The following is a 45207-nucleotide window of genomic DNA, read 5'->3' on the forward strand; positions in this document are numbered from 1 at the left end:
CCCGGGGGGCCCCGCCCCTCCCCGGCCCCCCCGGGCGCGCCCCCCCCGGGCGGCGCCGGGGGCGCCGGGCCCCCCACCACCGGGCTGAACCCCGCACGACCGCGCCGACGGCGCCGGTCAGATCCAGCCCGCCTCGCCGGCCATCCGCACGGCCTCCACCCTTGTACGGGCGCCCACCTTGCGGGCGATCCGACCGAGATGGTTGCGGACGGTGCCACGGGTGAGCCCGAGCGACACCGCCACCTCCGCGACCGGCGCACCTGCGGCCGTCAGCCTCAACACCTCCGTCTCACGGCTGGTCAGTGGGCTGTCCGAGTGCAGCGCGGCGACCACGAGATCCGCGTCGAGCACGGGTTCCCGGCGGGCGAGCCGGCGGATCCCGTCGATGACCCGCTCGGGGGTGGCGTCACTGCGCAGGATGCCGACCGCCCTGGTCGGGCCCAACATGCCGCGCAACCGTCGCGCTCGATGCGGGTGCGCCAGCACCAGGACGGGACACCGGCCTAGACGGTCGGGATCGACTCCCTCGACGAAGTCGAGGTCGGCCACCACCACGTCGGGGCTTTGCGCGCGGACGGCCGCGGAGACCTCGTCGCCGCGATCCACCTCCGCCACGACACGGATGTCGTCCTCGGCGGCGAGGACGAGCGACAACGCGCCCAGAACCAGGGCGCCGTCCAGGGCGAGCAGGGTACGGATCACGATGAACCTTCCCGCACTCCGACAATGATCACGGTACGTCAACATTCAAACACGCATCCGGTGGGGTCGCACGGCGACAGGTGGGTCCGGACGTTGCCTCCGGACCCACCCCCCAACGGCTACAACCAGCCGTTACGCCGCGCGTGCGACACCGCCTCCAAGCGGTTGCGAGCCCCGGTCTTGCGCAGAATCACCGACAGGTGATTGCGCACCGTCCCGTGTGCCAGGTAGAGGCGGCCGGCGATCTCCTTCAGCGGCAGGCCCTCGGCCGCCATCCGGAGCACGTCCATCTCCCGAGGCGTCAACGGCATCTCCGGAGGGCTCAGCACCGCGATCGCCGCGGCGGGGTCGATCGCTCGCTCCCCGGCCGCGAGCGCGCGGATCGCGCGCACCAACTCGGCCAGCGAGCTGTCCTTCCCGACCAGGCCGCGCGCGCCGGCTGCCAGCGCCGCCTCCACCAGCGTCGGGCTCCACCGTGGGCTCATCGCCAGCACGGCGGCGTGCGGCGCCTCGACGTCGATGCGGGCGACCACCTCCACCGGGTCGGGCAGCTCCGGTGTCAGTGCCAGCACCACCACCTGCGGTCGGCACCGCCGGACCACCGTCAACAGTTCACCGACACCCTCGACGTCGGCGACCACCTCCATGTCCTCCTCACGTGACAGCGCGGCGCAGAGCGCCCCGCGGAGCAAACCCATGTCCTCGGCGACGACAACGTGGATCACCACGTCTTCTCCGATCTCAGGTACGCGTCACGGCGGCCACCGATCCCGGAACATCCACGGGTTGATCGGGGAGGTCGTGCGCTACAGACAGGTAGGCATCGGCCCGCGGCACCGTCACGGCGGACGGGCGCGGACACGAATCGACCGGCCAGCGGTGAAACGGGCTGCGGGCACCAGTCACCGGGGTCGGTCGACAGGCCTCAGCCGGGGCGGGTCATCGGAGAGAGGGCTCGGCTCTCGACCAGGAGCGGCACGAGATCGGCGGGCGGCCCAGCATCGACGTGCGACTGCCTCTCGAGCGGCCGGGCCAGCCCCGGGCCGGGCGTCGATCCGTTGTCGACGCTAGCGGCATCCTGGTCGGCCGGCGCTATGGGCTGACCCGACAGCAACTCGCCCACGTCCACAGGTGACGGGTGTGCGGTGGGATGCCCCGTCGAGACGGCGGCACGCGCGGGGCCGACGACGGACATCCGGTGCGGCGCGCTGGGTGGCGCCGCAGCGTGTACGGCGGCCGGGGCAGGAACCGCCGGTAGCGCCGCCACCGCCGCTGCGGGAGCCGGGCCTGTCACCGGCGTGACCGCTGGGGGTGCCGGAAGCGGAGGTGTCGCCGCCGGCACGGTCACCGGGCGTGCGACGGGTGGGAGTACGGCATCGGCGACACAGAGGAGCGCCATGACGATGGGCCGGATCGGCACCGCGTTGACGATGTCGACGACGGATGGCAGCGGCGCGGCGATCAGGCCCACCACCGGCGAGACGGTCGGCGCGCGCACCACGGGCGGGGCGGGGGCAGCTGGCTGTCGCGGTGCGTCGGCGGCGGGCTGGGCCAGTTCGACATGGCGAACTGGCCGATGAGCCGCTCGGGCCACTGAGGCCGGCCGGAGCCTCTCGCGCTCCGCCGCGCGGACCGGAACGGGCGCGGTGACTCTCGGCGCACCCGTTGACCGTCGAAGGTCCGTCGGGGGTGGCTTCTCGCGGGAGGCGACGACGTCACGGATGGGCCCTCCCAGCGGGGCGCGAAGCCCGTCGCGGCGTCTTTCGTCGGCACCCGGGGGTGCCTGGCGGACGTCGCGGGGGCGCTCGGCGACCGTGAGCTGCGCGACCGACTCGACCAGACCGCCGACTATGCGATGGGGCTCGTCACCAGACCCGTCGCGCAGCCCGTCGGCGGCGGCCGGCCCCTGGAACAGGGCGGCCACGACGAAACCGGCCCCGGCGGCAGCCGCGATCAGCACCAGCCGTCGGATAAGCCTGTGCAGCCGAGCGGCCACAAGTGGCGCGGATCGGCCTGGCCCGGACGTTGGCGTGGTGCCGATGACGGGACTTCGCACGCGGGTACGGCCCCTTCCCTCTGGATAGCTGACCCATAGTAGCGATGTGCTCACGTAGCCGCATCCGGTGACGTGTGCGCGCACCATCGCTGTTCGATCAGGTGCTCTGCCCAAAGGGCGAGGCAGGGCCGCCGGGTCACTGCTCGGGCGGGTTCGGATCGGTCCGGGCTGATGCCGTGACAACAATCTGACTGATTGCTCAGGGCGCCGTCTGTACCGCGATGCCGATAGTGTCACTCGCGGCACCGACCTGAACTCACACTGTCACCGCAGCGAGCGCCCTGGGGGGTTGATGGCGTCGAGCAGACGTTGGGCAGTCCTGATCGGGGTCGACCAGTGCGGCCGCGACGTCCAACTGCCACCGCTTCGATACGCCGAAAGTGATGCTCTGGCCCTGCGGGATGTGTTGTTGGACCAGGACATCGGCACCTTCGACGACGGTGCGGTACAAATGTTCGTCGGTCGCGACGCCACCTGGCGCGAGATCAAGCTGTTCCTGCGTGACGTGGCCCTCCGCGCGGCGCCGTCGGACGTTCTGTTCGTCTACTTCGCCGGCCATACCCTCGTTCCGCGATGGAGTGATCAGCTCGACGCCTATCTGGTCACGGCCGACCTTGACCCGGAAACGCTTGCCCGCGAACCCGACAACGGGTTACGGATGTCCTTTCTGAAACGGGACATCTTCGATGCCTTCGCCGGTGCCTCGTTCCTGGTGCTCGACTGCTGCCATGCAGGCGTGTACGCCGATGCCGACCGACGCAACATCAAGGTTCTGCAGTCGTACGCGGAGGCGGTGGACCGACCACGGCACAACGCGCTGCTCGCCTGCCCCAGCGGATCGGTGACCCGGGAGAGCGCCGAGCATCGCCACGGGACACTGACGCACCATGTCTTGCGGGCGCTGCGCGGCGGGGCGGGTGACGAGGCCGGACGGGTGTCGTTCGCGCAGATGGCGACGTTCGTCGCCGAGCAGGGCATGGATCCACCGCCGGTGCACTCGGCGCACGTCTACGGGGCGACCACGGTGCTGACCCAACCGCCGATGTCCCGCCACGACCGCCAAGCGCTCAACAGCCCGGCGAACCCGGGCGTCTCGCGCCCCTGCCTCAACCCGCTCGAAGACCAGACGAGCTCGATCCGGCAGCTGCTGGACCGGATCTTCCGTGCTGACGTCCGTTCCCCGCACCAGTCTCAGCAGAGCGAACGCGACGGACGTGTCGAACTCATCCGGCAGGCACTCGACGCGGAATCGGTCGCGGTCGTCGAGTTCACGGGCAACAGCTTCGCCGTGGTGGACCGGACGGCGCGGTTCGACAAGGACAGCCTGTCGCCGATGCTGGAGACCGCTGCCGTCGACAGGGTGAAGCATCCGAGGGCGACGCCAGGGTTTGTCGTCTCGCACGGGGTCGGTCGCCGGATGCTCTGCGTGCCTCTCGCGTTCGCCAGCGACCGCACCCTCAACCTTGCCGTGGTCGATCCGGCACTCACCCAGCTGGACATGGGCGAACCGCTGGCCGTCATGCTCCGTGCGGTCTGGGAGTCCGATCCGGTGGCCGATCCGTTGCAGTCGGAGATGACCGTCCTGACCGCCCTGCGTACCTCCTTCGGTCGACTTCCGCTCAAGCTGTATGAGGATGCCTTCGGCCTCTACCAACAGCTGATCGATTCGATGATCATGGTGTTTCAGCCGGTCGTCGAGCTGGACCAACGCGCCACCGGGGTCAGCGTGCAGAGTTTCGAGGCCCTGGCCCGCCGCAACGACCGCGAGCGGCGCGCTCCCTTGTCCGCATTGCGCATGGCCCACGACTGGGGTGACCGTTTCGTCGTCGAGCGTGACGCGATCCTCGCGGCCAAGGCGATCCACTCCTATGCCGAGGCCGACGCGGCGTCAGGATGGCAGGGCACCAAGCCGTTGTCGGTCAACGTGGCGGTCCGCTCGCTGCTCAGCGACGCGTACCTCAACCAGGTGAGCAAAGCGCTCGCCGAGGCAGGGTTGCATCCGCGAACCTTGACGTTGGAGATCTCCGAGCAGGATCCGATCACACCGGAGCCGGGCGAGCGATGGCCGCAGGAGCCCTTGGTCTACTTCCACAACCGGCTGACCACACTCGCGCGAGAACTCCGGATCAGCTTCGCAGTCGACGACTTCGGAGTGGGTTACGCATCGCTGGCGCGTATGGCCGAGCTTCCGCTCACCCAGATCAAGGTCGACCGGGCGATCCTGCACCACCCTATGGCGTTGGAGGAACTCGCACTCGTGGCGCGCGTCGCTCGATACGCCAGCGACCAGGGGCAGACCGGGCAGCCGAGGACGGTCATCGTCGAGGGCTTCGACGATGACGCCCCGGTCAGTCTCTACGAGATCTTCCGGCTGGGGATCCATCACGTGCAGGGCTACTTCAGCGGCGGGGTCGCCTCAGCCACGCTGCGCGAGTTGGACCCAGCCGTGCAGGAGCGGATCGCCTCACTCGTGAGAGGGAAGACGTGACCAGCGTCAAGCTACTGCTACCTGCTGAAGTGATCGAGGAACTCGATCTGCCCTACGAGGGTGTTCGCGACAGCGGTGCGATCACCGTGGCGATCGAGGGGATCGCGGTGTTGGCGAATCTCGCCACCCTGGCCACGCTGCAGCCACAGGCGGAGTCGTTGGTTGCCGCGATACGCAATTGGCGCCTGCGCAACCACCAGAAGCCGGCGGTGTTGACGGTCGAGGGGGCGAACATCAGCCTGCGGATCGAGCTGCCCCCCAACGTCAACCGGGCGACCCTGCTTCGCCAACTTGAACCACTGCTCGACGAAGAGAGCCGCTAGGGCGGCCTCCAGGACTGACCGGCCCACGCCGCGCCCGGTGACTGGACGGGTGGTCGCCTCGGGATCCGTGGTGCGAGAAGCGTCATCTACTGGCGGACAGGCCTGCCATGGCCCTATTGTGCTAGGCAACTAGTGAAATGGGGTGGCGAGGTGATCGAGTTTCACCTGGACGCGCGGTCCGGGGTCGCGCCGTACATGCAGCTCATCCGACAGGTACGGCACGCGCTCCGGCTCGGAGTCCTGAACGAGGGCGACAAGCTGCCCACAGTGAAGGAGGTGGTGGCCCGGGTCGCCATCAACCCGAACACGGTGTCCAAGGCGTACCGCGAGTTGGAGTACGAGGGCTTGGTCACCGCTCGGCCCGGGCTGGGCACGTTCGTCACCCGCTCGCTGGTCGGCGATTCGCTGAGCAAGCATGAGCCGCTGCGGCAGGGCCTGGCCCGCTGGCTGACCGAGGCACGGGAGGCGGGCCTGGACGACGAGAGCATCGAGGCGCTCTTCCTCAGCAGCTTTCGGGCATTTTCGGAGGTCCGAGGATGACTAGTGCCCTGTTGGCGGACGGTCTGACCAAGTGGTACGGGCGGCGCTCCGCACTGAAGGATTGCACTCTGGACATTCCGGCCGGCCACGTCGTGGGCCTGGTCGGGCCGAACGGCGCCGGTAAGTCCACGCTGCTGCAACTGGCCTGCGGGCTGCTCGATCCGACCGCGGGGCGGATCGAGGTGCTCGGCGCGCGGCCGGTTAGCGGGTCGCCGCGGGTCGGGTTCGTGGCGCAGGACACCCCGGTCTACGCCGGCCTGACCGTCGCCGACCACCTGCGGATGGGCGCGCACCTCAACCCGTCCTGGGACGCTGCCCTCGCCGAGCGGCGCATCGCCCAGGTCGGCCTGGACCCGGCACAGAAGGCGGGCAAGCTCTCCGGTGGCCAGCGCGCCCAACTGGCCCTGACCATCGCCGCGGCGAAGCGTCCCAGCCTGCTGCTGCTCGACGAGCCGGTGGCGGCACTCGACCCGCTCGCCCGGCGCGGTTTCCTGCAGGGGCTGATGGAGCTGACCGCCGAGCAGGGCATGAGCATCGTGATGTCCTCGCATCTGGTCGCCGACCTGGAACGGGTCTGCGACCACCTGATCGTGCTGGTCGCCTCCCGGGTGCGGGTGGCCGGCGACGTGGACGACCTGCTCGCCACCCACCACCGTCTGGTCGGGCGGCGGCGCGACACCGCCGAGCTGGGCGCCGGGCGAGCTGTGGTCGAGCAGAGTCACACCGAGGTGCAGTCGACCCTGGTGGTGCGCAGCACAGCGCCGATCGTCGACCCGTCCTGGCAGGTCGACCGGCTGGACCTGGAGGACATCGTGCTGGCGTACATGAGCGGTGCCACCGGCGAGGGCACGGGTCGGATTCTGGAGGGACAGCGATGATCTGGATGACGTGGCGGCAGTTCCGCACCCCGGCCCTGGCCACCGGCACCCTGTTGCTGGTGCTCCTGGGCGGTCTGGCGCTGACCTGGTCCGAGGTCACGGAGCTGGCCACGCAGACCGGATACACCGGCTGCCAGGGCGATGCCTGTCGTGCCGCCGGCGAGGCGTTCCTGCAGGCGTTGCAACGGGGTTGGGCGAGTGAGTTCCACATCGCCGCCATCGGGACCCTGTACCTGCTGCCCGCCCTGGTGGGCATCTTCTGGGGCGCGCCGCTGGTGGCCCGGGAGTTGGAGTCCGGCACGTACCGCATGGTCTTCAGCCAGTCCGTCAGCCGCGGCCGCTGGCTGCTGGTCAAACTGGCGGCCGGCTGCGGTGCCGCCGCGCTCGGCGCCGGCCTGCTCAGCCTGGTGCTGACCGAGTGGGCGCAGCCGATCGACGGGGCCTCGGCGGACCGCATGAACCCGCTGGTGTTCGCGGCCCGGGGGATTGTGCCGATCGGCTATGCCACGCTGGCCTTCGTGGTGGGTGTCGCCACCGGGCTGCTGCTGCGGCGGACTCTCGCCGCGATGGCGGTGACCCTGCTGGTGGTGGTCAGCCTGCAGATCGCCGCGCCGTTCGTGGTGCGCCCCTGGCTGGCTCAGCCGGTCACCACGGTCAGCCCCCTGCAGTTCGACGGTGATTACGGGATCTCGATGAGCCCTGACACAGGGCGGATGACGGTCCATGTCGAGCCCGACCGCAGGGGTGACTGGATCGTGTCGAGCACCACGATCACCTCGACCGGAGCGGAGTTCACTGGTCCGGCCGATATGACCCAGTGCGGGCCGAGGGCGTCCGGTGGGCGCGAGGCGTGCCAGAGTTGGCTGGGGAAGCAGAACCTCAGCCTGAAGGTGAGCTACGTGCCCGGCTCGAAGTTCTGGGACCTGCAATGGCGGGAGTTCGGCGCGCTGTTCGCGCTGACCGTCGCGCTGTCCCTGTTCTCCCTCTGGTGGGTCCGCCGCCGACTGGTCTGACGGCACAGCCAGCGGCCGAGATCGAGGACGTGCAGCGTCCCGCCCGGACTACGTCGGTTCAAGTGGTTGACCTGTCAAATTTCCGCCGGTAGTTTAAATTCCGCATCTACCGGTATCTATGAAACCAGGTGAACCGTGCTGCTGAAATCCATCGCCATCGCCGCGTCCGTCGCAGGCGTGCTCGCCACGGCCCCCGCCGCCTCGGCGGCAGCACCCGGAGTGTCGATACAAAGCTGGGGGTCCGGGAACTGCCCGCAGGGCATGCTCTGCATCTGGCCCAACTGGAATCACCCGCCGCAAGGTCCCGTGGAGACGCCGTCTCTGACGACCAACAGCGAGTGGACCGGCAGCATCCAGGGGTTCAACTTCTACAACGGCACGGGCCGCGACGCCGTGATATCCGGGTTCACTTTCGGCTCGTCGATTCCCTTCACGAATTGCGCTCCTGCCGGCGGGACCGGGGGAAACCTGTATATACCGGTCAACGTGACGAAGGTGACTTGGCAGCTGACCCCCTGCTGATCCTGGCCGGGTTGCCGTCCGCGTCGCGCGACACCCCCACCTCCACTCGTGGCGCGCAGGTGGGTTGAAGTGGGGCGTTCGATGTTCGGTGCCGCCAGGGAAAGTGTCTCGGCGCGGCTCCACCGCAGAGGCCGGCTTAGTTCCTTGCGCGGCCGGCGACCCGGCGGAGGGCCAGGTAGGCGACCCCCGCGGCCAGCACCCAGGGCGCGGCGACGAGGACCGGGTCGAGCGGATGGTGGACGCGGTCGACCCGGTTGCCGCTCAGCCGGGACGAGAGCCCGTGGTGCGTGAACTCGCTCAGGACACCAGTTTCGGTGATCGGATTGTCAGGGTGGCGGGTCAGGAACGACGCCAAGGCGCCCTCGACCGCGTCCACCCGGTCGGCAGCGAGCAGGAGCAGCCAGTGGGCGGCCCGTCCCTCGCTGTACCTGCGGTAGGAGTACCGACGGATCACCCCGGACAGGCCTCTGGGCGGGCACGAGGTACCGAACACCGGGGTGAGGAACTTGTGCTCGATCGACCGCTCCCTCGGCCACTTCTCAGGCTGCCGCTCGGGGAACTCCCAGTGCGCACCGTTGAGGGTCGGGTCGAACCGCTCCTGCGGCACCGAGGGTCGGTCCTTCGGGTCCAGGTCGACACCCCAGCCAGGGATCCGGGCACGCAACTCGTCGCTGGACTCGGCGAGTTTCGGCTTGTCTGCTGTGTAGGCCATGTCGGGCTCCCGATCAGGTCAGGCGGGGTTCGGAACGATCAGCGGCTTGATGCAGCCGTCGAGCTTGGCGGAGAAGATGTGGTACGCCTCGGCGATGTGCTCCAGCGGAATCCGGTGGGTCACGATGTCGCTGGGCTTGAGGTAGCCGTTGCGGATGTGCTCGAACAGGCGCGGCCACTGCCGCTTCACCGGGCACTGGTTCATCCGCAGGGTCAGGCCCTTGTTCAGCGCGTCACCGAACTTGACCGCGCTGAACATCGGCCCGTACGCGCCCATCACCGAGACGTTGCCGCCCTTGCGTACCGCGTCGATCGCCCAGTTGAGGGCGACCGGGGAGCCACCCTGCAGTTTCAGCTTCGCGGCGGTGACGTGCTGGAGGAGGTTGCCGTCCGCCTCCGCGCCGACGGCGTCGATGGCCACGTCGGCGCCCAGGTGGTCGGTGATCTTCTTCAGGTGCACGACGATGTCGTCGTACTCGCCGAAGTTGTAGGTCTCGGCGTGGGCGAACGACGCCGCCTTCTCCAGCCGGTAGTCGAGGTGGTCGATGACGATGACCCGGCCGGCGCCCATCAGCCAGGCCGACTTCGCGGCGTACAGGCCCACGGGTCCGGCGCCGAAGACCACGACCACGTCACCCTCGACGATGTCACCGAGCTGCGCGCCGAAGTAACCGGTGGCGAGCGCGTCGGTGAGCAGGACGGCGTCGTCGTCGTCCATCCACTCGGGGATCAGGCTCGGGCCGATGTCGGCGAACGGCACCCGGACGTACTCGGCCTGACCGCCGTCGTAGCCGCCGCAGGTGTGCGAGTAGCCGTAGATGCCGCCGACGGCTGTGGCGTTGGGGTTGACGTTGTGGCAGTTGCTGAACAGCCCTCGGGCGCAGAAGAAGCACGACCCGCAGTAGACGTTGAAGGGAACCATCACCCGGTCACCCGGCTGGACGTTGCGCACCGACGGACCGACCTCGTCGACCACGCCGACGAACTCGTGACCGAAGGTCATCCCGACCCGGGTGTCGGGCATCATTCCGTGGTAAAGGTGCAGGTCGGACCCGCAGATCGCCGCTCGGGTCACCTTGATGATCGCGTCGTTGGGATGTTCGATGGCGGGACGGTCCTTCTCCTGGACCCGCAGGCGGTACGGACCGCGGTAGACCATTGCTCGCATTGACTGCCTCCTGGACCTGAGCGATGGCGGACGTGTCGCCCCGGGTCCCCGTCCGAAGCACTGCGACGCTGGTACCCCTGTCTATTGCCGACAAACCGGAGCTGGTTGAGCGACGCTTGGCCTACTCGGCGCAACGACGCGGTGACGCCGTGCAAGGCGGTGGCCAGGTCGGTGCCGACGAACTGGTGGGGCGAGGCGATGACGTTCAGTGGCTCAGACGGCGGATGACCAGCAGAGCGATGTCGTCGTTGGGACGCTCCTCCGCGGTCGTGATCATGATGTGGTCGCACAACGCCTCGGCTGGCCCCGACTGCACCGCGCCGGCGAGACGCTCGATGCCGGTGTCGATCACTTCGCTGCGGCGTTCGACCAGTCCGTCGGTGTAGAGGACGAGCGCCGCACCCGGCGGTAGGTCCAGAACGGTGGTGCGGCGGTCGACTGTTGGTCGACCCACACCGAGTGGGCGGTCCACCGCCAGGTTGACAGGCCGGGTGGGGTGGCCGGGGACGGCCAGCAGCGGTGGCAGATGGCCTGCGGAGGAGAGGTGCACAGTCGTGCGGTCGGGTGCGATCAGGGCGTAGACGGCGGTGGTGAGGCTGCCCGCCTCGAAGTGGTGGATCTTGCGGTCGAGGGAGGTCAGCGCCGTGGCGGGATCGTCGGAATCGAGAGCGTAGGCGCGTAGCGCGCTGCGGATGCGTCCCATGACGACGGCGGACGGCAGCCCGTGGCCGGAGACATCACCGATGACGGCACCCAGCCAGCCCGACGGCAACGTGAAGACGTCGTACCAGTCGCCGCCGATGCCGAGGTCGTGGCCGGGCACGTACCGGGCGGCCAGGTCCAGGCCGGGGATGTCGGGCAGCCGGCCGGGTAGCAGGCTGCGTTGCAGGGCCAGCGCCGCCTGCCGGTCGAGAACCTGTGCTCGGGCCTGCCCTGCCAGGCCGGCGCGATCGGCAACGAGCTGCAGCAGCCGCACGTCGTCGGGACCGAACCGCCGCAGGGCCAGAGAGCCGACGTGCAGTACGCCGACGAGGTTGCCGTTGACGAGCATGGGCACGCCCAGCAGGGCACGTATGCCCGTGGCGAGCAGGATCGGATTCACCACGTCGTCGGGCGTCACGTTGTCGATCGTGACCGGGGCGCGTGTCGCTGCCACTCGGCCGGCGAAGCCGCGCCCGACCCGGATGCGGAAACCGCGGCGCACCTCCTCCTCCAGGCCCTTGGCCGCGGTCGCGACGAGCTCGCCGGTGTGGTCGTCGAGCAGCAGAATGGTGGCGGTGTCGACCTTGAGCAGGTCCCGGACCCGCTCAAGGAGCTCGTCGAGCAACTCGGCGATGTTGAGCCCCGACAGGGCGGCGTCGGTGATCGCCTCGATACGTCTCAGTCGCTCCTCGTTCGTCACCAGGTCGGCGTCGGTCACCCAAGCAGCCTAGACGTCGACGCGACGCCGACGGCACGTCAGGAGCTAGATCAACAGTGTTGTGGCTCCGACGTGGGGTACCTGCCCGCCGAGTGACCGCCCCGGTCCGACACGGGAGGAACGGGCTTGTGGGCGCCGGTCCTATCTGGAGTATGAGCGGGTGTACCGTCGCCGCATGACGGTGCTGCAGGAGTTTGTCGCCGCTCTCTCCAGCGGCCGGATCCAGGTTGTCGACCTCACCGCTCCGCTCTCGGACCAGACCCCGATCCTGGGTCTGCCCGAGCAGTTCGGCCAGACCTGGCCGTTTCAGCTCAGCGAGATCAGCCGGTACGACGACAGGGGTCCGGCCTGGTACTGGAACAACTTCTCCACCGGTGAGCACACCGGCACCCACTTCGACGCCCCGGTGCACTGGGTCACCGGTCAACAGGGCGCGGACGTGTCGCAGGTTCCGGTGAGCCAGTTGATCGCCCCGGCGGTGGTGATCGACCACGCCGCCGACGCCGCCGAGAATCCCGACTTCCTGCTCGAGGTCGAGCACGTCAAGGCATGGGAGGCGGAACATGGCGCCCTGCCCAGCGGTGGCTGGCTGCTCTACCGCACCGGCTGGGACGCGTACGGCGACGACCCGGAGCGGTACGCCAACGCCGGGCGTACCCCGGGCATCTCCGTGGAGTGCGCCCGCTGGCTGGCCGAGGAGTCACCCATCCAGGGCGTCGGGGTGGAGACGGTCGGGACCGACGCGGGCGCCGCGCACTCGTTCGACCCGCCGTTCCCGTGCCACTCGTTCCTGCTGGGCCAGGACAAGTACGGCCTGACCCAGCTCCGTAACCTGGCGCAGTTGCCGGCGACCGGCGCGGTGGTGATCGCCGGGCCGCTGCCCATCGTCTCCGGGTCGGGCAGCCCGTGCCGGGTCCTCGCGCTGGTCGAACGGTAGGCCGGACCACCGATGCGGGTAGCCGAGGTGGTCGGGCGGGTCCTGTACGGACACGGCGCACGGCACGTCTTCGGGGTGGTCGGCAGTGGCAACTTCCATGTCACGAACGCGCTCGTCGCGGCCGGCGCCCGGTTCGTGGCGGCGGCCCACGAGGGCGGCGCGGCGAGCATGGCAGACGGGTACGCCCGCACCGCCGGGACGGTGGGGCTGCTCTCGGTGCACCAGGGCCCCGGCGTCACCAACGCGCTGACCGGCCTCACCGAGGCGGCGAAGAGCCGTACCCCGATGGTGGTCCTGGCCCCGGAGGCGACCGCGCCGCTGTCGAACTTCTTCATCGACCTGCCGGCACTCGCCGCCTCGGTCGGGGCCGACTTCCACCGGGTACGCGCGACGCACGCGGCCGAGGACGCGGGCGCGGCCTACCGGGCCGCCGCCCGGGGCGCGACAGTGGTGCTGGGCCTCCCGTTGGAGGTGCAGCAAGCAGTGACCGAACCATGGTCCGGCCCGGTCCCCGCGGCCGCGCCGACCCCGGTCACCGCCCCGCAGATCGAGCCGTTGCTGGCCGCGCTCCAGGCTGCCCGCCGACCGGTGTTCATCGCCGGTAGGGGCGCACGCTCGGCCCGGGAGCCGCTGATCCGGCTCGCCGACGCGTGCGGCGCGTTGCTCGCGGTCTCGGCCGCGGCGAAGGGGCTGTTCGCCGGGAACCCGTGGAACCTCGACGTGGCCGGCGGCTTCGCCACCCCGCTCGCCGCCGAGCTGATCGGCGGGGCGGATCTGGTCGTCGCCTGGGGCAGCACGCTGAACATGTGGACCACCCGGCACGGCGAACTGATCCCGCCCGCCGCCGTCGTCGTCCAGGTCGACCGCGACCCGGCCGCGTTCGGGGTCAACCGCCCGGTCGACCTGGCGGTGGCCGGCGAGGTGACGGCGGTCGCCGAGGCGTTGCTCGCCCGGCTGGGCGTCGGCTCCAGCGGGCCCGGGGGCGCGCGGACCGGCGGGTGGCGTACGCCGGAGCTGGCACAGCGGATCCGCGACCACGGCCGGTGGCGGACCGTTCCGTACCAGGATGAGGGCGGCGGTGCCCCGGCGACGATCGACCCGAGGACGCTCTCGACCGCCCTGGACGACCTGCTGCCGGCCGACCGGACGGTGGTGGTCGACTCCGGCAACTTCATGGGCTACCCGTCGATGTGGCTCGACGTGCCGGACGTGGCCGGATTCTGTTTCACCCAGGCGTTCCAGTCGGTCGGGCTCGGGCTGGCCAGCGCGCTCGGCGCGGCGGTCGCCCGCCCGGACCGGCTCACCGTCGCCGCGGTCGGCGACGGTGGCTTCGTCATGTCCGCCACCGAACTGGTCACCGCCGTCCGGCTGGCGCTACCCCTGCTCGTGGTGATCTACGACGACGCGGCGTACGGGGCGGAGGTGCACCACTTCGGCCCGGACGGGCACCCGTTGGAGACGGTCACCTTCCCCGAGACCGACCTGGCCGCGATCGCCGGTGGCTACGGCTGCGACGGGTTGACCGTCCGGACCGTCGACGACCTCGAACCGGTACGCCACTGGCTCGCTGGTCCCCGTACCCAACCGTTGGTGATCGACGCCAAGGTCAGCGCCGCGCGCGGATCGTGGTGGTTGGAGGAGGCGTTCCGTGGCCACTGAGCCACCGTCGTACCCACGCCGACGCTGCCGCCCGGCCTGCTGGTGACACGGTGTCACAACTCGCGTACGTTGGCTCGATGGCCACTCTCTGGACCCTGGGATGCGACGCCGATGATCCCCAACGGATCGCTGCCTTCTGGGCGTTGGCCCTCGGCTATGTCAAGGAACCCGGTTTCGACGAGCCCGACAACGCGTCCATCGTCGACCCGGACGGTCGGGGCCCGGCCATCGGCTTCCTCAAGGTCCCCGAAGGCAAGTCCGCCAAGAATCGCATGCACATCGACATCCGGGTGGCTGGGCCTGACTCCGGCGACATGGTCGAGCGCGCCCGGCTGATCCGGCAGAGGGTGCCCGAACTGGTTGCCGCCGGCGCGACTGTGGTCCGCGAGGAGTGCTACGGCGATGTCCTCGGGCACGTCGTCATGCTCGACCCTGAGGGCAACGAGTTCTGCGTCGCCTGACGCCGTGGTCAGGCGTTTGCGGGTGGGGCCGGAGTGTCCGGCGGCAGGTGGCAGACTCATCGGCGTGGACGACGTGGCCGCATCGACGGTGGATGGTGAGCTGGAGAGCGTCAGCCTGGTGGACCTCGCCGTCTCTCGGCTGACCCGGGAAATCCTCAGCGGCAAGAGTGACCCGGGCGAGCGCCTGGTGGAGGAGCAGTTGACCCGGCGGCTGGGGATCAGCCGGGCTCCGTTGCGGGAGGCGCTGCGGCTGCTGGCCCAGCAGGGGCTGGTCGAGCACGTGCCCCGGCGCGGTGTTCGGGTCGCCACCCTGTCGGACCGCGACGTGCGGGAGCTGTACGAGCTGCGTGACGTGCTGGAACGCTTCTCGGTACGGGCGGGGATCCCGGTCGCCAGGGAGAGTGACCTCGCCGGACTGCGGGCGACGCTGGACCAGTTGAGGGAGGCGACCCGGGCCGGCGACCGGATGGCGGTCGCCGAGTCGCACCGGGAGTTCCACGTCGCGCTTGTGGCGCTCGCCGGTAACCGTCAGCTTTCCGCTGTGTACGGCTCGATCCTGGTGAAGCTTCAGCTCTACATGGCGATCAACCTGCGCCGGGAGGCGGAACTGGCGCAGCCGCTGGACGGTGTCCACCGGCATGAGCGGTTGTTCGAGGCTGTCGCCGGGGGAGACCCGGAAGAGGTACTCACAGTGCTCTCCGGGCACGGCGCTCGCTCGTATCTGGGCTAGCCGGAGGTCGGCCGTGGCCCGGCGGAGTCGGGGCCACGCGCCGTCATGGTGTCGTTACGTGACGCGCGGGTTCCTGTAACAGAACAGTCGACAATCGACAGTATGCCAGAGCGAGTAGGGTCCATTTCGGAGCTTCGGTCGGCGTACCGTGAGGGCAGCCTGACCCCGGCGGACCAGGCCGAGCGAGTCCTGGACGGGCTCGCCGGGCGCGACGACGGACCGGTCTGGATCAGCACCGTCCCGGCCGATCGTCTGCGTGAGCGCGCCGAGTCGCTGAGCCGCTACGGCGATCCCGCGCTGCCGCTGTACGGGATCCCGTTCGCGGTGAAGGACAACATCGACGTGGCCGGCATGGTCACCACGGCGGGCTGCCCCGACTTCGGGTACGAGGCCGTCGAGGACGCGCCAGTGGTGCGGCGACTCCTCGACGCCGGCGCGCTGCTTGTCGGCAAGACCAACCTCGACCAGTTCGCCACCGGTCTGACCGGCGCCCGCTCGCCGTACGGCAGTTGCCAGAGCGTGTTCGGCGGCGGCCTCATCTCCGGGGGTTCCAGCTCCGGCTCGGCGGTCGCCGTAGCTGCGGGCCAGGTCAGCTTCGCCCTGGGTACGGACACCGCCGGCTCCGGTCGGGTGCCGGCGGCGCTCAACGGGATCGTCGGCCTCAAGCCCACCCGGGGTCTGCTCAGTACGGCCGGCGTGGTGCCCGCCTGCCGCTCACTGGACTGCGTGTCGGTCTTCACCTCCGACGTGGCTGGCGCCCTCGACGTGCTGCACGCCGCCCGGGCGGTCACCTCGGCCGACCCCTGGGGGCGTCCATTCCCGGCCGAGCGGGTGGTTCCCCGCCTGCCGGGGACGCTCCGCCTCGGGGTGCCGCGGGCGGAGGACCTGGAGTTCTTCGGCGACAGCGGCCAGCAGGCCCGGTTCGCGGCAGGGGTGGAACGCCTGCACACTTTCGTCGGGTCCCGTCGGTCGGTGCCGCTCGGTGCCTTCTTCGAGGCGGGCGACCTGCTCTACCGGGGGCCGTGGGTGGCCGAGCGGCTCGTCGCCCTGGACGGCTTCCTGCGGTCGCACCCCGAGTCGGTCTTCGAGGTGACCCGTGCCGTACTGGAGACCGGGCGTCGTTACGACGCGATCGACGCCTTCCGCGGTCAGCACCGCCTGCGCGAACTGCGAGCCCAGGTCGACCAGCTCTGGCAGGACGTCGACGTGCTGGTGGTGCCCACCGTCGGCACCACCTTCACGCTCGACGAGATCGCCGAGGATCCGATCGGGCGCAACGCGATGCTCGGCCGCTACACCCAGTTCGCGAATCTGCTCGACCTGGCCGCGGTGACCGTACCCAACGGGTTCACCAGCTCCGGCCGCCCGGCAAGCCTGACCCTGGTCGGCCCGGCGTTCAGCGACACCACCCTGGCCAGGCTGGCCGCCGCGGTCACCGAGGGCGGGCCGTCGGCCCAGATGGTCGAGGCGAGCCCGCCGCCTCCCCAGCGCTCGGCTGAACTGCTTGTCGCCGTGGTCGGCCGGCACCTGACCGGCGAATCCCGCAACGGCGAGCTGCTCGGGCGCGGCGCGGTCCTCGCCGGTACCGCCCGCACCGCGCCGCTCTACCGGCTGTACCGGATGGACACGCCCGATGGCGAAGGGCTGCCAGGCCTGGTCCGGATCGGCCCGGACGGGGCGAACGGTCACCCGATCGAGGTCGAGCTGTGGCGGCTGCCCAGCGCGGCTCTCGGTGGGTTGCTGGCCGGAGTGCCAGCACCCCTCTCGCTCGGCTGGGTCCAGCTGCACGACGGACGTGACGTGCTCGGTTTCCTCTGCGAAGCGTACGCGGCGGGCCCGCCGGCCGAGGACATCAGCGCCAGCGGAGGGTGGCGGGCCTACCGGCGATCCGCCGCCCGGCGCTGACGCGCCAGCATCAGCGATCACGACAGGAGGCGAGAGGATGGGCAGCATCGGGCCGGTAACGGCCAACCCCTACCCGTGGCCCTACGACGGCGTGGCGGACACCGCGCGTACCGCACTGCTCTGCATCGACTGGCAGACCGACTTCTGCGGGCCGGGCGGCTACGTCGACGCGATGGGTTACGACATCGGCCTCACCCGGGCCGGCCTGCCGGCCACTGCCCGGCTGCTCGAGCACGCGCGATCGCTCGGGATGCTTGTCGTGCACACCCGGGAGGGACACGACCCGCAGTTGTCCGACCTGCCGGCGAACAAGCTGTGGCGTTCGGCGCGCATCGGCGCCGAAATCGGCGCGCCCGGCCCGGCCGGCCGGATCCTGGTCCGGGGCGAGCCGGGCTGGGAGATCGTGCCGGAAGTGGCCCCGGTGGCCGGCGAAGTGATCATCGACAAGCCCGGCAAGGGTGCCTTCTACGCGACGAACCTCGACCTGGTGCTCCGCAGCAGGGGCATCACCCACCTGATCCTCACCGGCATCACCACCGACGTCTGCGTGCACACCACGATGCGCGAGGCGAACGACCGGGGGTACGAGTGCCTCATCCTCTCCGACTGCACCGGCGCCACCGACAAGGCCAACCACGACGCGGCACTGCACATGGTCACCATGCAGGGCGGCGTCTTCGGCTGCGTCACCACATCCGACGACGTCATCGCCGCCACGGCCGAGTGAGGTGCCCATGGTGACCATCGCGGCGGCGCGGCCCGGCCCGTACGCCTTCGACATCTCGACCACGGCTCTGCTCGTCATCGACATGCAGCGCGACTTTCTGGAGCCCGGCGGGTTCGGTGAGAGCCTGGGCAACGACGTCGGCCAGTTGCGCCGCACCATCGCACCGCTCGCGGCGCTGCTGGCCGCCGCCCGCGCCGTCGGCCTGAGTGTCGTGCACACCCGCGAGGGGCACCTGCCCGACCTGTCCGACTGTCCGCCGGCCAAGCTCAGCCGCGGTGCGCCGAGCAGGCGGATCGGTGATCCCGGACCCAAGGGTCGCATCCTCGTCCGGGGCGAGTACGGCCACGACATCATCGACGAGCTGAGGCCGCTGCCCGACGAGCCGGTCATCGACAAGCCCGGCAAGGGTGCCTTCCACGCCACCCACCTGGACGTCCTGCTCGCCGAGCGGGGTGTTCGTAGCCTCCTGGTCACCGGGGTCACCACCGAGGTCTGCGTGCACACCACCGTCCGGGAAGCCAACGACCGCGGGTACGAGTGCCTCGTGCTCGCCGACTGCGTCGGGTCCTACTTCCCGGAATTCCACCGGGTCGGCCTCGACATGATCGTCGCCCAGGGCGGCATTTTCGGCTGGGTCGCCGACTCGGCGCAGGTACGCGCCGCGCTACCCGCCACCCCCGTGTTGCAGCCCTCCTCCTGACCGGGAGCAGTCATGGTCTCGACCAAACCCACAAGCGTCGCGCTGCCGTACTGGGTCCGCGGCGACACCAACGCGTTCTTCGGATTCGGCGTCAACGTCCTTGTCAACGTGCTCACCCTGACCGGGCTCTGCCTCGCCGTGGTGAACCTCCCCGAGGGGGAGGTGTTCGGCACCATCCTGCCGGCACTGGGCATCGCCCTGGTCGCCGGGAACATCTACTACACCTACCTGGCCCGCCGGCTGGCTCGACGGGAGAACCGCACCGACGTGACGGCCCTGCCGTACGGGCCGAGCGTGCCGCACATGTTCATCGTCATCTTCGTCATCATGCTCCCCATCTACCTGCGCACCCAGGATCCGGTGCGGGCCTGGGAGGCCGGGCTGGCGTGGGCCTTCATCATCGGCGTGATCGTGCTGATCGGCGCGTTCGTCGGGCCCTACATCCGCCGGTACGCGCCACGGGCCGCGCTGCTCGGCACCCTTGCGGGAATCTCCATCACGTTCATCTCGATGAACCCCGCCGGGCAGATGTGGCGGATGGCCTGGGTCGCCCTGCCGGTCCTCGCGCTGCTGCTGATCGGGTTGTTGACCGACGTGAAGTTGCCGTTCAACTTCCCGATCGGGCTCGCCGCACTGCTGCTCGGTACCGCGATCGGCTGGGCCGGCGGTGCCATGTCGGTGCCGGACGTCACGGCCGCCGCCCGGGACATCGCGATCGCCGTACCCTCGTTCAAGCTGGACCTGCTCTTCACCGGGCTGGCCGACATGGCGCCTCTGCTGGCGACGGCGATCCCCCTCGGTGTCTACAACTTCACCGAGGGAATGACGAACGTGGAGAGCGCGGCCACCGCGGGAGACAACTACAACCTGCGCAGCGTGCTGCTCGCCGATGGCGCGGGTGCGGTGATCGGGGCCGCGCTCGGCTCGCCGTTCCCACCGGCCGTCTATGTCGGTCACCCGGGTTGGAAGGCCGCGGGTGGACGCAGCGGTTACTCGATGGCGACCGGTGTGGTGATCGCGTTGCTCTGCTTCCTCGGCATGTTCGGGCTGCTCGGCGCGATCTTCCCGACGGCGGCGATCGTGCCGATTCTGCTCTACATCGGGTTGCTGATCGGGGCGCAGGCGTTCCAGGCGACCCCCAGGGCGCACGCCGCCGCAGTGGTCGCGGCGCTGATTCCGAACATCGCCGCCTGGGCGACCGGGCAGATCGACAACGCTCTGGCAGCGGCGGGCACCACCGCCGCGGCGGTCGGCGACGATGCGCTCAACGGCGCTGGCGTGATCTACGACGGGCTTCTGGTGCTGGGTCAGGGCGCGATCCTCGCCGGCCTGGTGCTCGGCGCGGTGGTGGTCTTCATCATCGACAAGCGGTTCGTTCGGGCCGCGATCTTCGCCGGCTCCGGTGCGCTGTTGTCGTTCATCGGGTTGATCCACGGCGAACGGATCGAGTGGAACGCCAACGGCCAGGTGGCGCTCGGCTACCTCTTCGTCGCGGTGATCTGTGTGGTCTTCGCGCTGGGCCGCCCCACGCCCCGCGATCCCGGCCCGGAGGAGGTCGAGCCGGACGTGGAACCGGGTCGGGCCGGGCCGGTCACCGATCGGTCAGCGGAGGAGCAGCGGACGTCGGCCCTGAGCGGGTGAGCCGGCCGGCCCGGTCGGGGGCGTCACGGCTCCCGACCGGCCCGGTAAGTTCCTGACCGAACGGATCGAAGGGACGTACCGCATGGAGATCGACCGGACGGACGTGGCCGCCGAGGTGGCGGCGGCCTTCACCGCCTACGAACAGGCGCTGGCAGTTGGCGACGCCGACCTGATCTGCGGGTACTTCTGGGACTCCGAGCGGACCGTACGGTTCGGCCTCGCCGACCATCAGTACGGGCTGGACGAGCAGCGCAAGTGGCGCGCGGCGCAGCCACCGTTGCCGGCCGGTCGCCGGCTGGTCGACCCGATCATCACCACGTTCGGCCCGGACCTGGCGGTCGTGACAACCCGGTTCGGGTACGACGGCACCGCCACGACCGGGCGGCAGACCCAGACCTGGGTACGCCTGCCCGTCGGCTGGCGGATCGTCACCGCGCACGTCTCCGTCTCGGCCCCGGCCACCGACTGACGGTGTACGCGCCGCCCGGGACAGGACCCGGGCGGCGCGTACTCCGACGTGGCGCGCGGTACTAGTTGCGCCTGCTCCACTGCTGGTTGGCGCCGCCGTGGCAGGCCCAGAGGTGAAGTTGCGTCCCGTTGGCCGTGCCGGATGCGACGGCGTCGAGGCACAGCCCCGACTGGGCGCCGGTGATGGTGCCGTTGGAGTTCAGGTTCCACTGTTGGTTGGCCTGGCCGTTGCAGTCCCAGATGATGACCGCGGTGCCGTTGCTGCTGCCCGCTCCGCTGGCGTCCAGGCACTTGTTGCCGTACACGGTCAGCGTGCGGTTGGCGGTGTAGGTCCAACGCTGGTTGGTGCCACCGTGACAGTCCCACAGCTGCGGACGAGCACCGTTCGTCGTGCTCGAGTTGGGAATGTCGATGCACCGGTTGGCCGGGCTGCTGGCGATCAGCACGTTCTGCTGGCCGGCCGGTGGGGTCGACGGCGGGGGAGTGGTGGGCGGCACTGTGGACCCGAACTGGGCGAAGAAGTTCCAGACCTCCTGCTTGACCCAGCTCCGCGCGCCGCTCTCACAGCCGGCGCAACCGTCCACCGGGCCCTGCTGGTGGCCGCCGTCGAAGGCGGCCCAGAGCACCGGGTATCCGGCCTGGCAGGAGTACGCGGTGGTGATGTGGGTCAGGCTGCCAGCCCTCGGCTCGGGCGGGCTCTGTGCGGCGCATCCGTTGTTGCGGACGAACCTGTCGCGCAGCGACCGCCCGCTGGGGATGTTGTCGTTGATGCCGTGGATCCCCAGGTACGCGACCGGGCCGGTGCCGCCGCTGCATCCGCTGATCGCCCCCGGGGCCGCGATTGCCGCGACCGCACGGAACACCGTCGGTCGGGAACACGCCAACGAGTAGCTCATCGCGCCGCCGTAGCTGAACCCGACCGAGAAGCGTTGTGTGGTGTCGACGCAGAGAGCGTTGTCGATCATGCGGATCATGTCGTCGGTGAAGGTGACGTCTTCACCGTTGGAGTTGCCCCAGCCGTTGTTGAGGCCCTGCGGGGCGACGAAGATGGTGCTGTTGTTCGCCTGCGACTGCATGCCGTAGTAGGCCCACGCCGCACCGTCGCTTCCGCCCGACGCGACCTGACTGGCGGTGCCGCCCAGCCAGTGGAACCCGAAGGCCAGCCGGTGGGCGTAGGTGTTGTTGTAGCTGTCCGGCAGTCGAAGGATGAAACTACGGCTCTTCCCACCGCTCTGGATGGTGTGGGTGCCGCTGTTCAACCCGGGCGCCTTGCCGCAGCCGGCAGTGGTGGCCGCCGCCGCCGGTGCGACGGTCGTGACAACGTACATTCCGACGGCGATCAGAACCATGACCGCCATGGCTGCCCCCAGCCAGGGGCCGGAGAGTTTGCGAAGCGGCACGGTTGCGCCTCCCTGCGGGTCGTTGAACATCCGTTGGACCGGTCCCCTCTGCGGGAACCTCGTCGGGCTCAACTCCGGCTCCAGCGTTGGTTGGCCGCGCCGGTGCAGTCGGAGATCTGCACGCGCGTGCCGTTGGCCGTGCCGTTGCCGACCAGGTTCAGGCAGCGACCCGAACCAACTCCGGTGATCGAGCCGTCGGCGTTGAACCGCCACTTCTGGTTGGACTGGCCGTTGCAGTCCCAAATGATCACCGAGCTGCCGTTCGCGGTGCTGGCGCCGTTGACGTCGAGGCACTTGCCGCCAAAGACGCGCAGCTCCTGGGCGGCTGTCGAGGTCCAGCTCTGGTTGCTCTGACCGTGGCAGTCCCAGATGATCGCCGCCGCGCCATTGGTTTGCGAGGCGCCGTTGACGTCGAGGCACCGTCCGGAGGACGTGCTGCGCAGGGCCGACGTGTCGCTCGGCGGCGGGGTGGTCGGCGGCGGGGTGGTCGGCGGCGACGTGGGATCGGTGCCACCGAACTGGGTGAAGAACCTCCACACCTCGCCCTTGGTCCAGGTCCTGGCGCCGCTGTCTCCGCCGCCGTCCACCGGGCCGGGGGTGTGCCCGCCGTCGAAGGCTGCCCAGACCACCGGATAGCCGGACCGGCAGCCGGAGTAGGTGGTGGTGATGTGGGTCAGACTGCCCGCCCTCGGTTCGGGTGGGCTCTGGGCGGTGCACCCGTTGTTCCTGACGAACGTGTCACGCAGGGACCGTCCGGCGGAGATGTTGAGCACCGAGTCCCCGATGCCGTGGATTCCCATGTACGCGACCGGCTGGGTGCCGCCGCTGCACCCGCTGAGCTGCCCACCGGAGTAGACCGCGACAGCGCGGAAGACACCCGGCCGGGAACAGGCCAGCGAGTAGCTCATGCCCCCGCCGTAGCTGAAACCGAGCGCGAAGCGCTGGGTGGTCTCGACACACAGATCGGCCTCGATCAGGCTGATCATGTTGTCGACGAAGGTGACGTCCTGGCCGCCGGGGTTGGCCCAGCCGTTCCCGTTGCCCTGGGGTGCGACGAAGATCGTGCTGTTGTTCGCCTGCTGCCGCAGCCCGTAGTAGGACCAGGCCGCCCCGTCGGACCCGCCGCCGTCGACGTCGTTCGCGGTGCCGCCGTTCCAGTGGAACCCGAAGATCAACCGGTAGGGGTGGTTCCTGTCGTAGTTGTCGGGGATCCTCAGGATGAAGCTGCGGTTCTGGCCGTTGCTCTGAATGGACCGCTGGCCGCTGGTCAACGCGGGCGCCTTGCCGCACCCGGCGGTCGCTGCGGCCGCTCCGATGTCCGCGGCCGACGCGGTGGTGCTCAGACCACCGGCCAGTGCCCCTGCGCTCACGGTCACGACGACGGCCGCCGCCGTCGCGAGCAATCCAAGGATGGGTCTACGTCTTGTCATGAAGGGGCTCCCGCCATTCGGCACGAACTGGTTGAAAGGGGTCCACGGCCGACCGGCTCATCGACGCAGGTGTCTGCCGCTGGTCTCGCCGCCCGCGCGGGACCAGTCGGCAATCGGTTCGACAGTGGTCACCTCGTGCGCCCAAACATCACGAGACCGTTCGACCGACGGTGCCGTAGCACCTGGCTCGGCGTCGAATCGATTCGTTCCGACGCTAGATCGCGCAGTGAAAGATGTCAATGCCGTGTCCGGCAGGTTGCGGGCCGGCCCTGTCGGTCAGGCGCTCGTGAGATCGGCCGCGCCGAAGGAGACCGCGAACCGCTTGCACCAGATGGAGACGCTCCGGAAGTCACCTGGATCCACCGACGCCGGTAGCTCGTACACCTGGTTGCCCTTGTTTCCCTTGAGCTTGGCCAGCTCGACCCATTCGCCGTCGTCGAACACCCGCCAGCCGGCCGTGCCCCGGATGACCGGTTGGTCGGTCAGCCACACCCGCAGGTCCGGGCCGTTCGACGTGTCCAAATTGCGGATGACCAGCTGGTGGCGCCCGTCGGCGAGCCGGTGGATCTCGGCACTGCCGGTCGTCCGGTGCTCATGGGTGACGAACTCGCCGGCGGTCAGGATCTCGTTCGCCGCCGGCCTGGCTGCCGACGCCGCAGGGGTTGGGGTGGCTGCCGACGCCGCCGGGGCCGGGCTCGCGGACACCGGGGTCGGGGTGACAGATGTCGTCGCGACGCGGGGAACGGCCTCGTCGACGTAGGTGTCGGTGAAGAGCTTCCACGGCTGGAACCAGTACAGGGCCAGCATCGACACGACGACAGCGCAGGCGAGACCGGCTCGGACCACCGGCGACCGGAACATCCGTTCTCCCATCACCGCAGCGTACGGCCGCAGCCGCCGTCGAACTGTTCGCGAACCATTTCGGAACTCTTACGACGGTCACTTCTGCGTATCTGCCAGCGCCTGTCCGCACCGGCAGGCGCCCTGGTCCTCCGGCAACGTCTGCACCGCGTCGCCGAGCAGGAGGCGCAGGCGCTCGATGTTCCGGGCGAAGACCGTGAACACCTCCTGCTGAGTCACGCCCTGACCGACCTCCACGCCCGAGTCGAGGTCGGTCACCAGGGACAGCGCGGTGTAACACAGTGCCAGTTCGCGGGCCAACACCGCTTCCGGGTGACCGGTCATGCCGACGACCGACCAGCCCTGCCGGCCGTACCACAGCGATTCGGCGCGGGTGGAGAACCGGGGCCCCTCGATGACGACCATCGTTCCACCGTCGACCGGCTGCCAACCAGCGGTTCGGGCGGCGTCGAGGACGGTGGCTCGTCCGACCGGGCAGTAGGGGTCGGCGAAGGGAACGTGAACGACCGGGGAGGGCTTCCCGTCCGCGCGCGGCTGTCCGTCGTAGTAGGTCTGCTCCCGGCCGCTGGTCCGGTCGACCAGTTGGTCCGGTACGACGAGGGTCCCCGGGCCCAGATCCGGTCGCAGGCCGCCCACGGCGCCCGGTGCGAGCACCTGGCGGACGCCGAGTGCGCGCAGCGCCCACAGGTTGGCCCGGTAGTTGATGCGGTGTGGGGGGAGGGTGTGCCGGCGTCCGTGGCGTGGCAGGAACACCACCGGCCGCTCGGCGACACTCCCGACGGACAGCGTGTCGCTCGGCGGCCCGTACGGTGTGTCGACGGTGACCTCGGCGACGTCGTCGAGGAACTCGTAGAACCCGGATCCGCCGATCACGCCGATCGGCGGGCGACCGGTCGTGCTGAGGTCTCCTGCTGACATGTGTACCCCTCCTGGACGAACAGTGAAGAACGGCTGGGGCCGACTCAGCGACGCTCGGCTCGTCGGCCCGCGACACGTCTGTCGACAGTGGTGGCGACGACCAGGACGACCACGATCGCGGCCCAGAGCACAGCCAGCCCGACAGCGAGCCCCAGCGGGTAGTCGCGGTCCGGTAGGCCCGGGTTCGGCGGCGCCGAGGGTGGCCGCCACAGCAGGGGCACAGCGATCAGCAGCAACGTGGCGCTGGCCAGCAGACCCGCGGCGATCCAGGCCAGGCGCAACCGGTTCCTCACCAGTCGGCCCAGCGCCAGTCCGACCAGCCCGACCAGCGGCGCCACCAGGACGTCGTGCAGCACCGGGCCGCCGATCAGCCACGGCAGGGCGCTGCCGAGCTGGGGGAGGAGCAACCAACCGCCGTACGCGGTGGCCGCGGCACCGACCACGAAAAGGAGCAGCCGGACGGTTCTCACCGCAACACCTCCAGCTTTGCCACCCACTTGGTCTGCAGGACGCCCGGCCGGCTCGGCGCGATGAGTCGGCAGGGGTAGCCGTGGTCGGGAGACAGTTGCTCGCCGTTGATCCGCAGAGCGAGCAGGGTCAGCGGGTCGCGGGCATGGGCCGCAGGGAGTGTGCTGGCCGCGTACAGACCGTCGGTTTCCAGTGAGCTGACCCGAACCGGTCGGCCGGTCGGTGCGCCGGCCCAGCGCAGCAACTCGACGACGGGCACGCCGGTCCAGTGGGCCGACGCGCTCCAGCCCTCGACACAGGCGATCGGCAGTTCCGCCGTCAGTTGCGGCAGGGCCGCCAGGTCGGCCAGGGACAGGCTGCCCCGCCCGCCCGGCCAGACGACCTCCAGTCGCCAGTCCGGGGGAACGGCGATGTGCGCGGCAGCCGCCGTACGGTTGATCGGTACGCCCTGCGGCCCGGACGCGGAACGCCAGGCCAGCGGCGACACCCGACGTAGCCACGGCACGGTGACCCCGGCGGTGGCCAGCACGGCGATGCCGGCGACGCCCGCCGAGGTACGCAGGAACGCCCGTCGCTCGGACGAGTCCCGGTCGTCAGCCTCCGGTGTCGCAGCCCGCACCGCTCTGCTGCGCCGCAGTGGTGTGCGCAGCGCCGCGCGTGCGATCGGGAGCTTCACCGCGACGTGCAGCAGCATCGCGCCCGCCACCAGCCAGGCGACCGCGTAGTGCGCCGTCGGGAAGAAGAATCCCCACGGGTACGACTGGGCGACGTTGAACAGGCCCGTGACCAGTTCGAAGAACGCGGCGCAGACCAGCACCAGGACGGAGATCCGTTCGAGGGTGTGGGCGGTCAACCGGATCGGCTGACGTAGGGGCGGGCGGACGAACAGCCGGGGGTAGACGCTCCACAGCTTGGCCAGCAGCAACGGGATCGCGGCGACACCGGAGAGCACGTGCACGCCCTGGGTGACCCGGTACAGGTTGACCGGCCGGGTCGGCCAGGTGAACCAGCCTGGCGGGTGCTGGATGTAGTGACTCAGCAGCCCGGTGCCGAAACACAGCCCGAACGCCATCCCGAGCCAGAGACCGAGCCGCGCGGCGACCAGCGGTGAGTGCGAGGGCGCTGTGAAGTCCTCGGGTACGGGCACGCGGGGCCGGCGGATCATGAGCGCGCCAACTCGGCGAACCAGCGTGGACCGAACCGGAAACGGTCGACGACCCGCAGGCCGGCAGCGGCGGCGGACCGGGCCACCGCCTCCGACCCGACCCGCGCCCAGCGGAACACCGGTCCGCGCGGCTCCCGATCGCCGGACGGCCCGGACACGACGTACGCCTTCCCCTGCCACAGCCCGGCCCCCGGGGGTTCCACCTCGACCACCAGCGTTCCGTCGGCCGCGATCAGGGTGCCGCACCGGCGCAGCAAGCGGACCGGGTCGCCACCGATGCCGATGTTCCCGTCGATGAGCAGGGCGTGCGCCCACCTCCCCTCCCCGGGAAGGGGTTCGAAGACGTCGCGTCGCAGGGCGACCACCCCTCGGCCCTGGGTCAGACGTACCGCCTCGGCGGAGATGTCCACCCCCAGTGCGACGAGGCCGCGGCGAGCGAGCGCCATCGTCACCCGCCCCGGGCCGCAGCCGAGATCGATCGTGGGCCCGGTGCAGCGTGCGGCGACGGACTCGATGGCCGGCTCGGGCGGCCCGTGCCATCGCCGTACCGGCAACAGGTCACGTCGCCCGTCGGTGTGCACCAACCAGTGGTCGGGTTGGGTAGCTGGCTTCGGGTCGACCGGCGTGCCGTGGGCGTCATGATCGGCGGACCACCCGCCGAGTCTGCCCAGCACCACGGCGAAACCGTCGAGACTGACAGTTGAACTCACCGGGGGTGTCCGCTCAGCAGATGGCCGCCCACCGACGCGACGGCATCCGCGAACCGGGTGCCGGGTAGGTCGGCCGCGACTGCCAACGCCGTCGACCAGTCGTCGACATCCCGCTGCACGGGCAGGATCGCCGGTCGTACGCCGTGCCCGCGCAGCGCGGCGAGGGTGCGGCGCCCGGTGTCGTCGGTCGACATGGGTACCTCGCGTAACGCGCTCGCGTACCTCGAATCGCGTAACCCGAGCGCCCACCAGCCGCCGTCCAGCGCCGGCCCGAACACCGCCTCGTGTTCCGCGAGCAGGTCCAGCGCGGCGCTGAGCAGGGCCGGCCCGATCTGCGGGGTGTCCATGCCGATCTGCAGCACCGGTCGGCTGGGAAACGCCGTAGCGGTGTCGGCGTGGGCGTTCGCGAGGCGGTCGGCGAACGTGTCGCCGCGTTGCGGAAGCAGGTGCCAACCCGCCAACGCGGCGGTCAGCTCCGCGCTGTACTCGGCATCGGCGAACCGACCGGTGTGTGCCAACACGGGAATGGTCGAGGCGGTGGCGCGCACCGCCGCGAGGGTGTCCAACAACGACGCCGCAGCGATCCGGGCCGCCTGGGTGGGATCGGCGGGCGGGCAGAGGCGCGTCTTGGCCTGCCCGGGGACCGGTGCCTTCGCGACCAGGAGCAGGACGTTCACCGGCCACCACCGGCGCGCAGCACTCCGGTGAAGTCCCGGGTCGCCCGCAGCGTGCCCCGGACCGACCCGGAGACCTTCGAACTGGTGCCGGCGGCGCGGGGCGCGTACGCGACGTCCAGTTCGAGGATCCGCCAGCCCGCTCCGGCCGCGCGCAGCAGCAACTCCAGGGGGTAGCCGAACGCGCGGTCGTCGACACCGAGGCCCAGCAGCGCCGCCCGGCGGGCCACCCGGATCGGGCTGATGTCGTGCACCGGCACGCCGCGACGCCGCAGCAGGGCGGCAACCACAGCGTTCCCGGCTCGGGCATGCCATGGCCAGGCATCCGCCGAGACCGGCCGACGCCGCCCGACGGCGAGATCGGCCCGTCCGTCGTGCACCGCCGAGACGAGCCTGGGCAACTCGGCCGGGTCGAACGAGCCGTCCGCGTCGAGCACGCAGACCAGATCCGCCTCCGCGGCCAGCAGGCCGGCGTGCACTGCCGCTCCGTACCCGCGTCGCGGCTCGTGGACGACACGGGCCCCATGCTCGGCCGCGACGACCGGTGAACCGTCGGTGGAGCCGTTGTCGACCACGATGGCGTGGTAGCCGGGCGGTAGCCCGCCCAGTACGGCAGGCAGTGCGGCCGCCTCGTCCAGACACGGCAGCACCACGTCGATCGTTGTGTGCATACCGGCGACGCTAGGCCCGCCACCGGTCGTCGGGACCGTGGTTCGTCCTTACGAATCGCTTACACGGCAACGGATCTTACGACTCGCTGACGTATCGCCTTCGGGCAGTCGAATGCCTGGTGGGAGGCCGTAAGGTCGGCCGTCACCATGACCATGATGACCCGCCCGGGACGAACCCGGTCCGCCGACCTGATCGTCCTCGGCGTCGAGGTGGCAGTGCTCGCCGTCGCTGTCGCCGTCGGCGCCCTTCTCAACCATCAGGGCGTACGGCTGCACGCCGACGCGGCACCGCTCTACGCGAGTTGGCAGCCCCATCTGGGCCCCGGTACCCCCGCCGCGTTGCTCGTCGCGGCGCTGTTCGTCTGGCGGGGCGTGCGCTGGGCGACCGACACGTCGTGGCCGCGGCTGCTGGCGGTCGGCTATCTCGCCTCGCTGCTCTGGACGCTGGCGCTGGCCCTGGTGGACGGCTGGTCCGCGGGGTTGACCGAGCGGCTCACAGTGCAGGCCGAGTACCTGCACGAGGTGCCCCGGGTGACGGACGTCGGCATCATGCTGTCCGGCTTCGCCGACCGCATTCTCGACTTCCAGCCCGACTCGTGGTCCACCCACGCTGCCGCTCATCCACCGGGGGCGTTGCTGTTCTTCGTCTGGCTGGAGCGGATCGGCCTGGGCGGCGGGACCGCCGCCGGGCTCGCCTGCGTGCTGCTCGGTGCCACGGTGTCGGTGTCGGTTCCGGTGACGCTGCGGGCACTCGGCGTCGAGGACGCGGCGCGGGCGGTGTGGCCGTTCCTGGTGCTCCTGCCGGGGGCGGTCTGGGTGGGCGCGTCCGCGGACGGGATCTTCGCCGCGGTGGTCGCGGCCGGGTTGGCGCTGCTGGCGGTGGGTGGTCGACCAGGTGCCGCACTGGGCGGGTTGCTCCTCGGCTTCGCGCTCTACCTGTCGTACGGATTCGTCCTGGTCGGGCTGCTCGCGTTGACGGTGGTGCTGCTCCGGGCGCGGGACCGACTCGGAGTGCTCCTGGTCGCGGCGACGGCGGTCGCGGGCGTCGTCGCCGTGTTCACCCTGGCCGGCTTCTGGTGGCTGGACGGCTACCACCTGGTGGCGCGTCGCTACTACCAGGGTTGGGCGGCGGAGCGTCCGTACGGTTACTGGGTCTGGGCGAATCTCGCGGCCCTGCTGCTCTCGGCCGGCCCGGTGGTCGGGCCGGCGCTGCGCCGGGCGGTGGCCGCCGTGTCGATCCACGCACCGCACCCACCGCTCGCCACGACACTCCGGCAGCGGATCGTCAGCGCCGGACCCACCGTGTGGTTGCCCGTCGCGGCGACGGCGGCGGTGCTCGCGGCGGACCTGTCCGGGCTCAGCAAGGCCGAGGTCGAACGGATCTGGCTACCGTTCGCCGTCTGGATGCTGGTCGCCACCGCGCACCTGCCCCACGGTCACCGACGGTGGTGGTTGGCCGCCCAGGCCGCCACGGCTCTCGCCGTCAACCACCTGCTGTGGACCGTGTCGTGACCGATGCCGGATCCCGCATCACCGCGTTGGTGAAGTCGGCGACGCCAGCGGCGAAGCCGACCCGGGCGGTGAAGCCAAGCACCCGGACGGCGCGTGCCGGATCGGCCACGACGTGCCGTACGTCAGCCGCCCGTCCGCCCCCGACCGTGACCGGCGGTGGCCCGCCCATCGCCGACGCCAGCTCGTGGGCCAATTCGCCGACGGTGTGCGGTTCGCCCGAGCAGACGTTGATCGGGGTCAGGGGATCCGGTGCCGGTGTCGTGAGGGCCAGCAGATTGGCCGCGGCCACGTCGGTCACGTGCACGAAGTCGCGCCGTTGCCGGCCGTCCTCCAGCACCCGGGGCGGTCGTCCGGCGGCCAGGGCCGAGCGGAAGATCGACGCGACCCCCGAATACGGGGTGTCGCGGGGCATTCGCGGACCGTAGACGTTGTGATAGCGCAGGGCCCAGACCGATCCGCCGGTCTGCCGGGCCCAGGCGCCGGCGAGGTGTTCCTGGGCCAGCTTGGTGGCGGCGTACGTGCTGTGCGGCTCCAGCGGCGCGTCCTCGGGCACGAGACCGGGGGAGAGCGCTTGATCGCACCGAGGGCAGGTCGGCTCGTACCGGCCCTCGGCCAGGTCGACCACCCGGCGGTCAGCAGGCCGGACGATGCCGTGGGTGGGGCAGTGGTAGCGGCCCTCGCCGTAGACCACCATCGAGCTGGCCAGCACCAGTCGGCGCACCCCGGCGGTGTGCATCGCCGCGAGGACTGTGGCCGTGCCGAGGTCGTTGTGCGCGGCGTACCGGGGGGCGTCGGCGGGGTCGAGGCCATGGCCGACCATGGCTGCCTGATGGCAGACCGCGTCGACCCCGGTCAGGAGCCGGGTCAGCAGTTCGTTGTCGCGGACGTCGCCGACCACCAGGTCGTGCCGCTCGGTCCAGGGCGGCGCCGTCGCAGCGTGCGCCTCGGGCAGGAGCGCGTCAACGGCCACCACCTCGTGCCCGTCGTCGCTGAGCAGGTCGGCGATGTGTGAGCCGATGAACCCGGCCGCACCGGTGACAAGGATCCGCATTCCGGTCACCGTATGACCCCACGTACGCCCGGGCGGGTTTCCGCGTCCAGCCGTAAGAACCTCGCAAGGTTTGCTGGTCCGGGCATAGTCTGCCGCGTGGCTAGGCTGGGCCGATGGACATCCGGGGGAGACGTTGACGGGGCGGAACGGGGAAGGCTCGTGACGCAGCGCGTGCTGGTGGTCGACGACGATCAGACCGTGAGCGACGTCATCCGTCGTTACCTTGAGAACGACGGCTTCCAGGTGAGCCTCGCGGCGGACGGTGCGGCGGCACTGGCGGCCGTGGAGCGGCAGGCGCCAGACCTGGTCGTGCTCGACCTGATGCTGCCGTTGATCAGTGGCCTGGAGGTGTGTCGGGCGCTGCGGGTACGGCCGGACGGCGTACCGATCGTCATGCTCACCGCGCGCGGCGACGAAGCCGACCGGATCCTCGGTCTGCAACTCGGCGCGGACGACTACCTGACCAAGCCCTTCTCACCCCGGGAACTGGTGCTGCGGGTCCGTTCGGTGCTTCGTCGCGCCGGCGGTGGGATTCCACCAGAGCGGCCGGAGGCGCTCACCGACGGCAACCTGGTGGTGCACACGGCCTCCCGAACCGCAGGCCTCGCCGGTGCGGATCTGGCCCTGACGTTGCGCGAATTCGACCTGCTCGTCCACCTCATGCGGCATCCCTCCCGGGTCTTCAGCCGGGCCGAACTCCTTGAGCAGGTCTGGGGCTGGAACTTCGGGGACCACTCCACAGTGACAGTGCACGTACGCCGGCTGCGGGAGAAGATCGAGGCCAACCCCGCCGATCCGCAGCGGATCGTGACCGTCTGGGGCGTCGGCTACCGGTACGAGCCAGCCAGTGCGTGACATCGTCCTGATCTTCGCGATCGCCCTCGGCGCGGCACTCGGCATCGGGCTCGCGGGGGCGGTTCTGCTCCGCGCCCTGCGACGCCGCTCGATCACCGTGCACCTCAACGTGCTGCTCACCACCACTGTGGTCGCCGTCGCCGTCGGGGTGATGGCGGTCGCGGAAGCGATGTTCCTCTCCGCGCACGACCTTGAGGTGGTCCTGATCACCGTCGCGGCGGCAGCGGTGGTCAGCCTCGCCGTCGGCGGGCACTTCGGCCGGCGACTGGCCCGCGCCGCGGTCTGGCGCGACCAGGCCCGGGAGCGGGAACGGCAACTGGAGAAGGGCCGGCGCGACCTGGTCGCCTGGGTCTCCCACGACCTGCGGACCCCGCTCGCCGGGCTGAGGGCCATGGCGGAGGCGCTGGAGGACCGGGTGGTTCGTGATCCGGACACTGTCGACGAGTACCACCGACGCATCCGACTGGAGACCGACCGGATGACGCGACTCGTCGACGACCTGTTCGAGCTGTCCCGGATCAACGCGGGAGCGTTGCGGTTGTCGTTGACGGCGGTGCCGCTCGGAGAGGTGGTCTCGGACGCGCTGGCCAGCACCACCCCGTTGGCCGACGCTCGCCGGATCAAGCTGATCGCCAGCGAGTCGGGGTGGCCCACGGTTGCCGCGAGCGAACCGGAGTTGGCCCGGGTCGTGGCCAACCTGCTGCTCAACGCGGTCCGCTACACCCCGGAGGACGGCACCGTACGCATCGAAGCCGGCCGGGAGGACGACCACGCCTGGCTGTCGGTCGCCGACACCTGTGGCGGCATCCCCCCGGCCGACCTTCCCCGCCTGTTCGACATCGCGTTCCGTGGTGAACCGGCCCGTACGCCCGGCCCCGGCGACGGTGGGGCGTCCGGAGGGCTCGGCCTGGCCATCGTCCATGGCCTGGTGGAGGCGCACGGCGGTCGGGTCGAGGTGCGCAACACCCCGGACGGCTGCCAGTTCATGGTCCGCCTGGCGACCGCCTGAGACAACGTTTCGCTCTCCGGTGGCCCACCGCCGCCAGCGCGGTCTCGGTCAGCACGAGCACGTCGGGCGGCACCGCCTCGCGGGACTACACGATTTGCCGGATCTGACTACGCTTTCCACTGTCTTGGAGGCGATCGATGGAGGGCGCATGTCGGTGAATGAGCCGGCGAGCGGGGAGTTCGCTCGCATGCTGGACGCGACGGTCGGCGCGTTGCGCGCCGCCGGCACTGCGCCGGAGGACGAGGAGGCCGCGCGCCTGCGTCGGGTCGGTGAGTCCGCCGAGGGGCAGGTCCGCGCCGAGTTCGGCGCTGATGGCCGGTTGGAGTCGCTGACGCTGGACCCACGGATGATGCGGCTCGGCTCGGCCGAGGTCTGCGACCACGTGATCGAGGCCGTGAACGCGGCAATCGACTCGATGCGCGGCGGCCCAGCCGTGGCCTCCGGCGACCTGTCGCAGCTCACCGAGCAGCTGGAACAGGTTCGTGACACTGCCGTGCCGCGGCTCGGTGCGTTCCTCCAGGCGCTCACCGACGCGCAGGAGCGGATGGCCCGAGGAGGCACCCGGTGAACGGCTTCGAGGTCGATCCGGCGCTGCTGCGGTCCGGCGGCGACGAGGTCATCGGCGCCGCCGAACGCTTCATCGGCCAGCTGGAGAGCTTCGAGGCGCAGATGCAGGGGTACGGCGAGCCGTGGGGCGCCGACGACATCGGCTCGCTCATCGGCATCGCGTACACGGAGGCGTCCACCTGGGTCCTGGACTGCATCGGCGTCGCGGCCGAGGAGATCGGCTCGGCCGGTAGCGACCTGACCAAGATGGCCGACAACTACGAGTCGGTCGAGGAAGCCTCCGTGGGCGCGCTGCGGGACATCCAGGGAATGCTGGGGTGACGGCATGGGGCTCCAACTGCCCGGCGAGCTGATCACGGCACTCAGCTGGATCGGCTACACCTGGCCTGAGGCCGACGAGGAGAAGCTGTTCGAGATGGGCCAGGCCTGGTTGGACTTCTCCGGCACGGTCGCCGAGGCCTCCGGGCAGGCCGGAACGGCTGCGGCGGCGATCTGGTCGCAGCACCAGGGCGAGTCGATGCAGGCGTTCCAGAAGTGGTGGGCCAACCCGGAGAGCGGTCCCGGAACCCTCTCGGACTACTCCCAGGCCGCGATGCTGATCGGCACCGGCCTGATCATCGCGGCTGCGATCGTGCTCGCGCTGAAGATCCAGGTGATCGTGCAGCTGGCGATCCTCGCCTTCGCCGTGGCGCAGGCGATCGCCACAGCCGTCGTCACGTTCGGCGCATCGCTGGCCGAGGTTCCGATCTTCCAGATGATCACGCGGGAGATCGTGGGCCTGTTGATCGACCAGGTGATCCAGGAGCTCCTGGATGCCTAGCAGGGCGCCGAAGAGTTCGAAGAAACGCGGCGGCGCGGCCAAGCCGAAGGTCGGCAAGGGCGTCCGGGCGGCGGTGAAGAAGGCCGCCGCGAAGCCGGTGGTGCGCAACAACAGCCTGCCCGAGGTCACGATCAAGGTGCAGCGCAAGCCGTTCCACGCGCGCGGACAGTTCGACCGCAAGATGAACGCGCTGAAGAAGCTCAGCGACGAGGGCAAGCTGTTCAAGCAGGCGAACCCGGTCGCTCGGGACAAGAAGATCACGGCCGACTACAAGAAGCGCATTCGGCAGAAGATCTTCGACAAGTACTGGCCCCACGACAAGAAGATGGCGAACGCCCTCGCCGCCCGGCTCCGCAAGCAGCAGCCGGACCATGTGTGGGAGCTGCAACTTGGCGGCGCCGACGACGTTAGTAATCTGAAGCTCCTGCACGGTCAGACAAACTGGGATGTCGGCGGGCAAATCTGGCAGCAGATCAAGAACCTGCCCGACGGCACACCGATCCGAATAGAGGTAGTGGATTGAATCCCGAGCTGCGGGAGCTCATCGCGGAGCTGCGTACCGACCTGGAAGCGGACCAGCCGGCGACGCTGGCGTGGGCACAGATCAATGAGGGCGCTCCGGCCGACCAGATTCCCGCCGAGCTGCCGCAGCCGGTCCGGGAGCTGCTGGAGACCGCCAACGGCATCCTGGCCGGCGCGTTCGACCTGCCCGCGGTCGCGGATCTCGACGACATCCAGTACTACCTCGAGCAGATGCCCGAGTTCACCGGCGTCGCCGACGAACCCGCCGAGTGGCTGGTCATCGGCACACTGAGCGACGAGCCGCTGCTGATGCGACGCGACACCGGTGCGGTCTGGTACTTCCCGGCGGAGACCACCGACGAGTGGTTCATGCGTGAGATGTTCCTCGACGTCGCGCCGGACCTCGACTCGTTCCTCGCCTACTACGTCTTCGGCGCCGGTTACGGCGAGATCGGCTTCGACGACGACGAGTGGTGGGGCTTCCTCGACGAGCACGGTCTCACCACGCCCGGTGACGATGACGAGGAGGCGGACGATTGACCGCGACACATGAGGAGCTCACGGCGCTCTGGGGCGCCGATGGGATGATCTACTTCCCGGTCGACCGGTTCGACGACGTCCTCGGCCCGCTGACGCCAGAGGTCTTCCCGCCGTTCGGGGCCATCCCGGTCGACGTGCCGATCCTGTTCACCGTCGACGTCGACGTGTCCGGCATCGAGTTGTTCTCCAAGCTGAAGATCGAGATCGGCGAGGCCAGCCCGCGCATCCACATCGTCCTCGGCAGCTCGCCCGAGGACCCGCAGCTGCTCTTCTGCCTCGACGCGCTGACCGGCGCCGTCGTGTTGCTGGACCTGGAGACCCCCAACTTCGAGGCGGTCAACGCGACCTTCGCCGCGTTCGTCGAGTTCCTCTACCGGCTCGGAGGGCTCATCGCCACGGACCCGGGCGGTCGGGCCCGCGCGGCCCGCGCCGCCGCCATCCGCGAGGAACTGATGGGCGTGGACTCGTCCGCGTTCGCCGATCCGAAGTCGTGGTGGAGCCTGGCCTTCGATCAGCTGGAGTCCACCAGCGGCTAGCCTCCTCGCCGCCGCCACGCGGGTCGTCCAACCGTGACGCTGTAGGTTCACCGCGCTCGCGGCACCGGCATGGACGCGGCCGGGTGCTCCGGCGGTGGTCCCTTTCGATGCCGTGCCTCGGCGATGAGGGCGTAGGTGTAGCCGTCGACCCAGCCCAGTTCGGCGTGCCAGGAATCGCCGACGCCGTGCTGTTCACGACGCATGCCGACCTTCTCGAGGATTCGCACCGAGGCGAGGTTGTCCGCGAAGCAACCGGCGGTGATTCTCCGAACGCCCAGCCGGTCGAATGCGTACGCCACCACAGCGGTCACGGCCTCGGTCGCGTACCCGTTTCCGCCGTAGGCCGGATCGAAGATGTAGCCCAGGTGGGCCTCGGTCCGTGGTGGCATGCCGGGTTGACCCATGCCGTCGACGACGTCGAGTGAGACGGTGCCGATCACCACGCCGTCGAGGGTGGCCGCCATGCTGTGGTCGTCGGGGTTCGCGGCCGCGCGTCGCCATGCCGCGCGGAAGGACGCGGGGTCGACCTGCGTGCGGAGTAGCCAGCGTGTGACCTGCGGCAGGTTGCGGTACTCCAGGATCCGGTCGATGTCCTCGTCCCGCACCGGGCGAAGCTCGAGGCGTTCAGTGCGTACTGTGGTGTTCGCCATGAGGCGGGACGCTAGTGGACGCAGCCCGGCGAGACGCCCGAATATCGCTCCGATGGCTCCAGCCCCACCCTCGCTGGCAGAGGGCGCGCGGCTCAGTCGACCCGTTGGGCCAGCACCTGCCCCGGCCAGGATCCAACCAGGAAGGTTTCGGTGGGAGTGAACCCGTGGCGCTCGTAGTACGCCACCAACTCGCCACCGCCGCCCGCCCAGCAGTCGACCCGTAGCAGTCGCACGCCGGCTTGCCGGGTTTCCTCGACGGCGTGCGCCAACAGGGCCGACCCGAGTTTCCGGCCGGCGAATCGTCGGTCGGAGACCAGGAGGCGGACGAACCGCTCCGGTTCTGCCGCAGGCGAGATCGGTACCCGGGGGTCGGGCCCCGAATCCAACACGAGGGCTGCGGCCGGCGTCCCGTCCACCTCCGCGATGTACGGGAGGCTCTCGGTCAGGTACCGGTCGACCTGTTCGACCCTCTCGGGCTTCTCCGAGAACGACGTCGTGCCCCACTGCTCGGTGTTGCCGCGGTCGTTCATCCAGACCACCGCGGAGTCGAGCATGTCCAGCACGGCAGGTGCGTCGGCCGGGCCACCGTGTCTGATGCGTACGCCGCGGATGGTGTCGTCCATGGCCGAATGGTAATCCGAGGACTGGTCGACCCCGGTCTGTCGATGCTTCGTCACCGGGCGGAGGGGAATCGAGTCGCGGCGCTCCGGATGTCCCCGGTGCGCCGCCCACCCGGGCGCGCCGGCCTGGCGGCGCGGAGCCGGTCGTCACGGACGAAAATGCGGGGTACGCGGAGCGTCGGTGCCGCACACTCGCCATCATGCTGGCATCCGTTCGTAGCGTCGGGGATCTGGCCGCTGCGCAGGCGCAGGGTCATCGGGTCAGGTTCCTGTTCTTCTGGGGGCACCAGCCCGAGCGTGACGGAGGTGTCGGATCAGGTTGCCTGAGCCAGTGGTGGCCTAGCCCGTTCACAGTCGACAAGCGGCGATTCGCCACCGCGGAGCATTTCATGATGTGGCGCAAGGCCACCCTGTTCGGCGACCGCGCGATGGCGGAACAGATTCTTGCCGCGCCGCATCCCCATGCCGCCAAGGCGTTGGGAGGACGCGTCGCGGGCTTCGATCAGCAGACCTGGAGCGAACACCGCTTTGCGATCGTGGTGGCCGGCAACCGTGCGAAATTCGACCAGAATCCGGCGCTCCGGGCATTTCTACTGGCTACCGGGCAGAGGGTCCTGGTGGAGGCCAGCCCTCTCGACCGGATCTGGGGTATCGGCCTGAACCGTGACGATCCGGCCGCCGGCGACGCGGCCCGTTGGCGAGGGCTCAACCTGCTCGGCTTCGCGCTCATGCAGGTGCGTGAGGTGCTCGGGGATCACGGCGCTCAGGGTGCGGGTCGAGCGTGACAACCGGCTTCGCCAGGTGCCGGGGGAGCCACGAGGATCGATGCCTTGACACTCGTGGATGCGATCGCTAACACTTGTCCGCAACGCGAACTTAACGAACCGAACACATTGTGCCTGTGTCGCGACGCGGCCAGAGGCACCGCATGCGGAGACTCCGAACCCGTCGCCAGGGCCTCCCGGCCTTGGCCCGGACACTGCCGGATGTGTTAACGCTAACATAGATGACCTTGCGAGAGGGGCTGGGGCGGTGGTTCCATGGCGCAGGACAGCGGCATCGCTGCCGACAGCATCCGCCGCCCGCCTACGTGCGCTCCTCGTGCTCTCCGCCGTGGCCGCCGCGGCTGTCGTGGTGGTGGCCGACGGGTCGGCGCACGCCGCCACACTGCCGACCGGCGCCGTCTCGCTGGAGGCGGTCAACCAAGCCGGACGGTACGTACGCCACATCGACTACCTCGGACAGCTCGACCCGGTGACCTCCGGCAGCGCCAACCAGACCAAGCTCGACGCCACCTTCACCGTGGTCAACGGCCTGGCGTCGCCGGCCTGCTACTCCTTCCAGACGAAGGCCGGCTTGTTCCTGCGGCACCGCGACTACCGGCTGCGGGTCGACCCGAACACCGGCGACGCGTCATTCCGGGCCGACGCCACCTTCTGCGCTGTGGAGGGCTCGGTCAGCGGTTCGGTGGCGCTCGCCTCGTACAACTACCCGACCCGGCGGATCCGGCACCGCGACTTCGCCCTCTGGCTCGACGCCTACCAGGACACGGCCGCCTTCCGGGCGGACAGCTCCTTCCGCCTCGTCGCGCCGTGGGCGCCCAGGACCACCAAGGGGCCGGTGATCCCGGGCCTCTTCGCCGATCCGCACATCGCCGTGTTCAACGGCCGTTACTACCTGTACCCGACCACCGACGGCTACGCGAGTTGGGTCGGCACCTACTACAAGGCGTTCTCCTCCACCGACCTGGTCACCTGGACCGACCACGGCGTGATCCTCGACCACGGACCGGACGTGTCCTGGGCGGACAATTCGGCCTGGGCGCCGGCGGTGGCCAGCGCCAACGGTCGCTATTACCTGTACTTCAGCGGTGGCGCGGCCAGCGGCAACACCGCCAAACAGCTCGGCGTGGCGGTAGCCGACAGTCCCACCGGGCCGTTCCGTGACGCCCTGGGCCGGCCGCTGATCCGCAGCGACCAGTTCTCCGGCGGGCAGACGATCGACCCCATGGTGTTCACCGACGACGACGGGCGGTCCTACCTGTACTGGGGGCAGGGCGTCGCGCGGGCGGTGCGGTTGAACGCCGACATGGTCTCCTTCGACGCGGCGCAGGCGCGGGTCATCACCCCGTCGGGCTACAACGAGGCGCCGTTCGTGTTCAAGCGCAACGGTCTGTACTACTTCATGTGGTCGGAGAACGACACGCGCAGCGAGGACTACCGGGTCGCCTACGCCACCGGCTCCTCACCCCTCGGGCCGTGGACGAAGCGCGGCGTGGTGCTGCAGAAGCGCCTCGACCTGGGCATCAAGGGCACCGGCCACCACTCCGTGGTCCGGGCTCCCGGCAGTGACACCTGGTACATCGCCTACCACCGGTTCGCTGTCCCAGCCGGCAACGGCACCAACCGTGAGACCGCCATCGACCGGATGGAGTTCAACACCGACGGCACCATCCGTCCCGTCGTACCGGCCCTGTAGCTGACTGGTTAGCCCCTGCGCTAAGGAGAGAGACACATGTCGAGAGTCCTCGCCCGGCTCTGCGCGGTCATGGTCGCCGCTTGTCTGCTGTTCACCACCTGGTCGGCGGCGACACCGAAGGAGGCGGCCGCGCTGGACCCGACCGTCGGCTACCTGATGGCGCACTTCACCGGCGAGTCGTCGACCGACCAGCAGATCTACCTCGCTCACAGCACGGATGGCCTCCGCTGGAACGACCTCAACAACGGTGGGCTGGTGCTGCGGTCCACCGTCGGCACCCGCGGCGTGCGCGACCCCGCCCTGGTCCGCTCACCGAACGGCGACCGGTACTGGATCATCGCCACCGACCTGTGCATCGGCTGCGGCCAGGACTGGTCGGCCGCGATCAACAACGGCAGCCGCAACCTCGTCGTGTGGGAGTCCACCGATCTGGTCAACTGGTCGGCACCCTGGCTGCTGAACGTTGCCGGCGCGATCCCGGGCGGACGCAACGCCTGGGCGCCGGAGGCGATCTGGAACCCCGCCACCAATGACTACGTCCTGTACTGGGCGACGAACGTCCCGCTCAACGGGGCGACCAAGCACCGCATCTACTACGCGCGGACGACGAACTTCCGTAGCGTCACCACGCCACAGGTCTACATCGATCGGCCCGGAAACCAGGAGATCATCGACACCCAGATCGTCGAGGTGCCAACCGGCGTCGGCGCCTACCGCTACGTCCGGGCCTCCCGGGACGGCCAGATCGGCATCGAAGGCAGCAACTCCATCCTCGGTACCTGGACGAGCCTCGGAAACCTCTCCGGCATCGGGCTGACCGGAGCGCAGGTCGAGGGCCCGATGTGGATGAAAATGAATGCCCGCAACGAGTGGGTTCTCTACCTCGACCAGTACTCCAGCGGACGCGGCTACCTGCCGGTCCTGACCACCGATCCGTCGAGCCCGGGCAGCTACCGACTGCCAGCGTCCGGCTCGTACTCGATGGGTGGCACCAAGAAACGGCATGGTTCGATCCTCAACCTGACCGCGGCCGAACAGAGCCGGGTGCTCGCCCGCTGGCCCGCCACCGCTGTCAACCGGATCCAGTCGTACAACTTCCAGGACCGGTACGTGCGGCACTACGACTACGACGTCCGCGTCGACCCGAACGTCAGCCCGGCGCAGGACGGCCAGTGGCGGCTGGTGCCCGGCCTCGTCGGCTCCGGCACCGTCTCCATCCAGTCGGTCAACTACCCGGGCCACTACCTGCGCCACTACGGGTACGACTTCCGACTGGAGGCCAACGACGGCACCGCCACCTTCGCCGCCGACTCCACCTTCCGGCAGGTCGCGGGTCTCGCCAACTCCTCGTGGACCTCGTTTCAGTCCTACAGCCATCCGGACCGCTACGTCCGGCACTACGCCTACCTGCTGCGACTCGACCCGGTCCCCGACGCGCAGAGCCGTGCCGACGCCACCTTCCGCGTGACCAGCTGACGCTGGCCCCTGATCAAGGAGTCTCGACTGTGGCACTACATCGACGGGTGCTCTCCGCCCTGGTGGCCGCGTTGACGGCGATGGTTGGCGTGGTCGCCGTCGCGTCGACGCCGGCCACCGCCGCCACCAACCAGTTCCGCGGCATGAACTGGGCCGTGTTGGGTGACAACTTCAAAACCGTCCCCCTCGTCGTGCAGGGCCTGAGCGCGTCCGACAGCAACGCGACGGTGCGGGCCAAGGCCAACGCCCTGTACGACGACATGGCGTCCACCATGGGGGTCAACACCGTCCGACTGCCCATCAACACCCACACGGTGGGGACGGCCTGGTGGGAGGCGTACCGAGGTGCCATCGACGCGGCCACCGCCCGCGGCTTCAAGGTCATCCTCGCCTACTGGGAGGACGGCGCCGCCTCCGGCGGCAGGATCACGAACCTCGCCGCGTGGAACGCGATGTGGTCCACCGTGACCAACACCTACGGCACGAACACCAACGTCTACTTCGAGCCGATGAACGAGCCGCACGGCTACAGCTCGGCGGAGTGGCGCGACGTCGCCGCGAACTGGCTCACCTACCACTACTCGGCGGTGCCCAGCCGGGTGCTGATCGGCGGCACCGGCTTCAGCCAGGACCTGCGCGACATCTGCAACGACAGCCGCTTCACCTCGACACTGCTGTCCTTCCATTACTACGCCTTCTTCTACGGCGCGATGACCTACGACGCCTTCCGCAGCCACATCCAGGCCCGCCTCGGCAACTGCGCCTCCCGCGCGGTAGCGACCGAGTTCGGCGCGCCCATGAACGACGGCCGCAACTATGCCGACGCGGGCAGCACCGACAACTTCGTGCGCTACATCCGCGCCATGGCCCAGGTCATGCGCGACAACCAGATGGGTGGCACCTACTGGCCCGCCCTCGGTGGCAAGACCGGCACCATCGGCTACGACTGGTACTCGATGTTCGCGCTGAGCGGCAGCGGCACCGACCTCAACCTGACGGTCCGCAACACCTCGGGCGCCGACCGCATCCGGTACGCGTGGGGCGACACCGTCGGCGATGGCCCGACAACGCCCCCACCATCGACGGGAACGTTCTACCGGATCGATGCGCGGCACAGCGGCAAGGCCATGGACGTCCAGCAGCCGAACACCGCCAACGGCGCCCGCGTCGGCCAGTACACGTACGGCGGTGGTGCGTGGCAGCAGTGGCAGTTCCAGGACGCCGGCAGCGGCTACTGGCGCATCGTCAGCCGGCACAGCGGAAAGTGCCTCGACGTGGTGAGCGCGTCGACCGCCGACGGCGCCGAGCTCGTCCAGTACACCTGCGGCACCGGGGCCAACCAGCAGTTCCAGATGGTCACCAACGGCGCCTACTTCCAGCTCCGGGCACGGCACAGCAACAAGTGCGTGGACGTGCCGGCCGCGGCGACCGCGGACGGAGTGGTCATCAAGCAGTATTCGTGCAACTCCGGCACCAACCAGCAGTGGTCCCGCACCGCCGTCTGACGGTCGTCCCGACGTGACGACCGATCAGTGGCGGCCTTCCCGAGCCGAACAACGGCGGGTTGCATGTCGGCAATCCGTCGTTGTCCGGGCCGCGCGGGGCGGCTCCGTAGCTAGCGTCGCAGCAGATCTCCGGCTTCGGCGCCTACTCCCTGACGTACATCGGCCCGGACCTCTCCGGGGTCGACGCTCCCTGACCGGGTGATGCGCTCTCGGGCATGCCAATAGCCGGATATGGAACAACATGTCAGGCAGCTTCTTGTGGCTGTTCGCCGCCGCCCGGCCCCTGCAGAATTTGGGTACGCCAGGTGACACGGCCGGCAATGATCGCCACCCGACGGGGAGTGAGATGCGGATCCTCAGCGATCGGCTCTGCTCTGGCTCGCGGGTCGGTCCTGCAATTGACAGGCATGCTAGTTTGATGTCCCGCGAAGCGGAGTCCACGGAAGCACCGGGACAACCAGCGCGGACCTCTGTTCCTACTTCGTAGCCCAGCGTGCCCTCATGCGCGCTCGGGAGGAGCTGTCGTGCCCAGAGAAGTAATCGCCTTCGTGCCCCAACACACCACCACCAAGTCGCGTGTCATGGCAATCGTCGACAAAGGCAACGGCAACGAGCTGGATGCCATCGCGACGCTCGATTGGCCACACCAGGCGGTCGCCATTTGTAACCTGTTGAACTCTCCAGACAAGGGGCAGGAGAACTTCTCCGGCCTCTGGCTCAGTCTTCCGGCAAGCGTCCGAGCCGGGCTTGACCAAGCAGCCCAACAGCGCGTCGACGTCACCGATGAACGGCAGTTCCTCGCCACCTGGTTCGTGAGCGAACTCGACGTCCCCAACCTGCCGAGGGACGGCAGCAAGATCGATTGGGCGGGGTTGTTTCCCGCCGCGCAGTGTCCCGCCGATGGGTGCGACTACTGCGACGGCTGTCCGTCGTATGCCGAACGCCGAGGTGATGACGCCGGCAGCGGCCAGTGCGGTCCCGGCGGATCGTGCCGCTGCCTGATGGAGAGCTCGGACGACGACGAAGAAGTCTGCGTATGTCCCTCGTGGAGCGTCGGCCCTCGCTGGGCTGCTGCTCTCTACGAGTCGTTGTGCGGTATGGCGGAGGTCCTTGTTGATCAGGCGGATGGCCTCATGTGGGGGATCGAAGGTCCCGCGGTCGCGTTTCCGGCTTCGTTGATCGCGCAGCCGCCAGAATTCTTTGTTCGGCTCGCGCAGACCTGCGTCGACCTGTGTGACCTGCTGGCCAGGGGAGTGACGCCTGTGCCACACACCATCGCTGAGCTGCTGATGCTCGACGAGGCAGCGCGCTCTCACCTTGTGAGCCACACGACGAGTGCGGGCCTCGATGTCGACGCCATGAAGCAGGAGTTCGAACACCTTCCCGAAGGACACGGTGACTTCGAGTTGGACGCCCTGTGGATGTTCCAGTTCACCAACTCGGACTGGGAGAAGATCGCCGAGTCCGAGACGACGTACCAGCCGTACTCCATGGACCGCATCTTCGACCTGCTCCCGGAGGCTGCGGAGTGGCCCCGGAACGTGAAGCCGGCGTAGCAACGGATCAGCGTCCACCAGCACAGCACAGCGCACCGTGCTGAGCCGGCGGTGACAACGTTTGCGTTGTCACCCCCGGCCGGGTCTACCCAGCGGCAGATAAGGCAGCCGGAGGCCGAGACGGGCCCAGGTACGGGGTACAGATAGGAAGAGCGGCGTGTCTG

At 69.7% G+C, this 45207-nt stretch carries 47 protein-coding genes; 29 read left to right on the plus strand and 18 right to left on the minus strand.

Going from position 1 to position 45207, the window contains the following annotated elements:
* Nucleotides 1–117 precede the first annotated feature (117 nt).
* The 3 genes from AB0B48_RS07265 to AB0B48_RS07275 all read right to left on the minus strand — a co-directional run bounded on the left by AB0B48_RS07265 (nucleotide 118) and on the right by AB0B48_RS07275 (nucleotide 2662).
* Nucleotides 118–702 carry a response regulator transcription factor gene (locus AB0B48_RS07265; RefSeq protein WP_357197233.1) on the minus strand — a complete coding sequence of 195 codons (585 nt, stop codon included), beginning with the start codon at nucleotides 700–702 and terminating at the stop codon, nucleotides 118–120.
* A gap of 119 nt (nucleotides 703–821) precedes the next feature.
* Entirely contained in the window at nucleotides 822–1430 is a 609-nt protein-coding gene (locus AB0B48_RS07270; protein WP_357197236.1) for a response regulator transcription factor, read from the minus strand.
* A 197-nt stretch (nucleotides 1431–1627) separates the two neighbouring features.
* Nucleotides 1628–2662 carry a hypothetical protein gene (locus tag AB0B48_RS07275; protein ID WP_357197239.1) on the minus strand — a complete coding sequence of 345 codons (1035 nt, stop codon included), beginning with the start codon at nucleotides 2660–2662 and terminating at the stop codon, nucleotides 1628–1630.
* 388 nt (nucleotides 2663–3050) lie between these two features.
* On the opposite strand from AB0B48_RS07275, the gene AB0B48_RS07280 reads away from it, so the two are divergent.
* The 6 genes from AB0B48_RS07280 to AB0B48_RS07305 all read left to right on the plus strand — a co-directional run bounded on the left by AB0B48_RS07280 (nucleotide 3051) and on the right by AB0B48_RS07305 (nucleotide 8522).
* Nucleotides 3051–5246 (plus strand): EAL domain-containing protein, encoded by a 2196-nt coding sequence (locus AB0B48_RS07280; RefSeq protein WP_357197242.1) that lies wholly within the window; start codon nucleotides 3051–3053, stop codon nucleotides 5244–5246.
* Nucleotides 5243–5569, plus strand: coding sequence for a hypothetical protein (locus AB0B48_RS07285; protein WP_355006381.1), 327 nt, complete (start codon nucleotides 5243–5245; stop codon nucleotides 5567–5569). Before AB0B48_RS07280 ends, AB0B48_RS07285 begins: the two co-directional genes overlap by 4 nt.
* 150 nt (nucleotides 5570–5719) lie before the next feature.
* Nucleotides 5720–6109: a GntR family transcriptional regulator gene (locus AB0B48_RS07290; protein WP_357197247.1), complete on the plus strand. Its 390-nt coding sequence runs from the start codon at nucleotides 5720–5722 to the stop codon at nucleotides 6107–6109.
* Nucleotides 6106–6987, plus strand: a complete 882-nt coding sequence (locus tag AB0B48_RS07295) for an ABC transporter ATP-binding protein (RefSeq protein ID WP_357197250.1) — start codon at nucleotides 6106–6108, stop codon at nucleotides 6985–6987. Before AB0B48_RS07290 ends, AB0B48_RS07295 begins: the two co-directional genes overlap by 4 nt.
* The gene (locus tag AB0B48_RS07300; protein WP_357197253.1) at nucleotides 6984–8000 is read left to right on the plus strand and encodes an ABC transporter permease subunit; all 1017 of its coding nucleotides are present in this window, start codon (nucleotides 6984–6986) and stop codon (nucleotides 7998–8000) included. The genes AB0B48_RS07295 and AB0B48_RS07300 overlap by 4 nt, the downstream gene beginning before the upstream one ends.
* A 135-nt stretch (nucleotides 8001–8135) precedes the next feature.
* Nucleotides 8136–8522: a hypothetical protein gene (locus AB0B48_RS07305; protein ID WP_357197256.1), complete on the plus strand. Its 387-nt coding sequence runs from the start codon at nucleotides 8136–8138 to the stop codon at nucleotides 8520–8522.
* Between the two features lie 136 nt (nucleotides 8523–8658).
* Here the strand turns inward: AB0B48_RS07305 and AB0B48_RS07310 are convergent, their stop codons facing one another.
* The 3 genes from AB0B48_RS07310 to AB0B48_RS07320 all read right to left on the minus strand — a co-directional run bounded on the left by AB0B48_RS07310 (nucleotide 8659) and on the right by AB0B48_RS07320 (nucleotide 11821).
* Nucleotides 8659–9234, minus strand: coding sequence for a hypothetical protein (locus AB0B48_RS07310; protein ID WP_357197259.1), 576 nt, complete (start codon nucleotides 9232–9234; stop codon nucleotides 8659–8661).
* Nucleotides 9235–9252: 18 nt separating this feature from the next.
* Nucleotides 9253–10401, minus strand: coding sequence for a zinc-dependent alcohol dehydrogenase (locus AB0B48_RS07315; RefSeq protein ID WP_357197262.1), 1149 nt, complete (start codon nucleotides 10399–10401; stop codon nucleotides 9253–9255).
* A 205-nt stretch (nucleotides 10402–10606) separates the two neighbouring features.
* A complete protein-coding gene (locus tag AB0B48_RS07320; protein ID WP_357197265.1) occupies nucleotides 10607–11821 on the minus strand; it encodes a GAF domain-containing SpoIIE family protein phosphatase in 1215 nt (404 codons plus the stop codon).
* 175 nt (nucleotides 11822–11996) lie between these two features.
* On the opposite strand from AB0B48_RS07320, the gene AB0B48_RS07325 reads away from it, so the two are divergent.
* The 9 genes from AB0B48_RS07325 to AB0B48_RS07365 all read left to right on the plus strand — a co-directional run bounded on the left by AB0B48_RS07325 (nucleotide 11997) and on the right by AB0B48_RS07365 (nucleotide 21050).
* Nucleotides 11997–12758, plus strand: a complete 762-nt coding sequence (locus AB0B48_RS07325; protein WP_355006374.1) for a cyclase family protein — start codon at nucleotides 11997–11999, stop codon at nucleotides 12756–12758.
* Nucleotides 12759–12770: 12 nt separating this feature from the next.
* Nucleotides 12771–14417 carry a thiamine pyrophosphate-binding protein gene (locus tag AB0B48_RS07330; protein ID WP_357197268.1) on the plus strand — a complete coding sequence of 549 codons (1647 nt, stop codon included), beginning with the start codon at nucleotides 12771–12773 and terminating at the stop codon, nucleotides 14415–14417.
* A gap of 77 nt (nucleotides 14418–14494) precedes the next feature.
* A complete protein-coding gene (locus AB0B48_RS07335; protein WP_355006372.1) occupies nucleotides 14495–14878 on the plus strand; it encodes a VOC family protein in 384 nt (127 codons plus the stop codon).
* Between the two features lie 64 nt (nucleotides 14879–14942).
* Nucleotides 14943–15608, plus strand: coding sequence for a GntR family transcriptional regulator (locus tag AB0B48_RS07340; RefSeq protein WP_124853711.1), 666 nt, complete (start codon nucleotides 14943–14945; stop codon nucleotides 15606–15608).
* 102 nt (nucleotides 15609–15710) lie between these two features.
* Nucleotides 15711–17513 (plus strand): allophanate hydrolase, encoded by a 1803-nt coding sequence (atzF, locus tag AB0B48_RS07345; protein ID WP_357197272.1) that lies wholly within the window; start codon nucleotides 15711–15713, stop codon nucleotides 17511–17513.
* A gap of 37 nt (nucleotides 17514–17550) precedes the next feature.
* Nucleotides 17551–18240, plus strand: coding sequence for an isochorismatase family cysteine hydrolase (locus AB0B48_RS07350; RefSeq protein WP_357197275.1), 690 nt, complete (start codon nucleotides 17551–17553; stop codon nucleotides 18238–18240).
* Between the two features lie 7 nt (nucleotides 18241–18247).
* Nucleotides 18248–18940: an isochorismatase family cysteine hydrolase gene (locus AB0B48_RS07355; protein WP_357197278.1), complete on the plus strand. Its 693-nt coding sequence runs from the start codon at nucleotides 18248–18250 to the stop codon at nucleotides 18938–18940.
* Between the two features lie 12 nt (nucleotides 18941–18952).
* Nucleotides 18953–20581 (plus strand): regulator, encoded by a 1629-nt coding sequence (locus AB0B48_RS07360; protein WP_357197281.1) that lies wholly within the window; start codon nucleotides 18953–18955, stop codon nucleotides 20579–20581.
* Between the two features lie 82 nt (nucleotides 20582–20663).
* Nucleotides 20664–21050 (plus strand): AtzH-like domain-containing protein, encoded by a 387-nt coding sequence (locus tag AB0B48_RS07365; protein WP_357197284.1) that lies wholly within the window; start codon nucleotides 20664–20666, stop codon nucleotides 21048–21050.
* Between the two features lie 61 nt (nucleotides 21051–21111).
* On the opposite strand, the gene AB0B48_RS07370 is transcribed toward AB0B48_RS07365, so the two are convergent.
* The 9 genes from AB0B48_RS07370 to AB0B48_RS07410 all read right to left on the minus strand — a co-directional run bounded on the left by AB0B48_RS07370 (nucleotide 21112) and on the right by AB0B48_RS07410 (nucleotide 29346).
* On the minus strand, nucleotides 21112–22449 hold the full coding sequence (locus AB0B48_RS07370) for an RICIN domain-containing protein (RefSeq protein ID WP_357197287.1): 1338 nt from the start codon (nucleotides 22447–22449) through the stop codon (nucleotides 21112–21114).
* A 68-nt stretch (nucleotides 22450–22517) separates the two neighbouring features.
* Nucleotides 22518–23879, minus strand: a complete 1362-nt coding sequence (locus AB0B48_RS07375; RefSeq protein ID WP_357197290.1) for a ricin-type beta-trefoil lectin domain protein — start codon at nucleotides 23877–23879, stop codon at nucleotides 22518–22520.
* 276 nt (nucleotides 23880–24155) lie between these two features.
* Nucleotides 24156–24686: a DM13 domain-containing protein gene (locus tag AB0B48_RS07380; protein ID WP_357197357.1), complete on the minus strand. Its 531-nt coding sequence runs from the start codon at nucleotides 24684–24686 to the stop codon at nucleotides 24156–24158.
* Between the two features lie 132 nt (nucleotides 24687–24818).
* A complete protein-coding gene (locus tag AB0B48_RS07385; RefSeq protein ID WP_357197293.1) occupies nucleotides 24819–25658 on the minus strand; it encodes an S-methyl-5'-thioadenosine phosphorylase in 840 nt (279 codons plus the stop codon).
* A gap of 44 nt (nucleotides 25659–25702) precedes the next feature.
* Entirely contained in the window at nucleotides 25703–26128 is a 426-nt protein-coding gene (locus tag AB0B48_RS07390; protein ID WP_357197296.1) for a hypothetical protein, read from the minus strand.
* Nucleotides 26125–27273 (minus strand): molybdopterin-dependent oxidoreductase, encoded by a 1149-nt coding sequence (locus AB0B48_RS07395; RefSeq protein ID WP_357197299.1) that lies wholly within the window; start codon nucleotides 27271–27273, stop codon nucleotides 26125–26127. Before AB0B48_RS07395 ends, AB0B48_RS07390 begins: the two co-directional genes overlap by 4 nt.
* Before the next feature lie 14 nt (nucleotides 27274–27287).
* A complete protein-coding gene (locus AB0B48_RS07400; RefSeq protein WP_357197360.1) occupies nucleotides 27288–27875 on the minus strand; it encodes a class I SAM-dependent methyltransferase in 588 nt (195 codons plus the stop codon).
* A 122-nt stretch (nucleotides 27876–27997) separates the two neighbouring features.
* Entirely contained in the window at nucleotides 27998–28678 is a 681-nt protein-coding gene (locus tag AB0B48_RS07405) for a DUF2064 domain-containing protein (protein WP_357197302.1), read from the minus strand.
* Nucleotides 28675–29346 (minus strand): glycosyltransferase family 2 protein, encoded by a 672-nt coding sequence (locus AB0B48_RS07410; protein WP_357197305.1) that lies wholly within the window; start codon nucleotides 29344–29346, stop codon nucleotides 28675–28677. Before AB0B48_RS07410 ends, AB0B48_RS07405 begins: the two co-directional genes overlap by 4 nt.
* A 147-nt stretch (nucleotides 29347–29493) precedes the next feature.
* On the opposite strand from AB0B48_RS07410, the gene AB0B48_RS07415 reads away from it, so the two are divergent.
* Entirely contained in the window at nucleotides 29494–30858 is a 1365-nt protein-coding gene (locus tag AB0B48_RS07415; RefSeq protein ID WP_357197308.1) for a hypothetical protein, read from the plus strand.
* On the opposite strand, the gene AB0B48_RS07420 is transcribed toward AB0B48_RS07415, so the two are convergent.
* Complete coding sequence (locus tag AB0B48_RS07420) at nucleotides 30830–31909, minus strand: NAD-dependent epimerase/dehydratase family protein (RefSeq protein ID WP_357197311.1); 1080 nt, start codon at nucleotides 31907–31909, stop codon at nucleotides 30830–30832. The genes AB0B48_RS07415 and AB0B48_RS07420 overlap by 29 nt on opposite strands.
* 159 nt (nucleotides 31910–32068) lie before the next feature.
* Here AB0B48_RS07420 and AB0B48_RS07425 point away from each other — a divergent pair, with 159 nt between their 5' ends.
* From AB0B48_RS07425 to AB0B48_RS07460, 8 genes are all read left to right on the plus strand, one after another.
* Nucleotides 32069–32764 (plus strand): response regulator transcription factor, encoded by a 696-nt coding sequence (locus AB0B48_RS07425; protein WP_357197314.1) that lies wholly within the window; start codon nucleotides 32069–32071, stop codon nucleotides 32762–32764.
* Nucleotides 32757–33773, plus strand: a complete 1017-nt coding sequence (locus AB0B48_RS07430) for an ATP-binding protein (protein WP_357197317.1) — start codon at nucleotides 32757–32759, stop codon at nucleotides 33771–33773. The genes AB0B48_RS07425 and AB0B48_RS07430 overlap by 8 nt, the downstream gene beginning before the upstream one ends.
* A 148-nt stretch (nucleotides 33774–33921) precedes the next feature.
* Nucleotides 33922–34341, plus strand: a complete 420-nt coding sequence (locus AB0B48_RS07435; protein ID WP_357197320.1) for a YbaB/EbfC family nucleoid-associated protein — start codon at nucleotides 33922–33924, stop codon at nucleotides 34339–34341.
* Nucleotides 34338–34661 carry a hypothetical protein gene (locus tag AB0B48_RS07440; RefSeq protein WP_357197324.1) on the plus strand — a complete coding sequence of 108 codons (324 nt, stop codon included), beginning with the start codon at nucleotides 34338–34340 and terminating at the stop codon, nucleotides 34659–34661. Before AB0B48_RS07435 ends, AB0B48_RS07440 begins: the two co-directional genes overlap by 4 nt.
* Nucleotides 34662–34665: 4 nt before the next feature.
* Nucleotides 34666–35160 carry a hypothetical protein gene (locus AB0B48_RS07445; RefSeq protein ID WP_355006354.1) on the plus strand — a complete coding sequence of 165 codons (495 nt, stop codon included), beginning with the start codon at nucleotides 34666–34668 and terminating at the stop codon, nucleotides 35158–35160.
* Nucleotides 35153–35683, plus strand: coding sequence for an endonuclease (locus tag AB0B48_RS07450; RefSeq protein WP_357197327.1), 531 nt, complete (start codon nucleotides 35153–35155; stop codon nucleotides 35681–35683). Before AB0B48_RS07445 ends, AB0B48_RS07450 begins: the two co-directional genes overlap by 8 nt.
* Complete coding sequence (locus AB0B48_RS07455) at nucleotides 35680–36222, plus strand: SUKH-4 family immunity protein (RefSeq protein WP_357197330.1); 543 nt, start codon at nucleotides 35680–35682, stop codon at nucleotides 36220–36222. Before AB0B48_RS07450 ends, AB0B48_RS07455 begins: the two co-directional genes overlap by 4 nt.
* Nucleotides 36219–36758 (plus strand): SUKH-4 family immunity protein, encoded by a 540-nt coding sequence (locus AB0B48_RS07460; RefSeq protein WP_357197333.1) that lies wholly within the window; start codon nucleotides 36219–36221, stop codon nucleotides 36756–36758. The genes AB0B48_RS07455 and AB0B48_RS07460 overlap by 4 nt, the downstream gene beginning before the upstream one ends.
* Nucleotides 36759–36805: 47 nt before the next feature.
* On the opposite strand, the gene AB0B48_RS07465 is transcribed toward AB0B48_RS07460, so the two are convergent.
* Both AB0B48_RS07465 and AB0B48_RS07470 read right to left on the minus strand, forming a co-directional pair.
* Nucleotides 36806–37408 carry a GNAT family protein gene (locus tag AB0B48_RS07465; protein ID WP_357197336.1) on the minus strand — a complete coding sequence of 201 codons (603 nt, stop codon included), beginning with the start codon at nucleotides 37406–37408 and terminating at the stop codon, nucleotides 36806–36808.
* 92 nt (nucleotides 37409–37500) lie between these two features.
* A complete protein-coding gene (locus AB0B48_RS07470) occupies nucleotides 37501–38031 on the minus strand; it encodes a GNAT family N-acetyltransferase (protein WP_357197339.1) in 531 nt (176 codons plus the stop codon).
* Between the two features lie 197 nt (nucleotides 38032–38228).
* Between AB0B48_RS07470 and AB0B48_RS07475 the strand changes: the two genes are divergently transcribed.
* The 5 genes from AB0B48_RS07475 to AB0B48_RS07495 all read left to right on the plus strand — a co-directional run bounded on the left by AB0B48_RS07475 (nucleotide 38229) and on the right by AB0B48_RS07495 (nucleotide 45043).
* Nucleotides 38229–38813 carry an NADAR family protein gene (locus AB0B48_RS07475; RefSeq protein ID WP_357197342.1) on the plus strand — a complete coding sequence of 195 codons (585 nt, stop codon included), beginning with the start codon at nucleotides 38229–38231 and terminating at the stop codon, nucleotides 38811–38813.
* A gap of 316 nt (nucleotides 38814–39129) precedes the next feature.
* Nucleotides 39130–40506 carry a family 43 glycosylhydrolase gene (locus AB0B48_RS07480; protein ID WP_357197345.1) on the plus strand — a complete coding sequence of 459 codons (1377 nt, stop codon included), beginning with the start codon at nucleotides 39130–39132 and terminating at the stop codon, nucleotides 40504–40506.
* A 36-nt stretch (nucleotides 40507–40542) separates the two neighbouring features.
* Nucleotides 40543–41982 (plus strand): glycoside hydrolase family 43 protein, encoded by a 1440-nt coding sequence (locus tag AB0B48_RS07485; protein WP_357197348.1) that lies wholly within the window; start codon nucleotides 40543–40545, stop codon nucleotides 41980–41982.
* Nucleotides 41983–42011: 29 nt separating this feature from the next.
* Nucleotides 42012–43487, plus strand: a complete 1476-nt coding sequence (locus tag AB0B48_RS07490; protein ID WP_357197351.1) for an RICIN domain-containing protein — start codon at nucleotides 42012–42014, stop codon at nucleotides 43485–43487.
* Nucleotides 43488–44011: 524 nt separating this feature from the next.
* Complete coding sequence (locus tag AB0B48_RS07495) at nucleotides 44012–45043, plus strand: hypothetical protein (protein ID WP_357197354.1); 1032 nt, start codon at nucleotides 44012–44014, stop codon at nucleotides 45041–45043.
* Nucleotides 45044–45207: the final 164 nt, after the last annotated feature.

The organism is Micromonospora sp. NPDC049089, from assembly GCF_040648775.1.
In the GTDB taxonomy this organism is placed as follows: Bacteria; Actinomycetota; Actinomycetes; order Mycobacteriales; family Micromonosporaceae; genus Micromonospora.

Excerpts from the sequence above, each read along its gene's own strand:
- AB0B48_RS07280 (WP_357197242.1), top strand. The coding sequence starts at position 3,051 with ATGGCGTCGAGCAGACGTTGGGCAGTCCTGATCGGGGTCGACCAGTGC.
- AB0B48_RS07295 (WP_357197250.1), top strand. The coding sequence starts at position 6,106 with ATGACTAGTGCCCTGTTGGCGGACGGTCTGACCAAGTGGTACGGGCGG.
- AB0B48_RS07300 (WP_357197253.1), top strand. The coding sequence starts at position 6,984 with ATGATCTGGATGACGTGGCGGCAGTTCCGCACCCCGGCCCTGGCCACC.
- AB0B48_RS07310 (WP_357197259.1), bottom strand. The coding sequence starts at position 9,234 with ATGGCCTACACAGCAGACAAGCCGAAACTCGCCGAGTCCAGCGACGAG.
- AB0B48_RS07315 (WP_357197262.1), bottom strand. The coding sequence starts at position 10,401 with ATGCGAGCAATGGTCTACCGCGGTCCGTACCGCCTGCGGGTCCAGGAG.
- AB0B48_RS07325 (WP_355006374.1), top strand. The coding sequence starts at position 11,997 with ATGACGGTGCTGCAGGAGTTTGTCGCCGCTCTCTCCAGCGGCCGGATC.
- AB0B48_RS07330 (WP_357197268.1), top strand. The coding sequence starts at position 12,771 with ATGCGGGTAGCCGAGGTGGTCGGGCGGGTCCTGTACGGACACGGCGCA.
- AB0B48_RS07335 (WP_355006372.1), top strand. The coding sequence starts at position 14,495 with ATGGCCACTCTCTGGACCCTGGGATGCGACGCCGATGATCCCCAACGG.
- atzF (WP_357197272.1), top strand. The coding sequence starts at position 15,711 with ATGCCAGAGCGAGTAGGGTCCATTTCGGAGCTTCGGTCGGCGTACCGT.
- AB0B48_RS07350 (WP_357197275.1), top strand. The coding sequence starts at position 17,551 with ATGGGCAGCATCGGGCCGGTAACGGCCAACCCCTACCCGTGGCCCTAC.
- AB0B48_RS07355 (WP_357197278.1), top strand. The coding sequence starts at position 18,248 with ATGGTGACCATCGCGGCGGCGCGGCCCGGCCCGTACGCCTTCGACATC.
- AB0B48_RS07360 (WP_357197281.1), top strand. The coding sequence starts at position 18,953 with ATGGTCTCGACCAAACCCACAAGCGTCGCGCTGCCGTACTGGGTCCGC.
- AB0B48_RS07365 (WP_357197284.1), top strand. The coding sequence starts at position 20,664 with ATGGAGATCGACCGGACGGACGTGGCCGCCGAGGTGGCGGCGGCCTTC.
- AB0B48_RS07375 (WP_357197290.1), bottom strand. The coding sequence starts at position 23,879 with ATGACAAGACGTAGACCCATCCTTGGATTGCTCGCGACGGCGGCGGCC.
- AB0B48_RS07380 (WP_357197357.1), bottom strand. The coding sequence starts at position 24,686 with ATGCTGGCCCTGTACTGGTTCCAGCCGTGGAAGCTCTTCACCGACACC.
- AB0B48_RS07385 (WP_357197293.1), bottom strand. The coding sequence starts at position 25,658 with ATGTCAGCAGGAGACCTCAGCACGACCGGTCGCCCGCCGATCGGCGTG.
- AB0B48_RS07410 (WP_357197305.1), bottom strand. The coding sequence starts at position 29,346 with ATGCACACAACGATCGACGTGGTGCTGCCGTGTCTGGACGAGGCGGCC.
- AB0B48_RS07415 (WP_357197308.1), top strand. The coding sequence starts at position 29,494 with ATGACCATGATGACCCGCCCGGGACGAACCCGGTCCGCCGACCTGATC.
- AB0B48_RS07420 (WP_357197311.1), bottom strand. The coding sequence starts at position 31,909 with ATGCGGATCCTTGTCACCGGTGCGGCCGGGTTCATCGGCTCACACATC.
- AB0B48_RS07435 (WP_357197320.1), top strand. The coding sequence starts at position 33,922 with ATGTCGGTGAATGAGCCGGCGAGCGGGGAGTTCGCTCGCATGCTGGAC.
- AB0B48_RS07445 (WP_355006354.1), top strand. The coding sequence starts at position 34,666 with ATGGGGCTCCAACTGCCCGGCGAGCTGATCACGGCACTCAGCTGGATC.
- AB0B48_RS07450 (WP_357197327.1), top strand. The coding sequence starts at position 35,153 with ATGCCTAGCAGGGCGCCGAAGAGTTCGAAGAAACGCGGCGGCGCGGCC.
- AB0B48_RS07465 (WP_357197336.1), bottom strand. The coding sequence starts at position 37,408 with ATGGCGAACACCACAGTACGCACTGAACGCCTCGAGCTTCGCCCGGTG.
- AB0B48_RS07470 (WP_357197339.1), bottom strand. The coding sequence starts at position 38,031 with ATGGACGACACCATCCGCGGCGTACGCATCAGACACGGTGGCCCGGCC.
- AB0B48_RS07475 (WP_357197342.1), top strand. The coding sequence starts at position 38,229 with ATGCTGGCATCCGTTCGTAGCGTCGGGGATCTGGCCGCTGCGCAGGCG.
- AB0B48_RS07485 (WP_357197348.1), top strand. The coding sequence starts at position 40,543 with ATGTCGAGAGTCCTCGCCCGGCTCTGCGCGGTCATGGTCGCCGCTTGT.